Raw genomic sequence first — 57,225 nt, forward strand, 5'->3', positions numbered from 1 at the left:
CGTACTCGTCGACCGCCCCCTCGTAAGGGTGCGTGACTGCGATTCCTGCGGCCCCGATTGCGGCATCGGTCTGTCCGATGCGCCACGCGCGTCCCATCGTGTCCGTGATCAACACAGCCACGTTTACGCCGAGCCGCTCACGCAGTGACGCCCGTAGGGCGGCCGCACTGGCGTCGGGATCGACCGGGAGTAATGCCAATTCGTCGCTGCCGACATTCGATCCGTCTACGCCGGAGGCCGCCTGGATGATGCCGAGTTTGTTCTCGGTGATCAACGTGCGGTTCTTGCGCGCGACCACCCGGACGGCCTCGGAGTCGACCAGAGCCCGGCGCGCGGCGTCCCGTTCGTCGGGATCGGTGGGCGCCGGGACCATGCGGCCCTCGATCTTCGAGATGATCTTGCTCGTGACGACCAGGATGTCGCCGTCACGGATCCATCCGGCGGCCTCGGCCAGCGCCGCGGCGAGATCATCGCCTGGGCTGAACCGGGGCAGACCCGGGATGGGGATGATCTCGATGCTGCCCGGTGCGGCATGATCCTGCGGCGCGGTCTGCGGTGACTCACTCATACGACACACCCACCAGATCGCAGGCGTCGCGGACCATCTGCGCGGTGGTGGCGGGATCGGTCATCAACAGTGGCACCGATGCGACTTTCACGCCGGGGACGTCGGCGGTGTCGCCGGGCGCGATGAGCCAGCCGTCGAGCACACCGTTGGCGCTGCGGGCGCCGTAGTGCCTGCCGACGGCTTCGGCGGTCGTCTCGACGCCGATCACCGACAGGCATTCATCGGCCATGCCGCGCAGCGGGCTGGTGCCGATGATGGGGGAGATGCCGACAACCGGTGCCGATGCGGTGCGCAGGGCTCCGCGGATGCCCGGCACCGAGAGGATGGCGCCGACGCTGACCACGGGATTCGACGGGGCGAACAGGATGATGTCGGCCTCGGCGATCGCCGCGAGCACCCCGGGAGCGGCCTTGGCATCGTCGGAACCCACCTGCGCGAACCCGTGTGTCGGGATCTGTGCGCGGTGGCGAACCCACCATTCTTGAAAGTGGATCGCCACCTTCTCTTCCGACACCTCGGTCCCGATCGCGCTCGTACGCGTGACGACCACATGGGTCTCGTGTCGGTCATCGGTGGCGGGCAGTAGACGTACGCCCGGATCCCACCGCTTGCTCAGGGCCGCGGTGATGTCGCTGAGCCGGTATCCGGCGTCGAGCATCTGCGTGCGGATCAGGTGGGTGGCCAGGTCGCGGTCACCGAGCCCGAACCAGTCGGGGTCGGCGCCGTAGGCGGCCAGTTCTTCTTTGGCATGCCAGGTCTCGGCGCGTCGGCCCCACCCGCGATCGGTGTCGATGCCGTCGCCGAGGGTGTACATGCAGGTGTCGAGGTCCGGGCAGATGCGCACGCCGTGCATCCAGGCGTCGTCGCCGACGTTGACCACCGCCGTCACTTCATGTTCCGAGGGAGGTCGACCCTCCGCTAAAACGTCGGGGAACGACGTGTGTCCAAGGAGTTCGCGAACACCCTGCAAAAATCGGGCGCCACCGACGCCACCAACAAGAACGGTCACCTTCACAAGGAACCACCCTAGTTCTTCCTCCCCTGGACTCGGATTGCCCGCCGCTATCGCTCCCGCATCGCCGCTGAGGGCACGTAGCATCGAGTGGGTCGGCCACAGCGGTTGTGCGGCGTTCGAACTGTTCGAATCGTGACGAGTGTCTTTTTGGTCATCACGCCGTGTCGAGGCTCAGGAATCACCCGATGGGGTGGTAAAGCAATTTCGCTCGCGGCTTGACCTGGACCCCCAAAACCGTGTCTAATCACATCAGTGTCATTCCCAGTTTTGACAACGAGAATTGTTGCGGGGCATAGGAATCGATCACTTGTTCGAATATGACTGACCAACTGCACAATTCGAAGTCCAGATGAGGAGGCGGGGCGATGGCTCTGGAACACATGGCTACCAACAGCCTTGAACCGCAAGTCGATTCGCAATTGAACGCACCCGAGGACCGTCAGAACGAACGTCCCAGACTGAGCTTGGTCACCACTGCATTCGACGACATGTTCGACTTCGTCGAAGATCAGTGGCAGGACCGGGCGCTCTGTGCCCAAACCGATCCCGAAGCATTCTTCCCTGAAAAGGGTGGCTCGACCCGCGAGGCAAAGCGGATCTGCCAGGGGTGCGAGGTACGCGCGGAGTGTCTCGAGTACGCGCTGTACAAGGATGAGCGGTTCGGCATCTGGGGCGGCTTGTCGGAGCGTGAGCGCCGGCGCATCAAGCGCGGCATCGTCTAGTTTGGCGGGGTTCGGTCACCGATCGTCGGTGATGTTCGACGGGGTGATAACAGGGGATGGCTGCGCAGTGTGAACTGTTGCGGCACAGGATTTTTCAGTACAAAACCACTTGCAAGACAATTTCTGCACGCCGTGACCCCTGGTCACGGATATGGCACATGGCGACCCGTTGTCCCTATTGGGGCGGCGGGTCGATTGTGTCTTCGTCGACGCCGAGGTGCGCGGCAACCTGCTGCACGAGTACCTCGTGGAGCAGGTCCAACAGGTCTGCGCCCTTCTTGGCGCGACTCTCGAGCGGTCGCCGGAACAGCAGGATGCGGGCCTTGGTCGCCCGGCCGTCCGCGTCCATGCCCGGTGGGATCAGTCGGGCCAGCGGGATCGGGCCGTCGGCGGTGACCTCGGCGGGCCACTGCACGGTGTCGGGATCCCGGGGAAGCATCCGCGGGACCTCGTCGACTGCGATGTCCAGTCCGGTGAGCCGGTCGTGCCAGCGGGCATCGATCTCGGCAAAGGCTTCCAGAACCACCGCATCAAACGACTGGGACCGGCTCGTCCACGCCGGCACATGGACCGGGAGCAGGGATGATCGCAGGCCGCGACCACGACGATCGCGGACCCGGGGGACGCCTCGAACCGATCGTCGACGCCGTGGTCGGACCAGCGGAGGACGAATGGGTGCCATAAGTCGCAAGTCTAGGCAGGTCTGTGCGGTGTGTCCTACTTCGACCCGCCGGGGGATAGGGATAATCTTCCACCCGTGAGGCTTCCACGTCAGTGTTCCAGGCCCGTCTGCGCCAACCCGGCGGTCGCGACGCTGACTTTTGTGTATTCAGATTCGACCGCGGTGGTCGGGCCGTTGGCGACGTCTCCCGAACCCCACTCGTGGGATCTGTGCGATACCCATGCGACCCGGATCACCGTTCCGCGTGGCTGGGAGATGCTGCGCAGCGCGGGTGGATTCGCCGCGCCGGGACGTGATGAGGACGATCTGACGGCGCTGGCCGAGGCCGTTCGCGAAGCCTCTGGTGGCTCCCTTGTCTCGCACGTGTCCGCCGTGCCCAGCGCCGACTCTGCACCTCATCTGAGCCGGGCGCAGACCCCGGTCAGCGGTCCCGACCCGCTTCCGCGCCCGCGACCGGGTCGACGTGGACACCTCCGAGTGTTGCCTGATCCCGTGGACTGAGCTCCACCGTCTTCGGTTCGGCCACCGGCGGTTCGGTGATGTTCTCCGAACCGCGTCCTTTGCGCCTGTCCCAGGCCTTTTCGCCGTAGTGGCAGATCACCATCACGAACGTGGCCAGACCCCACCCGAAAATCAGGTCGATCACGTAGTGCTCGGCGGAGTACACCAGGGTGAACGCCATCACCAGCGCGTAGCCGGTGAAGATGGTGCGCCCGAACGCTCTTGTCCGGCCCCACATGAACATCGCGAGCAACGCGGTGACCCCGGCGTGCAGTGACGGGATCGCGGCGACCTGATTGGACTTGTCCTGTCCGACCTCGATCACGTCCCGTACCGGACCGATGTGCAGCACGTCCCAGCCGCGGCTGGAGATCCGCTCGATGTAGGGGGCAGCACCTTCGTGTTCGGGCTCCACCTGACCGAGGATGTTGTCGGGCACGATCTGTTCGGGTGTGGTGATGCAATGCGGGAAGGCCGGCCCGCCGACCAACTCGGCCGAGGTGCACTTGGCAGCGGCCCATGGGGGAGCCGCGGGTACCAGCACGTAGCCGATCAGACCAAGGAAGAAGATCATGATGAGCCGCAAGGCGAATCGGCGCCACTGCAAACGGTCGCGGAGCCAGAGGAAACCGGCGACCGCGTAGGGAACGATGAAGTAGGACATGTACACAAAGCTCGTGAACACCTCCCACCACTGGGCGTCGGCCATCTTGAGGTGTTCTTGCAGCCACACGGTCGGCACCACATGGAACATCCAGCGGTCCGCGTCGACCGCGAAATGCCACTGGGTGGGCATACCGAGGAATGCCGCGAGACCGCGCGTGGAGTCATACACCGCGAGCAATACACCGAACGGCAGCCAGTCGCGGATCACCGACAGCAGGTTGCGCCTGCCGATGGACGCGGCAGCCAGGCCGATGGCCATTGCGACGAGCACGTAGGACCGACCAAAAGACATGGTCCGGGTGCCGAGCATGACGAGCAGCGTCAGCGCCCAGATCGTCACGGTCACGCGCCGGATCAGCACCAGATTCAATCGCTCCGCGCCGAGGCGGGCAGCTTTGAACTCAGCGAAACGCAGCCGGGAGTACCAAGATGTTGGAGGGGCGTCGGTCTTCGGGCTGTGTAGATCGGTCATGATTAGGCGTTGACCCCGTTGTCGACCGACCCAGCCGGTGGCACGGTCCGATCGTCAGTGAACGGTCGCACCGGCCATCGTGTGTATGCAAGATCGTGATGCTGTACCGACATAGAAGGAGCCAATCCGTGGATCGTCCCGCGCAACTCTTCAGCCGCGAGCTGGTGAGTGCCGTCATCAAGGCCTACGACGTTCGAGGGCTTGTCGGAGAGCAGATCGATGTCCATTTCGTCCGCGCTGTGGGTGGGTCGTTCGCACGTCTGATGAAGAGCGAGGGCCAATCGGCGCTGGTGGTCGGACACGACATGCGGGAGTCGTCCCCCGAACTCGCTGCGGCGTTTGCTGACGGTGCCCTGGACGAGGGACTCGACGTGACCCTGATCGGCCTGGCGTCCACCGATCAGCTCTACTTCGCCTCCGGAGATCTCGACCGGCCGGGCGCGATGTTCACCGCAAGCCACAATCCGGCGAGCTACAACGGGATCAAGCTGTGCCGGGCCGGCGCAAAGCCGGTGGGCCAGGACAGTGGGCTGGCGACCATCTCGCGTGAATTGGTCGAAGGACCCGACGGCGATGCAAGCACGCCCCTCGCGAGGGGCGTGCTGGACGAACGCGACGTGTTGAAGGACTATGCGGCGTTTCTGCACAAGCTCGTCGATCTTTCCGGTCTGCGGCATTTGACAGTCGCCGTGGATGCGGGCAATGGCATGGGTGGTCACACAGTTCCGGTGGTCCTGGGTGGTTCCGAGGAGTTCACCGTGCGTTCACTGTACTTCGAGCTCGATGGAACATTCCCCAACCATGAAGCCAATCCGCTCGATCCCAAGAATCTGGTGGATCTGCAGGCCTACGTGAAGGAGACCGGCGCGGACATAGGCCTGGCCTTCGACGGTGACGCCGACCGTTGCTTTGTGGTCGATGAACTGGGAGATCCGGTGTCTCCGTCCGCAGTGACGGCGTTGGTGGCCGAGCGTGAACTCGCGAAGCACCCCGGCAGCATCGTCATCCACAACCTGATCACCTCCCGGGCGGTCCCTGAACTCGTCCGCGAGCTGGGTGGCGAGCCACTGGTGACCCGAGTTGGTCATTCGTTCATCAAGGCGCAGATGGCGGAAACCGGTGCGGTTTTCGGTGGTGAGCATTCGGCCCATTACTACTTCCGGGACTTCTGGGGTGCTGATTCGGGCCTGCTCGCGGCGATGCATGTGCTCGCGGCGCTGGGGGCGTCGGATCAGCCGTTGTCGAAGATGATGGCCCGGTATGAGCGCTACGCCAGTTCCGGTGAGATCAACTCGACCGTCGACGATCAGGCAGCGCGTACGGCAGCGGTGCTGGCCGATTTTGCCGACGAGGTCGCCGGTACGACGCAGATGGACGGTGTGACTGTCGATCTCACCGACGGTTCGTGGTTCAACCTGAGGGCGTCGAACACCGAACCGCTGCTGCGGCTCAATGTCGAGGCCGCGACGACCGAGCGGGTCAATGCACTGACCGAACGAATCCTGGGGGTCGTTCGGGGCTGATGACCACTACTGCCGCGAGTCGAAAGTCCTATTGCTGTCTCCGGCGTTCGACCGGATACCTGCAAGAAACTTTCGACTCGCGGCACTAGGCTGGAGCCATGTTGACCGGAGCGCCTGAAATCGACGACGTCGCCGCGCTGCTCGACGCCGACGTCGATGGCCTGCTGCCGGCTTCGGCCTTGGCCGGTGCCCAGTGTCGCGCGATGGCCGCGGCCCGGGCCGAAGGTGTGCTCGAGCCGCTCGAACGACTGCTGCCCCGCGCAGTGGTCGTGGTCTGTGGTGACGGCACTTCCGGTCGGGCCGTGGATCTCGTGATGGCACTGGCAGGCCCGCACATCGATGTCCCACTGATCAAGTGCGGAGCGGTGCCGTCCTGGATCGGGCCGCTGGATGTGGTGGTGATCGCCGGGGACGACGCCGGTGATCCTCGTTTGGCAGATGCGGCGACCCGGGCGGGCAGGCGCCGCGCCGAGGTCGTCGTCGCCGGGCCGGTCGAGGGACCGTTGCGCGAGGCATTGTCCGGTCCGGTGGTGGATCTGTCACCGCGCGTACATGTCCCTGCGCCGTATCGGTTCGCGCACTATGTGGCGGCGATGTTCGCGGTGCTCGACGGGTTGCGTGCGGTGCGGTTCGAGGGCAGGCATCCGGATCTGGCGGCGATGGCCGACGAGTTGGATTCCGAAGCTGCCGGAAACCATCCCGGACATGAGCTGTTCCACAACGCGGCAAAGGAACTGGCGGTTCGTGTTGCGGATCGTAGAACGGTGTGGACAGGGGATACGGCAGCCGGGATGGTTGTCGCGGTTCATGCGTCGCGGACGGTTTTCGCAGGTGCCGGAGTGGTCAGTACCGCAACGGATCTGGGCGAAGTACTCGCTGCGGGCGCATTGCTGGCGGGGTACGGTGGCACCATGCCGGCTGACTACGATCCCATATTTCATGACGCTGCGATCGATGGTCCGATACCGAGCGAACCTGTTCGTGTGCAGTTGCTGACCACCCCGGATCGGGAATGGTTGCTCCGTCGGCGCACCGCATCGCTGGCCGATGTCGACATCCGGACGAGCGGGCCTGCCGAGCAGTCAACCGCCGAGCCAACGGGCCGGGCATCGGGTATGGAAGACCTTGTGCCTCTGATGATTCTCGCGTTACGCGCCGATATGGCCGGTGCGTACCTGCGGCTGGTGGGCAGCCACTGATGCACCTGCTCGACGGTGTGATCAGGCCATACGCCTGGGGTTCGCGAACTGCGCTGGCAGAGCTTCGGGGGTTGCCAACGCCGAGCCCGCATCCGGAGGCCGAACTCTGGTTCGGTGCACATCCGGCGGCTCCGGCACCGGTCGACGGTGGGGCAGAGGGTGAAACCCTGCTCGACGTGGTCGATGCCGACCCGCGGGGTCAGCTCGGTGCGGCGTGTACTGACAGGTACCAGGGGCGACTACCGTTCCTGATGAAAATCCTTGCGGCAGAAGAGCCCTTGTCGTTGCAGGCGCATCCCAGTCTGGAGCAGGCAAAAGACGGATTCGCCAGGGAGAATGCCCAGGGGATCGAGGTCGGTGCGCCGCACCGCAATTACCGGGATGACAACCACAAGCCCGAATTGGTTGTGGCCATCACCGATTTCGAGGCGCTGGCGGGTTTCCGCGATGTCGGCGAAACCGTCGACCTGCTGCGGGCGCTACAGGTGCCCGAGCTCGACGCGTACCTGGGAATGCTGGCGGGACAACCTGATTCGCAAGGATTGCGGGCGTTGTTCACCACCTGGATCACGCTTCCGGAATCGGCGCTGACAACCCTGATCCCGGCGGTACTCGACGGAGCCATCCGCTATCTCTCGGACGGCAACGGCCACTTCGGGGCCGAGGTTCGAACATTTTTGGAGATCGGCGAGAGTTACCCGGCCGACTCCGGCGTGCTGGCGGTATTGCTGCTCAACCGGATTTCGCTGCGTCCGGGCGAGGGCCTGTTCCTGCCTGCGGGCAATCTGCACGCCTACCTGGGTGGGACCGCTGTCGAGGTGATGGCCAACTCCGACAACGTCCTGCGTGGTGGACTGACCCCCAAGCATGTGGACGTGCCCGAGTTGCTCCGGGTGCTCGATTTCACGCCGGTTACCGCGTCCGACGTCACCCCGACGCTGCGCACCCTCAATGCCGAATTGATCTATCAGACACCGATTTCGGAGTTCCGGCTTTCGATGGTGGAACTCGACGGCACCGGCATTCGCAAGCCGTCATCGATCCTGTTCGACGTCCCCGGGCCGCAGATCCTGCTGTGTACGTCCGGTGCGATCGAATTGAGGGGGACAGGCACCAGTCTGTTGGTCCCGCAAGGACACGCGGTCTGGCTTGCCGACAGTGATCCCGACGTCGTGGTGCATGCGGCCAGCGCGCGGAGCGTGTTCTTCCGAGCCCTGGTCCCTGTTCAGTAGACCGGGGAGGCCCCGGCAGCAGTATGCCGGCCGGGCACCGGGGCGCCGTTGGTCGAGGGCAGGCTGCTACCGATGAAGCTGATCTCATCGCCCGTTGCGACCATGGTGACCATCGCCGAGCCTCCGGGTGTCGAGATCCAGATGTCCTGGGGTGCAGCATGATTCTGGACAAGCCTGACGTCGGCGGCTTCGGTGTGGGTTCCGGGAGGTGCCAACGAGATGATCGTCGATGCATCGACAGTGGTCGGGGTCAGGCCGTCGAACATCGCCACGGTGAAATGCCCCGGGAAGACCCGTCCACCGGCCAGCGCCACGAGCCCGGGATCGCCTACCGCCGTGACGAACTGCTGCCAGTCAGTGGGGCGGTCGCTGTAGATCAGTACCCGGGCGCCGACACCGATCGCGCGCAGCAGGACCTGCTGGGCCAGGTGCAACCCGCCGGCGATCGAGACCCGATGCGGTCGGCCGCCCAGTAGGTCGACCGCCACCGCGCGTCCACTGTGGTCGGCCCCGATGAGCTGGCCACATCCGGCTGCGGCCAGAAAGACCTGCGCCAGATCGTCACCGGAGATGGTGTGTTCGGCGATCGGGGGCAGGCGGTCGGCGGCACCGACGGGCAGGCTGGCGGCGAGGGCGGCGCGCTGGCGGCCATGGAGGGGGAGCAGCCCGGCGATCTGGGGTTGCCCGCCGCGCTGGGTTCCTTCGGGGGCCAGGGCGTTGAACCTGACCAGGGTGCGTAGCGAGATTTCTCCGTCCGGTGTCGAACGAAGTCGCGACGTGACGGTCGTCGACACCGACGGGACCGCCCACACCGCGTCCAGCGCGGACGTGAGGTGTTCGGGCGAGACCGCAAATGTTGACATCTGTAACCGGCCGATCGAGACCGACTCCCAGCTCTCGGACACCTCTGCACCGCCGGCGCCATGGGCGAGTTGGGTTGTTGCGGAGGTGATCTCCGCTGCGGTCAATGCGGTCGCGGACAGTCCGCGACCACCGATCCGGTTGGCGACCCGGCGGGTGGCGACGATCGCGGTGCGCAGCGCGCCTTCGGATCCGCCGCCGCGGCGGGCGACCGCCTCCGGGCACCGGGAGGGATCGAGTCGCAGGACCACGAGGACCGATCGGTAGGCCGTGGCCGGGAGCGGGCCCAGTGTGCGCAGGTAGACCTGCGCCACGCGGCCGGTGCCGTGCGACCGGATGCCATGGCTGACGACGTCGATCGATTCGAGTTCGATGTCGAACTGGCGAACGCTCTCGGCGAGCGCAGACAGTGGGACACCAGGGATTCCGGTGCATCCACGGGGGTCGAGCAGTCCGATTGCCGGAGGCGGTGTGTCGATCCGGAGGACAGTGACCAGGGAGGTGCCGTCCCATCGGGCTCCGATGGGCGACTCGTCGGGAACCGGGATGTCGAATGGTGCCTGATCCGGCTTCGATCCGTCCGGTTCGGAGCCGCGCAGCAGGCGGCGACGCCAGAGGCCGAGCCGCAACATCGACAACCGTGCCACCGACGTCCGGCCGGGCAATGCGACCAACAGCGCCGACAGGACAACGGCGCCGACCAGCGCAATCCACCACAGCGCGCCGTTGTCATATGACAGCACGAGCGCGCCTGCGATCAACAGCTCGATCGCAACCACAACAATCATGAATCCCCCCACAGCCATCGGCCCCGATCCAATGGTCGAACTCCGGGCGGTACCCCGGGGCTCAATGCTGCTATACGCTACACCGCGGGAGGATGGGGGGAATGTTTTGCCTGCTCAATTGACGACGAAAGCTCAGGTCAACGGCTATCGCTTTCTGCTACGCCGACTCGAGCACGCGCTGATTCGGCGCGACGTGAGGATGTTGCACGACCCGATGCGGTCACAGGCCCGTTCACTGCTGGTCGGGCTGGTGCTCGCGCTGCTGGTGCTGGCCGGATTCGGCGTGTACGGACTCATCAAACCGCAAGGCACCGTTGGTGATTCGAAAATCATCGTGAGCAAGAAGGCCGGCGCGATGTATGTCTTGGTCGACGACAGATTGCATCCGGTTCTCAACCTCGCCTCTGCGCGGCTGATCAGCGGCAGCGACGAATCACCGAAGTCGATCGCCGAGAAGAAGCTGACCGGGTACCCGCGGGGACCCTTGCTCGGGATACCCGGTGCGCCGGTGGCGTTGCCAGGACCGCGGTCGACCGACGTCTCGCAGTGGACGGTCTGCGACACGGTGTCCGGTGATGATGTCGTCACCACGGTCGTCGCCGGCGAACCCGCACTCGGCGACCGGATTCGGGAGGCGACAGCGGGTGATGCCACCCTGGTCACCGCCGGCGAGGACATCTATCTCATCTTCGAGGGGAAGCGGGCCCGGGTCGATACCGACAGCGTTCCGGTGCGGCGCGCGCTTGGCATCGACGAGGCGTCGGTGCGGACGGTGAGTCCCGGTCTGCTCAACGCGATCCCGGAAGTCGAACCCGTTGTGGTTCCGACGATTTCCGGTGCCGGTGCACCATCGGCGCTGGGGGGCGACATACCCGTCGGATCGGTGATCAAGGTGACCGGTCTGTCCGGTGGGACGACCTATTACGTAGCACTGGCGAAGGGCGTTCAACAGATCGGCGAGGTCGCTGCCGAGGTGATCAGGCAGGCCGACACCGCCGGTGGTGGCAGCGTTCCGACGGTGGGCCCAGGTGCTTTGACCGGTGTCGACACCATCGAGGAGTTGCCGGTGACCGACTTCCCGGCGGTCACACCGGTACTGACCGATGTGGATGTGGACCCAGTGTTGTGCAGTGCGTGGTCGCGGACGAAGGACGATCATCAGGCGGTCCGCGGTGTCCTGCTCGGATCGACGTTGCCGCTCGGTTCGAAAGAGGCACCGGTGGTGCTCGCAGGCGCCGATGGGCCCGGACCTGGACTCGATGCAGTGTTCGTCGAACCGGGCCGCGGGCACTACATCCGGGTCACCGGCTCGGAGCCAGACAGTACCCGGGCCGAATCGCTGTTCTACGTGAGTGATTCGGGTGTTCGGTTCGGTATCCCGGATCAGAACACTGCGATTGCACTGGGACTGGGCGAGAGTCCGGTGCCTGCACCCTGGTCGATCATCTCGTTGCTGGCCGCGGGTCCGACTCTCTCGCAGGGCAATGCGCTGGTCTCGCACGACGGGATGTCACCGGATCTGACCGGAACCCAGATCGGGGCACCCGAGAACTGAACCGCCCGAGGCGAGGTCAGGCCTTCGGTGGCTTCAGCGACCGAACCAGTGATTCCCACTGATCTGCGATCTGGTCGAAAGACATGTGCCTGTGGTTGTGCAGGTGATGAATTGCCGGTGGGTCGAGCGGTGCGAGTACCGCGATGCACATCAACTCGAGGTCGCCCGAAAAGCCCATGGCCTCGAGCAGTGTTCGGGTGTGGATGACCGAAACTATGCGGGTGGGATGCAGGAAGCGTTGTGGCCCACTGTCTTCGGCTTCGAGCAGGACGTCGAGGTGCGCGGCAGTGGTGGTCAGGCGAGCGCGTCCGTATGCGATGAGCCGATCGAGGGGATCGATCTTGTCGCCGGGTGCACCGGGCCCGAGCGGCGGTGGCCCACTCATGAAGGCCTGCTGAAGCGCGGACTCCGAATGATCGAGCAGCGCGATCATGAGGCCGGACCGATTGCCGAAGCGGCGGAAAACGGTGCCCTTGCCGACTCCGGCCTCGCGAGCCACGGCGTCCATCGTGACCGCGGATGCGCCATGGCGGTCGATGAGGCGGGTGGCGGCTTCCAGCAAGAGTTGACGGTTGCGGGCGGCGTCCGCGCGTTCGGACTCGGCGGGCACGACGAGTGACATCGGCGCAGGGTGAGCCGGGCGTGGCGTGGTGGGTGAGGTCAGGAGAGGTAGTGCGGCGTCGGATGTGCCGGTTCGCGACTGGTCTTCACTCGGATTCGAGTGCGCGGGGGGCTTGGACACAGCCATGACTGTAACGGTAGCCACATCGGGAATACGTTCGGACCAGGGTCCGGTTAAATGATGCAGACATATCTATTAGTGATGCGAAGCAACAAGGAGGTTGACCTTGACCGGTACAGCTACTGGCACGAACGAGACATCTGGCGCAACCGCGAAGGTGCTGGCCCTGGTGGGAAGCCTGCGTCGCGATTCCGTGAACAGGGTGCTCGCCGAGGTGGCGGCCGACAATGCACCGCAGGGTGTTGAGGTCGCGGTGTACAGCGGCCTGGAGAAGCTGCCCTTCTACAACGAAGACCTCGACACCGACCAGGTCGATGAGTCCGTGACGCAGCTGCGCGAGGCGGTTTCTGACGCCGACGCCCTGCTCATCGCCACGCCCGAATACAACGGCACCATCCCCGCCGTCCTCAAGAATGCGATCGACTGGCTCTCGCGTCCCTACGGTTCCGGCGCGATCAGCGGCAAGCCCGTCGGTGTGCTCGGTGTGGCGATGGGGCAGTACGGCGGCAAGTGGTCGCACGACGACACCGCCCGCGCGGTCGGCATTGCCGGCGGCAAGATCGTCGAAGACGTCAACTTGCACCTCTCGACCGGCAGCCTCGGCGGCAAGGCCGTCGCCGACGTCCCTGAGGTTGTCGAGATCCTTCGCGCGGCCGTTGCCGTACTGGCCAACCAGACGGCAACCGTCGACGCCTGAGCTCGACAAGATCTAAATCTCGGCAAAGGCACACGTTCCAGTCATAAGCACACGTCGCAACGTGTGCTTATGACTGGAACGTGTGCCTTTGCTGTGGGTCGGTTCTACCGGAGGCCGCGCAGGAATCGGTCCACTGTGCGGGTCATCGTGTCCCGGCGCCCGGTTTTGTCGCGTCTACCGGTGATGCCGTCGAACACCAGGCCTTCGCACAGGCTGATCAGATCGGCGGCGTCCGCCTCCGGCTCTGACGATCCGATCGCCCGCATCAGCGTCAGCGAGTCCTGTTCGGAAAACAGGCAATCACGCAGCGTTCGTACCCGATCCGGGTCGCCCGCCACCTCGGCGAGCAGTGCGTATCGTGCCCGTGCATCCGCGTCACGGTGCGTCAGTAGATCGTCGAGGTAATCGGCGACGGTCTGTGCGGCATCCCTGCCGTCTGGCTTTGGTGCCGCTTGCGTAAACGCCGATTGCGCGCGCCGGGTGATTGCCTCGATGGCGCTGTCGATCAGCGCAGCCCGCGTGCGGAAGTAATAGGACACCGATCCGTTCGGGAGCTCGAGTCGCCGATCGACTGCGCGATGGCTCAGTCCGTTGGTTCCTGCCTCGGCGATGAGTTGGATCGCTGCGTCTGCGATGAGCTCGCGGCGATCGTTTGTCTGGTCCGTCACACGATCAGTGTCCTCTACTTCTGTAGAGATATGCTCATCGCATGTCCGGTGACTCTACGACTGTAGAGGATGAGCTCGATCCCGAGCAGCGCGTCGTGGATGCGCAACTGATGCGTCTGCTTGCCGAACTTCGGGAACCTCCTCACCGCTTTCGGCATCGTCGACCTCGGATGGTCGCGGGTCTCTATCTGTGGGGTGCGCCTGGCCGCGGCAAGACGATGTTGGTGGATCGGATGATCGATCAGCTGGGGTCGATTCAACTGGTGCGCTGGCATTTTCACGCCTTCTTTGACGATCTGCAGTCGGCTGTCACCATGCATTCGGGACGCCAGGGTGCGATCGAGATCGCCTGCCGCCAGGTGGTCGGCGACGGTGTTCGGATCGTGGTGTTCGACGAGTTCCATGTCCACGATCCCGGGACCGCGACGCTGCTCATTCGGCTCCTGCGTGAGCTGCGGTCGCGCGGCATCGTCCTGGTGGCGACATCGAACCTGGTGCCGGAGGAACTACTGCCCGATCCGTTGTTCCGTCCGGTATTCGCGCCTGGTGTTGCGCTCTTGAGAGAGATGGCTGTGGTGGTCGAACTCGCCGGAGATCGCGACTATCGGTTGAGTGAGACCGGGCGACTCGCCGGTGGCTTCGTCGATATCCCTGCCGTCGATGCCCGGGCCTTTGATCAAGTGTGTGGGCAGCCGCTGTCGGCGCGGGATTACCTGTTCCAGGCGGATCGGATGGCCGACTGTGGTTCCACGAGTGGCTGGCATATCCGCGACATACCCCTGCTCGACCGATGCGCCCCGGATTGGTCGGTGCGTTTCACCCATCTGGTCGATGTGGCAGCCGACCGCTCGATTTCGCTGTGGCTGACGACCCCGTACCCGGTCGCCGAACTGCTGGCTTCGTGCTCTGGCGTGCGTGACGGCGCACGACTGCGGAGCCGATTGTCGGGGTTGCGGTGTTCAATCAGGGTGCCCGGTACCGCGCAGTGACGGATGGGACTTGTGGGGACACGCCCGACGCGCCGAGACACGCCGAAATTCATGCTGGTGTAGTTCCCGTGACCTGGGACTTTCACGAATGTCATTCGCAACGTGTTGTGTCGGTACAGTTTGTCAGACACTAGGTGTAGTGTTTGGAACACCGAACGGGACTACGGCGTTGGAACTAAAAGTGCAACGAAGTTCTCCACCGCAGAGCCGCCGGGATAACTATTTGAAAGTCAAGTCTTGCCGCTATCCGGTGCTGGTGTGGGTAGCAATCATCGGTTCCGTCACAAAGGAGTTCTGGGGAATTATGACCACTGCGACAACCGCCACGATCACCGTCTACACAAAGCCTGCCTGCGTTCAGTGCAACGCCACGTACAAGGCCCTCGACAAGAACGGCCTCGACTACGACATCGTCGACATCACCGAGGACTCCGATGCCCGCGACTACGTCATGGCGCTCGGTTACCTGCAGGCTCCGGTTGTCGTCACCGGTGACAGCCACTGGTCGGGATTCCGTCCGGACCGCATCAAGGCTCTGGTCGCAGCGGCTGCCTGATCTACCCGGACCCCGCCCGCGAGGCGGTCCGTAGTTCTAGTTGGTTCAAGCATCACCTGTCAGCAATTTCGTGGAGGTCGGGACATGGGGAAGGTTCCCGAATATGCCGCCGCGGCTGAGTTCGCCGTTGCTGAGCTCTCCGAGACCCCGCTGATCGTCTACTTCTCGAGCGTCTCGGAGAACACGCACCGATTTGTCGAAAAGCTCGGGATGCGGGCACGACGAATTCCACTCATCGATCACGACGGATCCTTCACCGTCGACGAGCCGTACATTCTGATCAGTCCCACCTATGGTGGCGGCAAGGCATCGGATGGCGCGGAAGTCGGCCAGCCGGGACGCAACTCCGGGTTTGTGCCGAAGCAGGTCATCAAGTTCCTCAACAACAAACACAATCGTTCGCTGATCCGCGGCGTCATCGCCGCCGGCAACACCAATTTCGGCGAAGAGTTCTGTTTCGCCGGCAACATCATCTCAACTAAATGCCAGGTGCCCTATCTGTATCGGTTCGAACTGATGGGTGACGCCGACGACGTCGACCGGGTCCGCTCCGGTCTCCACGAATTTGCGCAATCACAGGAGTTTTCACAGTGTCGCCAACCGCAACCCCAGTAACCGACTCAAGGTCAGGGACCTCGGCCAGCAAGTCGGGCGTCCACGCAGATCCCTCCGGCCACCAGCCGGAGGAGATGGACTTCCACTCGCTCAACGCGATGCTGAACCTGTACGACGCCGACAACAAGATCCAGTTCGAGAAGGATCGTGAAGCGGCCAATCAGTACTTCCTTCAGCACGTCAACCAGAACACGGTCTTCTTCCACAACCTGGACGAGAAGCTCGACTACCTGGTGAAGGAAAACTATTACGAGCCAGAGGTTCTCGACAAATACGACCGCGGGTTCGTCAAGGGTCTGTTCGACCACGCGTACAGCAAGAAGTTCCGGTTCCCGACCTTCCTGGGTGCGTTCAAGTACTACACCTCGTACACGCTCAAGACATTTGACGGCAAGCGGTACCTCGAGCGTTTCGAGGATCGGGTCTCGATGGTCGCGCTCACGCTGGCTGACGGCGACACCATCCTGGCGCGGGCGCTGGTCGACGAGATCATCGACGGACGGTTCCAGCCGGCCACCCCGACCTTCCTCAACTCGGGCAAGAAGCAGCGCGGCGAGCCGGTGTCGTGCTTCCTGCTGCGTATCGAAGACAACATGGAGTCGATCGGTCGTTCCATCAACTCCGCGCTGCAGCTGTCCAAGCGCGGCGGCGGTGTTGCCTTGCTGCTGACCAACATTCGTGAACACGGTGCGCCGATCAAGAAGATCGAGAACCAGAGTTCCGGTGTCATCCCGATCATGAAGCTGCTCGAGGATTCGTTCAGCTACGCCAACCAGCTCGGTGCTCGTCAGGGTGCAGGCGCGGTGTACCTGCACGCTCACCACCCCGACATCTACCGCTTCCTCGACACCAAGCGTGAGAACGCGGACGAGAAGATCCGCATCAAGACCCTCTCGCTGGGCGTGGTCATCCCGGACATCACGTTCGAGCTGGCCAAGAAGAACGACGACATGTACCTGTTCAGTCCGTACGACGTCGAGCGCATCTACGGCGTGCCGTTCGCCGACATCAACGTGACCGAGAAGTACCACGAGATGGTCGACGACCGTCGGATCCGCAAGACCAAGATCAAGGCGCGCGAGTTCTTCCAGACCCTCGCCGAGCTGCAGTTCGAGTCGGGCTACCCGTACATCATGTTCGAGGACACGGTGAACAACGCCAACCCGATCGACGGCAAGATCACCCACTCCAACCTGTGCTCGGAGATCCTGCAGGTCTCGACCGCGTCGACGTTCAACGACGACCTCTCGTACGAGCACATCGGCAAAGACATCTCGTGCAACCTGGGTTCGCTCAACATTGCCAAGACGATGGATTCGCCGGACATCGCGCAGACCATCGAGACCGCGATCCGCGGACTCACCGCAGTGTCGGATCAGACCGCGATCACCTCGGTGCCCTCGATTCAGAAGGGCAACGACGACTCGCATGCGATCGGCCTCGGGCAGATGAACCTGCACGGGTACCTGGCGCGGGAGCGCGTCTACTACGGGTCCGAAGAGGGCATCGACTTCACGAACATCTACTTCTACACGGTGCTGTTCTACGCGCTGCGCGCCTCGAATCGGATCGCCAAGGAGCGGGGCAAGGCGTTCGGTGGCTTCGAGCGGTCGAAGTACGCGACCGGTGAGTTCTTCGACAAGTACACCCAGAACGTGTGGGCGCCGGAGACCGACAAGGTCCGAGAGTTGTTCGCGCAGTCCGGGATCACGATCCCGACGCAGGACGAGTGGATCGAGTTGAAGGCGAGCGTGCAGGAGCACGGCATCTACAACCAGAACCTGCAGGCCGTCCCGCCGACCGGTTCGATCAGCTACATCAACCACTCGACGAGTTCGATCCACCCGGTTGCGGCGAAGATCGAGATCCGCAAAGAGGGCAAGATCGGCCGCGTCTACTACCCGGCGCCTTTCATGGACAACGACAACCTGGAGTACTACCAGGACGCGTATGAGATCGGCTACGAGAAGATCATCGACACCTACGCCGCGGCGACGCAGCATGTCGATCAGGGTCTGAGCCTGACCCTGTTCTTCAAGGACACCGCTTCCACACGCGACGTGAACAAGGCGCAGATCTACGCATGGCGCAAGGGCATCAAGACGCTCTACTACATCCGTTTGCGTCAGATGGCCCTCGAGGGGACCGAGGTGGAAAATTGCGTTTCGTGCATGCTGTAAATACCTGTGACACAACACCTTTGGCCACATCACTTTTGAACATCAGGGGAGTACGATGACCTCCACCCATAGCCCCGCAGACGGAGCGCCGATCAAGTTGGTCAGCCGGGTTTCGGCGATCAACTGGAACCGGGTGCCCGATGAGAAGGACGCCGAGGTCTGGGATCGCCTGACCGGTAACTTCTGGCTGCCGGAGAAGGTGCCGGTGTCCAACGACATCCCGTCGTGGGGCACCCTCACCGAGCTGGAAAAGCAGCTCACCATGCGCGTGTTCACCGGTCTGACCTTGCTCGACACCATCCAGGGCACGGTCGGCGCGGTCAGCCTGATCCCTGATGCGAGCACCCCGCACGAAGAGGCGGTGCTGACCAACATCGCGTTCATGGAGTCGGTGCACGCCAAGAGCTACAGCTCGATCTTCTCCACGTTGTGCTCCACCAAGGAGATCGACGAGGCGTTCCGCTGGTCGGAGGAGAACGAACAGCTCCAGGCCAAGGCTCGGATCGTCATGGAGTACTACCGTGGCGACGACCCGCTCAAGCGCAAGATCGCCTCCACCCTGCTCGAGTCGTTCCTCTTCTACAGCGGCTTCTACCTGCCGATGTACTGGTCATCTCGGGCAAAGCTCACCAACACCGCGGACCTGATCCGGCTGATCATCCGCGACGAGGCCGTGCACGGTTACTACATCGGGTACAAGTACCAGCGGGCACTGGAGACGCAGACACCCGAGCGCAGGCAGGAGCTGAAGGACTACACCTTCGAGCTGCTGTTCGAGCTCTACGACAACGAAATCGATTACACCGAAGCGCTTTACGACGATGTCGGCCTGACCGAAGACGTGAAGAAGTTCTTGCGGTACAACGCGAACAAGGCCCTGATGAACCTGGGTTATGAGGCGATGTTCCCGCGGGACGAGACCGACGTGAACCCGGCGATCCTCTCGGCACTGTCACCCAATGCCGACGAGAACCACGACTTCTTTTCGGGGTCGGGTAGCTCGTACGTCATCGGCAAGGCAATCAACACCGAAGACGACGACTGGGACTTCTGACCGTCGCAGACGTGTAAGACAAACAACCTCCGTACCGACTCGGTACGGAGGTTGTCTCTTTCCATCGAGTGGGCCGACGATCAGTCGTATGGTGGTGAGCGGAGGTGGTCACGATGGCGACCATGATGCGGCAGTACCTGATGTCGGAGCTCGGGAGTCTGCGGTACGAACCCACGGCCAAAATGGTGACGGTCTCGTCGGCGGATCACGGCATCGCGCGCACCGATCAGGCCATCCTCGTCTGGGAACCGCAGCGCATCGTTCCCTCGTATGCCGTCCCGGTCGCGGCCCTGCGAACGCCGTTGGAAGAGATCCGTCCATTCACCGTCGGGGAGATGCCCACCGGGATGCTCGATCCGAGCAACGGCTTTGCGCAGCACACCTGTGCGGGTCGCACCGCGGTCGTTCGGGGTGAGGCCGGCCCAGGTGGCGCGTTCCTGCCCGACGATCTCGACGGGTACGCCGTGCTCGACTTCAATCCCTTCGATTGGTTCGAGGAGGACGAGCGGATATTCGGACATCCTCGAGATCCGTTCTCACGCATAGATATCCGGCACAGCGCCCGTGTGGTCCACGTGATTTCCGGTGGTGACATCCTCGCCGAATCCGGGCATCCGCTGATGCTGTTCGAGACCCACCTGCCCCCGCGGTTCTATCTCTCACCCGGGGACGTTTTGGCAGATCTGGTGCGCAGCGACACGTCGACTACATGTGCGTACAAGGGTGAGGCCACCCACTGGTCCGCGCCCAGCCTCGGCGACGCCGGCATCGACATCGCGTGGAGCTATGAGAATCCGCCACCGGAGATGCATCAGATCACGGGGCGGATCTGTTTCTATCAGGAGAAAGTCGACTTCGTCATCGACGGAATCCGGGGTGACCGCCCGGTGACACCGTGGTCTGCGTGAGTCCACCTGCCATAATCTCGGAGTGACGACCACCACCAGCGCGGCAACCGGCCCTGCCGCCCAAGATCATTCGGGACACATTCTCTGGCAGGGCGGTGACGGCACTCTGATCGGCCGTGCCCGGGTTCCGGAGCATCGGGGCGCCGGACGCGACTCACGCAAACTCGTGCCGCGGCGGTCGCTGGGGGAGTGGAACCCGGCAACGCGAGGACACGACTCACTCGAGACCATCCTGGCGCAGAACACGATCCGCGCCGACGACCTGCTGCCGATCCGGCACGGACGTATGAGTCATTCGCCGTGGACGTACTACCGGGGCGCAGCAGCGGTGATGGCGGCGGATCTGGCATCTACGCCCAACACCGGTATCACCGTCCAACTGTGCGGAGACGCGCACGTTCTCAACTTCGGACTGTGGAACACCCCGGAACGCAATCTTGCCTTCGATCTGCGTGACTTCGACGAGACCTTGCCGGGGCCATTCGAATGGGACGTGAAGAGGTTTGTGGCCAGCCTTGTGGTGTTGGCTCGCAGCAACAATGTCTCGAATGCCGATGCCAAGCTGGCGGTGTCGGAGGCGTACCGCGGTTATCGTGAATGGATCGACCTCTACGCGCAGATGCCGGAGATCGATGTCTGGTACGACGGGGTCGACGTCGGGCAGCTCATCGAATACACCGCGCAGGACGACGAAGACCGCCTCGACGCGATGATCGACAAGCAGGCGCGCAAACGATCGAGTCGCGGTGCGTCGAAGAAGCTCACGAATGTGGTTGACGGACAACGGATGATCAGTGAAGATCCACCGTTTCGTACCCACGCGCTCGCCGAGCATGCGGCGATGCTCGACCAGATCATCGGGAAGTATCAGAGTTCGGTGCCCGATCACGTCTCGAGCCTGCTGTCACGTTTCGATGTTGTCGACGCGGTCCGTCAGGTGGTGGGTGTGGGCAGCGTCGGCATGCGGGTGTTCCTGACGCTGATCGAGGAACGCCGAACCCGTGATCCGCTTTTCCTGCAGATCAAACAGGCCGGTCCGTCGGTATACGAACAGTTCCTGCCCGCGAGTCACTACGGCAATCATGGTGAACGGGTTGTACACGGCCAGCGCATGATTCAGAGTGCCACCGACTCCTTCGTCGGCTGGACGACCATCAACGACATGGATTTCTACGTCCGGCAATTCCGTGACGGCAAGGTGATCCCCAAGGGTGAGGTCATCGCCTCCCGGTTGCCGCAGTTCGCCTCGGCATGCGGGCACGTGCTCGCCCGGGCGCATGCCCGCAGCGGTGACGCAGCCGCGATCGCCGACTACCTCGGAACGTCGGACAAGGTCGAAGAGGCGTTTGTGTCATACGCCTTTGCCTATGCCGACCAGAACGATCGCGATCACGCGCAACTGGTGAAGGCCATCGACGACGGTCGGGTGGAGGCGGTCGAGGGCTGGCCGGAATGAGTGACTTGAACGGGCCGGCTGTCGCGAGTTCTATTGCACCGTGGTCTGTTCGATGACAGGGAGTTGAGTCAACAGGTTGTAGCCTTCGGCGCTGTAGACATATGTGCCAAGGCGGTCGCCTCGATCGTGGGAAAAGGGTTGGCGATCCGGGCGAGTTCTTGCGACCGTGAAGGGGTGATCCCATGGGAGTTCGATACGGACCAACTGATTTGGCGATTCTCGGTGCTCGGCGAGGATCTGCCGGTTGATCTGCCCGCGCATTGGACAGATGCATTCAGGGCGGTTGGACGCGATCTCAAGCATCGGCGACACGGCAGGAAGATCACGCTCGATCAGGTCGACTGGGAGCTGCGACTCAACAACGAGTATTGGGTGTCCATCGGCATGGTTTCGACACCGGACGCCGATATCGGCGGATTCTCGATCGGTCAGGGTTTTCGCTTCGACACAACCTTGGCCCAGGCGAGTGTGTGGGTGGCCGAGACTGTGCAGGACGACTTGAGTGGCTACGAATACGTCCAGTGGCCATCCGATGGCTGGAGGTTATTGGAGCCGAGAATTCAGGGCAGTGTCGCGGTGTGGGTGGATCCGTCTTCGAATGAAGTCGTTGCCAGGATTGGCTCCCTTGAGCCTGACTTCTGAGAAATACCATGTCGACAGGGGAGCTTTTCGCACTACCGATGACCAACGTCTGAAGAACGAAAGTCATTGATACACGCGTGCGGAACAACAACGGCGGCAGGCTGAAATCGATCACCGGCGCAAGAGAGTGGCGGGTGAGTCCGCGCCGATGACGGTAAAATGCCTCTGCACCATTGTGTTTCGGATTGCCGCATGAGTTGAGGTCGCGCCGAGGGTGATTCCTCAGGCTGTAGCGGCGCTGCCTTCGATGGCAGAGACCACCAGGTTGCTCTTGGGCAATCCGGTGCCGGCGGAGACAGCCTCAGTCCACGCTGCAGTGGTGCCGACTGCGGCGAAGTTGGACTGCAACAGCACCATGAGGGTGTTGTGCAAGGTCTCGGCCGACACTTTGCCCGCCTCGTTTGCCAGGTTGATCGCGCCGCTGGCGTCGGAGAGGATCTCGGCGGCCAAGCCCAGGCCCTCGGCTTCCACGGCTGATGCCAGGTCGCAGTTGTTGGTCATGAACCCGACCAGGGTGACCGTGTCGATGTTGTTGTCCCGCAACCATGTTGCGAGGTCGGTTCCGGCGAAGACGCTGCCGTACTGCTTGTGGACCGCTTTCCGGGACCCGTTGCCTGCCGCTTCGATGTCCGGATGAAGTGACCATCCCGGCGTCCCTTCGACAAAGACCGGGGCGCCCTCGGGCATGTGATGTTGAACGATGACCACCGGGATCCCGTGTGCGTCGGCGACCTCGATGGCGCCGACGATGTTCGCCAGCGATTCCTCGCGTGGTGGGTACTGGATCTGAAGCGGTCCGTCGAAGTACTCCTGCTGGACATCGACAACAACAAGGGCGCGGTGCGGTGCGGTCATGGTGACTCCTGAATCTCGGGTGCAATTCTCCGGATCGGAACTCGGTGAAAGGGGACGCCTTAGATTGTTCCGCCGATTCAGTACCATCCGTGAGTGGCATAGATGCATAATTTCGATGAGTTCAGGCCAACTTGGGAGTGCATATGCGGATCGCGATCTACGCCTTCGACGGCATCACGATGTTCCATCTCGCAGCACCGCTGATGGTGTTCGGTGAACTCGGGCGTCTCGGGTTGGCGTCGGATTGGGAGACGAGGTTGTGGTCAGACAAGCCCGGGTCGGTGCAGACGGCCGAGGGCTATTCGGTTGGGGACGTAGCGGATCCGAGTACGGTCGGGTGGGCCGACATCGTGATCATCCCGTCATGGCCGCTGCCGCTCAGGCCACTCACGGACACCTTTCGAAGCGACGTGGTGGGTGCGCATGAGCGTGGTGCGGTGATCGCCGGCTTGTGTCTCGGTGCGTTTGCGGTCGCTGATGCCGGCGTGCTCGATGGACGTTCGGCGGTGACGCACTGGGAGATGATGCCGGAGATGGCGCAGCGCAGTCCCGGTAGTCAGATCGACGCCTCGGTGCTCTACATCGATCATGGCGATGTGATGACGTCGGCGGGAACCGCGTCGTCGATCGATGCCTGCCTGCACCTCGTACGCAGGTATCTCGGATCGGCGGTCGCGACGCGCGTCGCCCGCAGTCTGGTGGTCGCACCGCATCGCGACGGCGGGCAGGCGCAGTACATCGAGCGGCCCTTGGCGCGAGCCGCCGAGGACACGGCGATATCGGTAGTACAGGAATGGGCGCTGGGACGGCTCGACGAGACCCTGTCGGTCGACCGGCTCGCGGAGCAGGCCCGGATGAGTAGGCGGAGTTTCGTGCGGCAGTTCCATCAGGCGACCGGAACCACTCCGGCGCGCTGGGTTCTCGAGCAACGGCTCAACGAGGCCCGAGTACTCCTCGAGACAACCGATTGGGGCATCGACGGGATCGCATCGGCGTGCGGATTCGGTAGTGGAGTCACTTTTCGGCAGAACTTCGGATCCGCTTACGCCACAACACCAACGGCCTACCGTCGGCAGTTCGCGAATATCGGTGGGTGATTCCCACAAGCCGACTCAGATTCTCGATCATTCGATCGCCCTGGGTGGGTCTGGAATCTTTCCGATATTGACAGCGTCTGGCTGCAATACTTGGCTGTGACCCAGGTACAGCGAGGTGCAGAGATGACGATTACTCAGGTTTCCCAAGACTCACAGGTCGGCCGCGACTCCCGGGCGCTTGTTCCCCGGCGCGAGTTGGGGCAGTGGGACCCCGCCAAGCGCGGGCACGACGCACTGGCAACGATCTTGGCGCAGAGTGACATTCGCGCCCCTGATCTGCTGCCGATCCGGCATGGGCGAATGAGTCACTCGCCATGGACCTACTATCGGGGCGCTGCTGCGGTGATGGCTGCTGATCTCGCGTCCGCACCGCACACCGGGATCATGGTCCAGATGTGCGGTGACGCCCACATCCTCAACTACGGGATGTGGATCTCGCCCGAGCGGCATCTGGTCTTCGACCTCCGCGACTTCGACGAGACCCTGCCGGGGCCGTTCGAATGGGATCTCAAGCGCTATCTCGCCAGCGTGATCGTGCTGGCCCGGGACAACGGGCTGACGGAATCGGCTGGGCAAGAGGCGGTTCGACGGGCCTACCGCAGTTATCGCAAGAACATCAGGCACTACTCCGAGATGCCGCAGATCGATGTCTGGTATGACCGGATCGAGGTCGAGCAGCTACTCCAGTATGCGAAAAAGGAAAACGAGGAGGCTCTCGACCAACTGATCGAGAGCCGGGCGCGCAAGCGCAGCAGTCGGGGTGCGTCGAAGAAGCTCGTCACTACGGTCGAAGGCCGGCGAAGGATCACCGAAGACCCGCCGTACCGCACCCACCGCTTCGGCGATGCCGCCGAGCAGATTCTGCGGAGCGTGCTCGCCGAATACCACAAGTCGGTCCCGGACCACCTCGAAAGCCTCCTCGCCCGATATGACGCCGTCGACGCGGTGCGGCAGGTGGTCGGTGTCGGCAGCGTTGGGATGCGGGTGTTCTTGACCCTCCTCGAAGAGCAGCGCACCGGGGACCCGTTGTTCCTCCAGATCAAGCAAGCCGGGCCATCGGTCTACGAACAGTTCCTCGGCAAGAGCAAGTACGACAATCACGGTGCCCGAGTTGTGCAGGGGCAGCATCTGATTCAAAGTGCCACCGACATGTTCGTGGGATGGACGTCGTTTCAGTATCCCGAGCTGAACTTGGATCTCGACTTCTACGTCCGGCAGTACCGGGACGGCAAGGTGATACCGAAAGGCGAGGGTGTCGCCCCGGTCCTACCGCGATTCGCCGCTGCCTGCGGACATGCGCTGGCGCGTGCGCATGCGCGGAGCGGGGACGCGGCGGCGATCGCGAACTACCTGGGCCACAGCATCAAGGCCGAAGACGCGCTCGTCGCCTTCGCCAGCGCCTACGCCGACCAGAATGCCGCCGACCACGCCCAGTTGGCCCGGGCAGTCGAGAACGGTGACATTCCGTCGGAGAAGGGCTGGCCGGACATCCCCTGAAGGAATGTCGGCGTCAGCGCGTGACTTCGTTCAGTTTGCCGGTGGCGACATCGAAGACGAAGCCACGCAACGACGTTGTCTTGGTGACGAACGGCGAGTTCTCGATCCGGGCGAGTGATTGCTTGACGTCCTCGTCCAGGTTGGGGAAGGACTCGGCCGACCACGGCGGCTTGACGCCGATCTCGTCCTGGATGCCGCGTTTGAACTCGTCGTCGGTGAACGTCAGCATTCCGCAGTCGGTGTGGTGGATCAGGATGATCTCGGTGGTCCCGAGCAGTCGCTGGCTGATGGCCAGGGATCGGATCTCGTCATCGGTCACCACGCCGCCTGCGTTGCGGATGACGTGGGCCTCACCGGCTCCGAGTCCGAGGATGCGGTAGACGTCGAGTCGGGCATCCATGCAGGCGAGCACCGCGACGTGGCGACTGGGCGGCAGCGGTAGTGGTCCGGAAAAGGTTTCCGCGTATGCGCGGTTGTTCTCCAGGTATTCGTCGGTAACAGTCATGCACTCATGCTGATCGCCGCATGCGCCGGGCACAAGGTTGCGGTCATCGTGATCGCAACTCGATTCATGGCGCTGACCTGTATGAACGGCGTGTCTGGAGAGTTTCAGAGGGAGCCGCGGAGGTTGAGTAGGACGATGTTGGCGGCACAGAGTCCACCGGTGCCGAACCACACCTGATCTTCGACGATCCGCGAGCGTCCCCAAGCGGGCGCACCCATGTCGAGCCAGCGATCTGTCTCGAGGACCGATGTGCCGTAGTCCTGCCCTTCGGGGCCGTCGAAGCCGATGTAGACGATGTCGCCGTCGGCGATCTCGAAGTTCTTGTCGTCGAGCACCGTTGGTTCGGGTTCACGCTGACCAGGGGGCCGCTGCGCGCCGACATCGGTCAGGACCCGCGCGGCAAACGTGTCGGTGCCCATGACGATCGTGGAATCTGCGGTGAACTGCACCAGGGAGACCTGGGTGAATCGCGCGCCGTTACGTTTGCCGATGGTCGCGGCGGTGTCGAGATATCCCTGCAGTCGTTCGTCCCCGGCCTCGGTCCGGCCGACTGCGGCCGCGACGGCGACGAACCGCTGCTTCCAGTCCGCTTCCGGATCGATGGTCGTATCCGGGACGTCACGGAGCGAGGCGGTGAGAGGGGAGTTCCCGACGGTCAAAACGAGATCGGGATCGGCGGCAGCGGCCTTGGCAGTATCAGGATCTCGGACGTCGCCGATGGTGGGCAGTGAATGCACCGTATCGCCCATATAGGTCGGCAGTGTGCCGTCCGCAGTTGTCGTGGCGACCACGCGGTCCTGGAGCCCGAGCGCGCACAGCGCGTCGAGCAGGCTCGGATCGGCAACCAGAATCCGTAGGGGATCCGGTGCGCCCGGGTCGAGCGCGGCAGTCGGCTGACAGGTCGTGCTGGCGTCCCGATCCGGGTCGACCAGATTGACCGCGGCAACGCGTGAGGTGGTCCGGTCGACCGAACCCTCGCCACCGGGCACCGTCGACTCGATACAACCGGTCATGCCGACGCTGACCAACGCTGACAATGCCAAGACCGCCATACCGCGCCGAGCGCGGATCACATCGCTCACTGCCACTCTTTCGATGTCGTCTGGAGGTGGTCGAATTCCCGACCAAACTAGCACTGACCCGATTGGTAAAGGTTGCCCTCGGTGCGCCGGATCGAGAGCACCGCATCGAAATACGACACTTCGTAGGAGCCCGCGCGGCTGCTTCGCAAGAGAGGGTTTACCATCTTCACAGCGCACATTCATCGCCGTGCCCTCATGTCGTGAGCGGAAGATTCTTCGCCGCGGCGGACCGGAGTGGCCACGCAGGTAGGAGGATCAGTGACCGCGGTAGACCAGCCCACCAAGCAGGTGGTTCCGGTGAGGCCTTACCCCGAGCGCACGGGGCCAAAGGGGTCGTTCATCTACAAGATGCTGACGACAACTGATCACAAGATGCTTGGCATCATGTACTTGGTTGTGTGTTTCGCATTCTTCCTCATCGGTGGCCTGATGGCCCTGCTGATGCGAAGCGAGCTCGCCGCTCCCGGCCTGCAGTTCTTGTCGACAGAGCAGTTCAACCAGTTGTTCACGATGCACGGCACCGTGATGCTTCTGATGTATGCGACCCCGATCGTGATCGGCTTTGCCAACGTTGTCCTGCCGCTGCAGATCGGTGCTCCCGACGTTGCGTTCCCGCGACTGAATGCGTTCAGCTTCTGGCTGTTCCTGTTCGGCTCCACCGTTGCGCTGCTCGGCTTCATCACCCCCGGTGGTGCAGCTGACTTCGGCTGGACGGCCTACACGCCGCTGACCGACGCGGTGCATTCGCCCGGCGCCGGCGCCGACCTGTGGATCCTCGGACTCGGCGTGTCCGGTCTGGGCACCATCCTCGGTGCGGTCAACATGATCACCACCGTGGTCTGCCTCCGCGCACCCGGTATGACCATGTTCCGCATGCCGATCTTCACCTGGAACATCCTGGTGACCAGCGTCCTGATCCTGCTGGCGTTCCCGCTGCTGACCGCAGCTCTGATGGGACTCGAGGTCGACCGTCAGTTCGGTGCGAACCTGTACGACCCGGCCAATGGTGGTGTGATCCTCTGGCAGCACTTGTTCTGGTTCTTCGGGCATCCCGAGGTGTACATCATCGCGCTGCCATTCTTCGGCATCGTCTCGGAGATCTTCCCGGTGTTCAGCCGTAAGCCGATCTTCGGTTACAGCGGTCTGGTCTACGCGACGCTCTCGATCGCGGCTCTGTCAGTGGCGGTGTGGGCGCACCACATGTACGCCACCGGTGCGGTGCTGTTGCCGTTCTTCTCCTTCATGACATTCCTCATCGCAGTGCCAACCGGTGTGAAGTTCTTCAACTGGATAGGCACGATGTGGAAGGGTCATCTGACCTTCGAGACGCCGATGCTGTTCTCGGTCGGCTTCATCATCACGTTCTTGTTCGGTGGTCTGACCGGTGTGCTGCTCGCCAGCCCGCCGCTCGACTTCCATCTCTCGGACAGCTACTTCGTGGTTGCACACTTCCACTACGTGCTGTTCGGAACCATCGTGTTCGCCACCTACGCCGGCATCTACTTCTGGTTCCCGAAGATGACCGGACGCATGCTCGACGAGCGGCTGGGCAAGATCCACTTCTGGTTGACCATGATCGGCTTCCACATGACCTTCCTCGTCCAGCACTGGCTGGGCAACGAGGGCATGCCTCGCCGTTACGCGGACTACCTGAGTACGGACGGGTTCACCACGCTCAACGTGATCTCGACCGTGGGTGCGTTCATCCTCGGTGCCTCGACCCTGCCGTTCCTGTGGAACGTCTTCCGTAGCTACCGTTACGGCGAGGTTGTCACGGTTGACGACCCGTGGGGCTTTGGCAACTCGCTCGAATGGGCCACCAGCTGCCCGCCGCCGCGACACAACTTCACCGAGCTTCCCCGGATTCGTTCGGAGCGGCCCGCGTTCGAGCTGCACTACCCGCACATGATCGATCGCATGCGCGACGAGGCACATGTGGGACCCGGCCACGGGAAGAGCAGTGACCACGCAGAGAAAGCGCGTCGCGATGTACTGACGGTCGGCACTCACGAGGCGTCCTCGGATCCGGATCCGAGCTGACCTCAGGTCTCGAACACTCTTTAACGCACTGAAACCGGTCATCTCCTACAGTTCGTAGGAGATGGCCGGTTTCTGTCGTCGTTTGGGTTTACGATCAGATCCAAGAATCGTGCCGAGCTCGTGAGTCGCGGTCGCTGATCAAGGATCGTTGATGTCGCGGCCGACCTGTGCAGGTAGGGGGAACCCGTGACCGCAGTAGACAAGCCCACGACGTCGGTTGTGCCGGTGCGGCCCTACCCCCAGCGCACCGGGCTCAAGGGGTCGTTCATCTACAAGATGCTCACGACCACCGATCACAAATTGATCGGCATCATGTATCTCGTCGTCTGTTTTGCGTTCTTTCTCATCGGCGGTTTGATGGCGCTGCTGATGCGTGCCGAGCTCACCGTTCCCGGTCTGCAGTTCTTGTCGACCGAGCAGTACAACCAGCTGTTCACGATGCATGGCACCGTCATGTTGTTGATGTATGCGACCCCGATCGTGATCGGCTTTGCCAATGTTGTCTTGCCGTTGCAGATCGGTGCTCCCGACGTTGCGTTCCCGCGACTGAATGCGTTCAGCTTCTGGCTGTTCCTGTTCGGCTCCACCGTTGCGCTGCTCGGTTTCATCACCCCCGGTGGTGCGGCAGATTTCGGCTGGACGGCCTACACGCCGCTGACCGATTCGATCCATTCGCCCGGACCGGGCGGCGACCTGTGGATCATGGGGTTGGGTGTGTCGGGGCTGGGCACCATTCTCGGTGCGGTCAACATGATCACCACCGTTGCCTGCCTCCGCGCACCCGGTATGACGATGTTCCGGATGCCGATCTTCACGTGGAACATTTTGGTGACCAGCGTCCTGATTTTGATGGCGTTCCCGCTGTTGACCGCGGCTCTGATGGGACTCGAGGTCGACCGTCAATTCGATGCGGTTCTCTACGACCCGGCCAATGGTGGCGTGCTCTTGTGGCAGCACCTGTTCTGGTTCTTCGGACATCCCGAGGTGTATATCGTGGCGCTGCCCTTCTTCGGCATCGTCTCGGAGATTTTCCCCGTCTTCAGTCGCAAGCCGATCTTCGGTTATAGCGGTCTGGTCTTCGCCACGCTGTCGATCGCGGCATTATCGGTGGCGGTGTGGGCGCACCACATGTACGCCACCGGTGCGGTGCTGTTGCCGTTTTTCTCGTTCATGACGTTCCTCATCGCAGTGCCAACCGGTGTGAAGTTCTTCAACTGGATCGGCACGATGTGGAAGGGTCATCTGACTTTCGAGACGCCGATGATGTTCTCGGTCGGGTTCATCGTCACGTTCTTGTTCGGTGGTCTGACCGGTGTGCTGCTCGCGAGCCCACCAGTCGACTTCCAACTCACGGACAGCTACTTCGTGGTCGCGCATTTCCACTACGTGCTGTTCGGCACCATCGTGTTCGCCACCTACGCCGGCATCTACTTCTGGTTCCCGAAGATGACCGGGCGCATGCTCGACGAGCGGCTGGGCAAGATCCATTTCTGGTTGACGTTCATCGGTTTTCATATGACGTTCTTGGTCCAGCACTGGCTCGGTGCTGAGGGCATGCCTCGTCGTTATGCCGACTATCTCAGTACCGACGGGTTCACCGAACTGAACGTGGTCTCGACGATCGGCGCCTTCATCCTCGGGGTATCGACGTTACCGTTCCTGTGGAATGTGTTCCGCAGCTACCGCTACGGCGAGGTTGTCACGGTTGACGACCCGTGGGGCTTTGGCAACTCGCTCGAATGGGCCACAAGCTGCCCGCCGCCGCGACACAACTTCACCGAGCTTCCCCGGATTCGTTCGGAGCGGCCTGCATTCGAGTTGCACTACCCGCACATGATCGATCGCATGCGCGACGAGGCACATGTGGGACCGGGCCACGGGAAGAGCAGTGACCACGCAGAGAAAGCGCGTCGCGATGTACTGACGGTCGGCACTCACGAGGCGTCCACCGATCCGGATCCGAGCTGACCTCAGGTCTTCAACACACCGTGCAGGTAGGGGGAACCCGTGACCGCAGTAGACAAGCCCGACACCTCGATTCTGCCGGTGCGGCCTTACCCCCAGCGCACGGGGCTCAAGGGGTCGTTCATCTACAAGATGCTCACGACCACCGATCACAAATTGATCGGCATCATGTATCTCGTCGCTTGTTTTGCGTTCTTTCTCATCGGCGGTTTGATGGCGCTGCTGATGCGTGCCGAGCTCACCGTTCCCGGCCTGCAATTTTTGTCGACCGAGCAGTACAACCAGCTGTTCACGATGCACGGCACCGTCATGTTGCTGATGTATGCGACCCCGATCGTGATCGGCTTTGCCAATGTCGTCCTGCCGCTGCAGATCGGTGCTCCCGACGTTGCGTTCCCGCGACTGAATGCGTTCAGCTTCTGGCTGTTCCTGTTCGGCTCCACCGTTGCGCTGCTCGGTTTCATCACTCCCGGTGGTGCGGCAGATTTCGGTTGGACGGCCTACACGCCGTTGACTGATTCGATCCATTCGCCCGGGCCGGGTGGCGACCTGTGGATCATGGGGTTGGGTGTGTCGGGGCTGGGCACCATTCTCGGTGCGGTCAACATGATCACCACCGTGGCCTGCTTGCGTGCTCCGGGTATGACGATGTTCCGGATGCCGATCTTCACGTGGAACATTTTGGTGACCAGCGTCCTGATTTTGATGGCGTTCCCGCTGTTGACCGCGGCTCTGATGGGTCTGGAGGTGGACCGTCAATTCGATGCGGTTCTCTACGACCCGGCCAATGGTGGGGTGATCTTGTGGCAGCATTTGTTCTGGTTCTTCGGGCATCCCGAGGTGTATATCGTGGCGCTGCCGTTCTTCGGCATCGTCTCGGAGATTTTCCCGGTCTTCAGTCGCAAGCCGATCTTCGGCTACTCCACACTCATCTACGCGACCCTTGCGATCGCGGCGTTATCGGTGGCGGTGTGGGCGCACCACATGTACGCCACCGGTGCGGTGTTGTTGCCGTTCTTCTCGTTCATGACGTTTGTGATCGCGGTGCCGACCGGTGTGAAGTTCTTCAACTGGATCGGCACGATGTGGAAGGGTCATCTGACCTTCGAGACGCCGATGATGTTTGCGGTCGGGTTCATCGTCACGTTCTTGTTCGGTGGTCTGACCGGTGTGATCTTGGCGAGCCCACCGCTCGACTTCCAACTCACGGACAGCTACTTCGTGGTCGCGCATTTCCACTACGTGCTGTTCGGCACCATCGTGTTCGCCACCTACGCCGGCATCTACTTCTGGTTCCCGAAGATGACCGGACGGTTGCTCGACGAGGGGCTGGGCAAGATCCACTTCTGGTTGACATTCATCGGTTTTCATATGACGTTCCTGGTGCAGCACTGGCTCGGCGGTGAAGGTATGCCGCGTCGTTACGCGGACTATCTGAGTACCGACGGGTTCACCGAATTGAATGTGGTCTCGACGATTGGTGCGTTCATCCTCGGGGTATCGACGTTGCCGTTTCTGTGGAATGTGTTCCGTAGCTATCGTTACGGCGAGGTTGTGACCGTCGATGACCCGTGGGGGTTTGGCAACTCGCTCGAATGGGCCACCAGCTGCCCGCCGCCGCGCCACAACTTCACCGAGCTTCCGCGCATCAGGTCGGAGCGGCCTGCATTCGAGTTGCACTACCCGCATATGGTTGGACGTATGCGCGACGAAGCCCATGTGGGTCACACCAGTGAGAAAGCCGAAGCAGCCAAGCACGGGCCGCTTGAGGTCGGTAGCCACGAATCCTCCACAGAATCTGATCAGAACTGACGTGACCAGCAACATCAACCCCGGTGCAGGCGCGCCCGCGGGTTCCGAAGGAACCACTGTCCTCATCACTGTCACCGGACACGACAAACCGGGTGTCAGCTCGGTGCTCTTCGGAGCGCTGTCCACTCGGCAGGTCAGCATTCTGGACGTCGAGCAGGTCGTGATCCGAGCGCGTCTGACGCTCGGTGTCCTGGTGAAATGCTTCGGCGACAGCGAAGAACTCCAAGAGGTCATCGAGCAGGCGATGGATTCGGTGGGCATCGACGTCACCGTCGAGGTCGGCGCCGAAAATGCAACCCGGCGGCTCTCGACCCACGCGGTGGTTGTTCTCGGAAGTCCGGTCAGTGCAAAGGGTTTCAGTGCACTTGCCGGAGAGTTGGCCCGCCAGGGCGGCAACATCGACTCGATCCGCGGCATCGCCGACTATCCGGTCACCGGACTCGAACTCCTGATCAGCGTCGACCGCGACAGTGTCGCCGCCGACGCCGCGCTCCGCAAGGGCCTGGCCAGTATCGCGAGTCAGCACGGCATCGACGTGGCCGTCGAACGCGGTGGCCTGGCCCGACGCGCAAAACGACTGATCGTCTTCGATGTCGACTCGACGCTGATCCAGGGCGAGGTCATCGAGATGCTCGCTGCCCGGGCCGGGCGTGAGGCCGAGGTTGCTGCCGTGACCGAGGCTGCAATGCGCGGTGAACTCGACTTCGCCGAGTCGCTGCACGAGCGCGTCAAGGCGCTCGCCGGTCTCGATGTGTCTGTCCTCGATGAGGTTGCGAACGAACTCGAGCTGACACCGGGTGCCCGTACCACCATTCGCACGCTGCACCGGATGGGTTACCACTGTGGCGTGGTGTCGGGTGGATTCCGTCAGGTGATCGAGCCGCTGGCGCACGAACTCGAATTGGACTTCGTGAAGGCGAACACCCTGGAGATCGGTCCGGACAACAAACTCACCGGCCGGGTGATCGGTGAGATCGTCGACCGGCCCGGAAAGGCCACCGCGCTGCGGGCCTTTGCCGACAGCGTGGGTGTCCCGATGGAGCAGACCATCGCCGTCGGCGACGGCGCCAACGACATCGACATGCTGACGGTCGCCGGATTGGGGATCGCGTTCAACGCCAAGCCGGCTCTGAAGGAAGTTGCCGACGCGGCGCTGTCGCATCCGTTCCTCGATGCGGTGCTCTTCATCCTCGGCGTCACGCGCGATGAGATCGAAGCGGCAGACGCCATCGATGGTGTCATGCGTCGCGTACCACTCAATTGACCATGGAACCCGAAGTGCCGGAGGATCCGGACGACGCCGAACGTCCCGACACTTTCGAGCAGCGCTACCAACGCTTGGTCGGATACGTTGGCGGACACAGCGATCCGGACGATCCCGGGCAGGTGCTGGCCATGCAGATGGTGTTGCACATCCCGAAGTCTGAGCCGGTCGACCGGATCGACCTGCTGACCGCGGCCGCATCCGCGGTGGCGCTGTTGTGTCTTGATGAGCGCAGCGGGTCGGGTGGGCCGTGGGCGGCGGCGATGGACAACTGGTGCGATGCCAGGATCCGGAAGATCGCCCGTCGGGCCCGCGGCGCGCATTGGGAAGCAGCTCAGGACGTTCCGGGAGTCACCGCCACGTATGGGTCGGCGCAGGCCCGGGCGATCGTGCCGGGCCCGGTGGGTCAGACCGATCGCCGGATCGCACGACTGCAGATCGGTGGTACCGAGGTCGACGATCGCGGCGACAACCCGCCATCCGATGTCGACGTCGACACTGCTGCCCTCCGTCCGACCCTGTGGGTCAACCCGACGCTGGAGATGTCGGTGGGCAAGCTGGCGGCACAGGTCGGACATGCGTCGATGCTGGCGGTCAAACTGATGGATCTCGGTCAAGCGGCGCAATGGTTTTCTGACGGCTGCCCGGTGCGCGTCCGGATGTCGTCGAAATCGCGGTGGGAACAGTTGGTGTCCGCGGATGCCGGCGGAACGGCGGTCGCGGTCCGCGACGCCGGGTTCACCGAGATCGCACCGGGTTCGATGACCGTGATCGCGGAGACCGGCGGGGTTTAGCGCAAGCTCATGAATCCTGCACTGGCGCTGCGGATCTAGGAGATCAGTAGCGTAAGCGCCCGCTCCTGCGGGTTTCGGCCCGCAGGTTAGCCTGGTACTGGCGGACCTCCTGTTGATGAGGGCCCTGTCTGTTTCGGGATCTGCCCGGCAGGCTGGGGCAATGACAATTTATGTGATCACCGGGGCGAACAAGGGCCTCGGCTTCGAAACAGCCCGTTGCCTGATCGATCTGGGCCACACCGTGTTTCTCGGGGCGCGGGATCGGCAGCGGGGTTCGATCGCCGCGAAGACACTCGGTGCCCGGCCGCTGCTGATCGATATCACCGACGACTCATCGGTGTCCGCTGCGGCGGATGCTGTGCGGACCGAGGTCGGGCATATCGATGTGCTGATCAACAACGCCGGCATCGCCGGCCCGACCGCAGCGACCGGGGATGTGACCGCAGCGGACCTTCAAGAAGTGTTCGACACCAACGTCTTCGGCGCTGTCCGCACCACGCGCGCGTTCCTGCCGCTGTTGGTGGCTTCGGATGCGCCGGCCGTTGTCAATGTCAGCAGCAGTTTGGGCTCGCTGGCCATCAACGCCGATCCTGCCGCGTACACGCACATCCTCGAAGCCTGGGCGCCCCTGCCGGCATACAACTCCTCCAAGGCGGCATTGAACATGCTGACCATCCTGTACGCGCAGGCATATCCGCAACTCACCGTTACTGCGGTCGATCCGGGTTTCACCGCCACCGATTTGAACGGACATCAAGGTGCCCAGAGCGTAGAGGTAGGTGCGGCGGCGATCGTGGCCGCTGCGACAGCCGGACCGGCCGCCCAGACGGCCACCTTTGCCGGAACATCCGGGCTGATCCCGTGGTGAGCGCTTTCGGGCATCGACTCCACCTGCGCTCTTCCTACCGTCCCCGATGTCCCTGGCCTGCGGCATGCGCCGTGGTTGATTAGTCTCGTGCCATGACCGAACTTCCGGACTGGGCCGCGAACCTCGATCTGGCACCTCACCCGGAGGGTGGCTTCTATCGTCAGACCTGGATCAGTGATCTGGCCATCCCGAAATCGGTGCTACCGCAGGGATATCCCGCCGGGCGGCCGGGCGCCACTGCGATCCTCTTCTTGCTCATGCCCGGACAACAATCGGCGTGGCATACCGTGCGCGGATCCGAGATCTGGCTGCATCACCGTGGTGCTCCGGTCGCGTTGGGCCTGGGAGGTCTGGGCACCGCGCCGGCGGGTGAGCACACGGTGTACGTCGGATCGGACGTGCTTGCCGGTCAACATCCCCAATATGTGGTGATACCCGGCGAATGGCAGCGCGCTTCGCCGCACGGCGATGAGGCGTCGTTGGTGAGTTGTATTGTGGTGCCCGGCTTCGACTTTGCTGATTTTGCGATGGTCGAGCCCGATTCCGGGCAGAACTGATTTTCGTTTCGTTTCCCGACACTCCAACCTGGGCGCCCTGTGAGCCGATGCCGTGCGGCACGATAGGGGGGTGCGTGAAACGGATCCGGACCTGCTGATCGACTTTGAAGATGTGGTGCTGCGACGTGAGGGAAACAACCTCGTCGGGCCCATCACCTGGAAGGTGGAACTCGACGAACGGTGGGTGATCCTCGGACCCAACGGTGCGGGCAAGACCTCGCTGATGCGGATGGCTTCCGCCGAAACCCATCCGAGCAGCGGAAGTGCGTTTCTGCTCGGGGAGCCGGTCGGGCGCACCGAGGTGCGGGAGCTGACCGCGCGGATCGGCGTGACGTCGGCGATGCTCGCCGATCGCATCCCCGCCGACGAAGTGGTCAGTGACCTGGTGGTCTCCGCCGGTTACGCGGTCCTGGGTCGTTGGAAAGAGGTCTACGACCAGGTCGATCGAGATCAGGCGCTGGAGATGCTGGAATCGATGGGTGCCGAGCATCTGGCGAACCGGAAGTTCGGCACGCTGTCCGAAGGCGAGCGCAAGCGAGTGCTGGTGGCGCGGGCGCTGATGATCAATCCCGAACTGCTCCTGCTCGACGAACCGGCGGCCGGACTCGACCTCGGTGGTCGTGAAGAACTGGTGGCGCGCCTGGAGGTGCTGGCCGCCGACCCCGATGCTCCCGCGACCGTTCTCGTGACACATCATGTGGAAGAGATCCCCAACGGGTTCACACACGCGATGCTGCTGAAGGAGGGCGTGGTGGTGGCACAGGGACTGGTGGAAGACGTCGTGACGTCGGCGAACCTGTCGGCGGCGTTCAGCCAGTCGATCGTCCTGACCAGGTCGGGTGGCCGTTACTTCGCCAGGCGATCGCGTCGCGCGGGCGGGCACCGGCGGCGAGCAGAATGAGTAGGTTCACCTTCGCGGAGGATCCGGAATCGGTCCCGATCCGCGGTGCCGCGACCGTGGTGCTGATTCGCGAGAATCCGCAACCCGAGACCCCGATCGACGTATTTCTGATGCGCCGGGTCAAAGCCATGGACTTCGCAGGCGGCGTGACCGTCTTTCCCGGCGGCGGCGTCGACCCTCGCGATGCCGAGGCCGACCTTGCCTGGGTCGGTCCGGATGAGCACTGGTGGGCAGAGCAGTTCCACACCGATGCGGCGACCGCACAAGAGTTGGTGTGCGCGGTGGTCCGGGAGCTGTTCGAAGAGTGCGGTGTGTTGCTGGCCGCCGACGCCGATGGGACATTTCCCGACACCTCGGCGCTGAGCGCGGACCGTGCGGCGCTGGTCGACAAGTCGCTGTCGTTTGCCCAGTTCCTCCGCGACCATCAGTTGCTGCTGCGGGCCGATCTGCTGCGTCCGATGGCGCACTGGATCACCCCGCTCGGAGAGCGCAGGCGCTACGACACCCGCTTCTTCCTCGCGGTACTCCCGCAGGGGCAGCACGCCGACGGCGAGACCACCGAGGCGTCCGAGAGTGGCTGGAGCACACCGGCGGCGGCGCTCGCGGACTGGGAGGCGGGCAGCACGCTGCTCTTGCCGCCGACCTGGGCGCAACTGCGCGACCTGACCGAATGCGGCAGCGTCGACGAAGCACTCACCCGTGAGCGGACCATCGAGGCCATTGAGCCCACCCTCGTCTCGACCGGCGAACGCGTCCGGATCGTGTTCGATGAAGAAGATGTGTACGGCGTCGAGCGCACGTTCCTGAAGTGACCTGACCGGTCGATCGATAGGCGCGCATCACCTCAGAGCGCTCAGATCTCTTCCAAATCGTCGGCTGTGTCGAAAATTAGCATTGCGATGACATTCCGCGAGGCCTCGACCGCATCGCGAGTTCGCTTCGGTGTCGTGATTGCCATGACGCCGCCCCCACTGTTCCGAATCGACAAACCGAGCGTGTATGCGGACGTGACCAGAAATGCTCCGACGACAAGCAGGACCGGAGTGAGTACGTAGGCGACCGGGCCCGCCGTGGGCACCGACAACACCGACAAGAGCCCGGTAATCAAGACCAGGACACCGACAGTGAATCTGCGCGCATTGACCGCCACGCCGCTGGCCACCTCACTGACGTCGGCGAGCGGACAGAAAGTCTCGGTGTATCCCGCGGGGAAGACGCCAAGAACGATCTGCGGATGGCGAACGATCACACGGCAATCGGTCACCACCAGTGTCGATTTCAGGTTGGGAAAGATGGTAGAGACCAAAGTCGATTCAACGGGAAAGTCGGCAGAATGTGTTACATCCTCGCCGGGCATCAGGTAAATGTCGCTGGCAGACGCCATCGTGGAACTCACTCTCGATCGGGATGTAAGCGTCGCCGCCATTCCCGCAATCCCATCGGAATCACGCCGATCGGGTCAATCGGACGAACGAACCACTATCTTTAGGCAGTGGCTTCTACTCAATGCCGAGTGGGCCGAAACCGACGCGATCGTCGGTCATTCGGGATCGGGTGTGGGTTCGGCGCCTTCACGCTCGTCACGGTCGGCCCACTCGAGCAGCGTGTCCAGGCGATACGCCTTGTCGTCGATCTCGGCGTGTAGATCGCCGAGGTCGGCAAAGCGGGCCGGGACGGTGGCGATCGTGAACCCCGCAGGCTCGACGTCGTCGATCTCGTCCCAGGTGATCGGTGTCGAGACAGTGCCCTCGGGGTTGCCGCGCACCGAATAGGCGCCGGCGATGGTGTGGTCGCGGGTGTTCTGGTTGTAGTCGACGAAAACAGTTGTCGGGTCGCGGTCTTTGCGCCACCACGTGGTGGTGACCTCGGAGGGCGCGCGGCGCTCGACCTCACGGGCAAACGCGTGCGCCGCCCGGCGGACATCGGCAAAACCCCATTCGGGTTCGATGCGGACGTAGATGTGCAGACCCGAACCCCCCGAGGTTTTGGGGAAGCCGCGGATCCCGAGGTCGGCGAGCACCTCATGGGCGACGTGTGCGCTGCGGCGGACCCGGTCGAATGAACAGTCCGGCATCGGATCGAGGTCGATCCGCCACTCGTCGGGCTTCTCGGTGTCGAAGCGGCGGGAGTTCCATGGGTGGAACTCGACGGTCGACATCTGCACGGCCCAGATCACGCTGCCCAGTTCGGTCACACAGACTTCGTCGGCGGTCCTGCCGAACCGGGGGAAGTAGATGTTGACGGTTTCGAGCCAGTCGGGGGCACCGGCGGGGATCCGCTTCTGATGGACTTTCTGGCCGGCCACCCCCTTGGGATACCGGTGCAACATGCAGGGTCGATCCCGCAATGCGCGCACGATGCCGTCGCCGACCGAAAGGTAATAGTGGACGAGGTCGAGCTTGGTTTCACCGCGCGCCGGGAAGTACACGCGCTGTGGACTCGAGACGCGGACGAGGCGCTCACCGACCTGGACCTCAACCGGCTCGCCGTGCGAGCTTGTTGCCATTACCCGACAGTAGGGTATCGGCGGTGGACCCGGTAGCCTGCCAGGCATGCCTGAGTTCGTATCGTTGCAGACCTCCGAGGACTTTCCCGGGGTCGGAACCATCCTCCTGAATCGCCCGCCGATGAACGCGCTGAGCCGTCAGGTCCAGACCGAATTGGCCGAGGCCGCCCGCGAGGCGACCCTGCGCGATGACATCAAATCCGTGGTTGTCTACGGCGGACCCAAGGTCCTCGCGGCCGGTGCCGACATCAAAGAGATGAACGACATGGATTACGCCGAGATGCGCAAGGTGGCCGGTCGGCTGCAGCGCGACATCGGTTCGATCTCGACCATCCCGAAGCCCACGGTCGCGGCCATCACCGGCTACGCGCTCGGTGGCGGACTCGAAGTGGTGCTCGGCGCGGACCGCCGGATCGCCGGCGACAACGCGAAGCTCGGCGTGCCCGAGGTCCTGCTCGGCCTGATCCCCGGTGGCGGTGGCACACAGCGTCTCGCACGTCTGATCGGACCGGCCAAGGCCAAGGACCTCGTCTTCACCGGACGTTTCGTCGGTGCCGCCGAAGCCCTGGAGATCGGTCTGGTCGATGAGGTCGTCGCACCCGACGAGGTGTACAACGCAGCCCTCAAGTGGGCCTCTCAGTTCAGCGGTGCGGCCAGTGTTGCGATCGCGGCCGCCAAGGCTGCCATCGACGAGGGCCTGGACACCGACCTGACCACCGGCCTGAAGATCGAAGAGCACGTCTTTGCGGCGCTGTTCGCCACCGAGGACCGCAAGATCGGCATGGCCTCGTTCATCGAGAACGGGCCGGGCAAAGCAAAGTTCCTCGGTAAATAGGCACCTCGGTAAATCAGCACATCGATGCGAAAGTGGTTGTAGAGCTATGACTTCGTCTCCCAACGATCCCGCACCCAACCCGCACGCAACCGCGGACGAGGTGCAGGCGGCATTGCACGACAGCAAGCTCGCCCAGGTGCTCTACCACGACTGGGAAGCCGAGTCGTATGACGACAAATGGTCGATCAGTTACGACGAGCGCTGCATCGACTACGCCCGTGGACGTTTCGACGCGGTGGCAGGCGACGAGCCGTTGCCATACGAGCGCGCCCTCGAATTGGGTTGTGGCACCGGATTCTTCCTGCTGAACCTGATGCAGGGTGGCATCGCCAAGAAGGGGTCGGTCACCGACCTGTCGCCGGGCATGGTCAAGGTCGCCCTGCGTAACGCCGAGCACCTGGGTCTGGACGTCGACGGCCGGGTCGCCGACGCCGAGACGATCCCGTACGAGGACAACACGTTTGATCTCGTGGTCGGGCACGCTGTGCTGCACCACATTCCGGACGTCGAGAAATCGCTACGCGAGGTCGTCCGGGTGCTCAAGCCGGGCGGCCGATTCATCTTCGCCGGCGAGCCGTCGACGATCGGTGACTTCTACGCACGCTGGTTGTCCCGGGCGACCTGGGCTGCCACCACCACCGTCACCAAGTTCGGTCCGTTGCAGAGCTGGCGCCGGCCGCAGGCAGAGCTCGATGAGTCGTCGCGGGCCGCAGCACTCGAAGCGGTTGTCGACATCCACACGTTCGATCCGAGTGACCTCGAGAAGATGTCGCGCTCGGCCGGTGCGGTGAACGTCAAGACCGCAACCGAAGAGTTCGCAGCAGCGATGCTCGGATGGCCGGTGCGCACCTTCGAGGCAGCGGTCCCGCCCGGAAAGCTCGGTTGGGGCTGGGCGCGTTTCGCCTTCGGTGGCTGGAAGAACCTCACCTGGTTGGACGAGAACGTCCTCCGCAAGGTCGTCCCCCCGAAGTTCTTCTACAACGTCATCATCACCGGCACCAAGCCCGAGTAAAAACCGGAAGTGGTGGGTTCTGGCGAGTAAATGCGCAGGTCGCGCTCACCAGAACCCACCAACTTCGGTCAGCAGGTAGTCAGGATCTGGGTCATCGCTTCCTTTTCGGCAGCGGTGACCCAGATGTCGTAGCGGGCCTTCACGTCGATCTGGCGGGCGACGTAGGTGCACCGATAGGCATTGCTCGGCGGTAGCCAGGTGGCGGCGTCGCCGGCACCCTTGCGTGAATTGGTGGGACCGTCGGTGGCCTGAAGGTTCATCGGATCGTTGGCGAGATCGGTGCGCTGCTCGGGAGTCAGTTGCTGCGCACCCTTCTGCCAGGCATCTGACAATGCGACAACATGATCGATCTGCACTGCGGTAGAGGTCTTTTCGCCGCGGACGAAGTCGATGGTCCTGCCCGTGTACGGATCGAAGAGCACTCCGGTCAGGATCACACACTCCCGGGTGCCGGGCCTGGCGGTGACCTCGGTGAGGTCGCGGCGCAGGATGTCGTTGCGGGTGTCACATCCGTTGTGGCCGAACTCCACATTCACGTCGTCGGTCCAGGATTGTCCGAACTCGTCACGGGCGTAACCGGTTTTGGGTGCCCGGCCCTTGACCGCCAGCATCTCCAATTGGGTACGGGCAGCGTCGAAATCACTCGATACCGGTGCGGCGGCTTCTATTGGGGTGAGCTGCGGTGTGGCTGAAGGTGGGGCTGATACGAGGGTGTCGCCGGATATTTCCGTACAGGCGACTCCTCCGATCACGGCCGCGATCACAACTGCCAGGATTCCCGCGCCCCGAGATTTACTACTCACGATCTCCTCGAATTCGACATCGTTACAGTTATACCCGTGGGCTACGACTTCTCGATCGACGACGTTGCATATCTGCGTTCCGATGCCGGACGCAGCGCCCTGGCGTTTGCTGATTCGCTTGTGCTGCAACCCGACACGATGCTCGGTGACATCGAGAAACTTGCACGGAGTTTCTCGCCACATCAGGCAGTGCTGGTCGAGACGGTCACGTTGCGGCGCAAGGCCGTTGGCAAACTTCGTGACCCAGAGCGCCTGCTACTGACCGCGGATGCGTTGCAGCAGGCGACCGCCTATCCGGTGGCCGATCACCGGGCGACGGAACTCGCAGCGCGCTATCCGGGGGCCACAGTTCACGACGTCACCTGCTCCATCGGCGCGGACCTCGCCGCACTGGCCCGAGAGGACGGCCTCGGCGAGGTCATCGGCAGCGACCTCGACGAGGTGCGATTGGCGATGGCCGAGAACAACGTCCCCGCAGCGACGCTGCGTCGGGCAGATGCGTTGGTGCCCAGCAGTGATGCCGACGTGTTCATCGCCGACCCGGCCCGACGTAGCGGCGGCCGGCGCAGCTTCCGTATTGAGGACACCGAACCGCCGCTGCTGGACGTCCTCGACGTCTATGCCGGCAAACCACTGGTGGTGAAGTCGGCACCCGGTCTGGACTACGACCTGTTGCGTGAGCGCCATGGATTCACCGGTGAGGTGCAAGTGGTTTCGCTCGACGGGGGAGTCCGTGAGGCCTGCCTGTGGACCGAGCCGACACCTGGCGTCACGCGCCGCGCCACCGTGATCCGCACACAAGGCAACAGCTTTGAGGTCACGGATGCTGCCGATGACAGTGCCGGTGTCGATGATGCCGGCACCTGGATCATGGATCCCGACGGTGCAGTGGTCCGCGCGGGTCTGGTGCGGCACTACGGCAAAGCCCATGATCTGTGGCAGCTCGATCCCCAGATCGCGTACCTCAGTGGCGACGAATTACCGGTCGGGGAGCGGGGCTGGCGGGTGCTGGAACAGCTTTCCTACTCCGAGAAGCAGCTCAAACGCCGACTGGCCGAACTCGACTGCGGCGCAGTGGAGATCCTGGTGCGCGGCATCGACGTCGACCCCGATGCCCTGCGGAAGCGGCTGAAGCTCAAGGGTTCACAATCGCTGGCGGTGGTGATCACCCGTATCGGCCGTCGCGGGGTCATGTTCATCTGCGAGGCAGGCCTTCGCCGCGCCTGACGCGCTGGCAGGGTGGGTCAGTTCTTGGGGGAGTCGAAAAAGAAGACCTCGCCGAGATGGGTGGCAACGGCCACCTGGCCCGATGCGGATACGGCAACACCGGTGGTGAAACCGACTGCGCCCGGAATGTCGAGGGTGCGTTTGGTGGTGCCGTCACGGGAGTTCAGCTCGGTCAGGGTGAGGTTGTCCTCGCCGGGCTCACGAACCACGGTCCACGCGGTCCCCGAGTTGGTCAGCGTTGCCAGGCTGACCGATTGCAGATCGGTGCGCTCCCACACCGGAACGGCCTTGTCGCCTTCGTCGCGGAAGGCCCGGACGGGGGAATTGAGCGGCCCGGTCGGGATGAACAGTCCGTCCGGGGCCACCGTCATCGTGGCGAAGCCGAAGTTGCCGACGAAGTAATCCCATTTCGGCTCACCGGTCTGCGCGTCCAGTGCGTAGATGCTGCCGAGGCGGTTGAACACGTACAGCGTGGAGCGGTCGATGGACAGAGTCGGCGGCCCGATCACGCCACCGGGGATCTCTGCACTCCAGGCTTCGCGGATGGAGCGACTGCCGTCCTGCTCGCCGTAATCGAAAGCGCGGACGCCGGAAGCGATCTCGCCTTTCGGCCAGAAGTTGAGGTAGAAGCGATCGCGGTTGTCGTCGACGGCAGGTGCTGCCTGAACGGGGCACGCCGGCCCGCCCGTGATGCAGTCTCCGAGACCCTCGAGTGGTTTGGTGGGGTCGACGCCGGGCACCAACGCGATCCCGGGGGCTTGCAATTTGCCGGTCTGCGAGTCGAACAGCAGGACCTGTCCGAGGTGACTGACCATCAGTACCGAACCGGGGCCTGCGAACTTGGCCGACACCGGGACCCCGACGACCCCGAACTGCCATCTGGTGTCGCCGCTACCGGTGAGGCCGAAGAACGTCCCGGCCCGGCCGATGTAGATGTTCTCGTATTGATCGACGAGCATCGAGTTCAGGTCGACACCGTCTCCGAGGTATTTGCAGAAGTTCTTGCGACCGGCACGCTGGTCGAACTGGAAGGTGTTGCAGCCGCCGTCGGTGGTGGCGGTGACGTTGACATTGGAACGCCCGGAGATCGTCAGGGGAGCACTGATCTGGCCACCGACCGGCCGCGACCACGACAACGTGAGGTCACTGCGGATCTCGGGGTAGGCGAAGTTGGAGTTCTGCGCGTTGCCGCCGTAGCTCGACCAGCCCGCGCTGGCCACGGACCGGACATCGTCCACACCGTCCGAACAAGAGCTCAGGAGTACGGCGAGAATCGGCACCAACACCGCGGCAGCCCGCGCAATCACCCGGCGCCCGGACCGTTTGGTGGTCGAGCTCCGCCGCGTCTCCATCATCCTCATCGTGACTCTTGCGTCCCTTCGCCTTGATCGGGCCTGAGCCTATCGCGCGGGACCCACGACCTCGGGTATCGGCGTCCCCCGTTAGTCTTCGTAGCCATGACGAGCATGTGGAATGCGCCACTGCGTCGCCGGTGGCGTGCAGGTCTGCGAGGCGATGACGGGCAGGCCCGCTTCCTGACCCGTGATTCGCTGCGCTGGGTGGTGCAGAACAGGGCCTATACCCCCTGGTACCTGGTCCGGTACTTCCGGTTGCTGCGGTTCAAGATGGCCAATCCGCACATCATCCTGCGGGGCATGGTGTTTCTTGGCAAGAACGTCGAGATCCATTCGACTCCCGAGCTCGCCCGCATGGAGATCGGTCGCTGGGTCCATATCGGCGACGGCAATTCCATCCGCTGTCACGAGGGTTCGTTGCGGATCGGTGACAAGGTTGTCTTCGGTCAGAACAACGTTGTGAACGCCTACGTCGACATCGAGATCGGGGCATCCACGTTGGTTGCCGACTGGGTGTACATCTGCGACTTCGACCACAAGATGGACGACATCACCGTGGCGATCAAAGACCAGGGCATCGTGAAGGGCCCGGTGCGGGTCGGCCCGGACACCTGGATCGCGACCAAGGTTTCCGTCCTGCGCAACACGATCGTCGGACGCGGATGCGTCCTGGGAGCCCACGCCGTGGTGAAGGGCACTATTCCGGACTTCTCCATCGCCGTCGGATCACCGGCCCGCGTGGTCAAGAACCGCAAGGATGACTGGGCGTCGAACGCGCAGGAGCGTGCCGAACTCGAGCGCGCCCTGGCCGATATCGAACGTAAAAAGGCTGCTGCGCAGGCATCCCGGAAACACTAGTCGGGCAGGAATCCGGCGCGCGTCGGCGTCAGTCGACCGGGAGTGCGGCGACCACGGGGACCGCCGGGTCACGTTCGGGCAGTGGACGTTCGACGATGTCGGGTCGGCCCATTGGACGCCGGATGCGGCGTTTCGCAGCGAGGTAGACCCCGGCGGTGCGTTCGGCGACCTGGTTCCAGGCAAAACCGTCGGCCACCCGGGCGCGGGCGGCGATGGCACGTTGCTGTGCGGCACCTGGATCGCCGAGGACCCCGCGGATCGCGGCCGTCAGACCCGTCACGTCGGCGGGTGCGAAACTCAGCCCGGTCACACCGTCGGTGACGGCTTCACCGAGCCCACCGGCGGTCGACGTGACCAGCGGGATGCCGGTCGCGGCCGCCTCGAGGGCGATCAGTCCGAACGGCTCGTATCGGCTGGGCAGGACGATCGCATCGCAGTCGTGCATCAGCGTGGTCAGGCCGATCCGGTCGACACTTCCGACCCACCGGATGGCCCGTGACACACGATGTTTGCGCGCGACCTCCTGCAGCCAGTCGAGCTGTGTGCCGTCGCCGGCGACAGTCAGTGTGGTGCCGGGGTATGTCCGGCGGATGCGGGCCAGCGCGGCAATCGCGTCCTGCAAACCCTTTTCGTACTCGAGGCGTCCGGCGTAGAGCAGGCTCGGCGGCCCACTGTTGGGGATGCGCTGAGCGAACGGCCAGGCCTGCACATCGATGCCGTTGTTGATGGTGTGGATCTCCGCGAGTTCCGGGCCGAACAGGCGGTTCACCTCGTCGTGCATCGATTGTGAGCAGGCGATCAACGCATCGGATTCGGCGGCGAGCCACCATTCGACCGAGTGGACCTGTCGATTCACCCGACCGCTGACCCAGCCGCTGTGCCTGCCGGCCTCGGTGGCGTGGATGGTGCTGACGAGCGGGACATCGAAGTGTTCGGCCAGCGCGATCGCCGGGTGGGCGACGAGCCAGTCGTGGGCATGAACCACGTCGGGAATCCATGGGCCTTCGGCGTCAAGGTTCTTCCAGTCACCCAACCTGAGCCCGGCGCGCAGGAGTGAGTGCCCCATCGCGAGGGTCCAGGCCATCATGTCGTCGCCGAAGACGAAGTGCGGCGGATCCTCGGCCACGGCGATCACGCGAACACCCTCGTTGTCGGCGTCGGTGCCGGGATGGGTCAGTCCGTCGCTGCCGCCGGGTTGCCGCGATAGCACCACCACGTCGTGTCCGGCGCGGGCGAGTTCGACGGCGAGATGGTGCACATGCCTGCCCAGGCCCCCGACCACCACGGGTGGGTACTCCCACGACACGATCAGAACCTTCATGCTGCCCCCGCCATCCGAATCTCGTGCAATCTCATAGTGATTCCCGCCCCGCAAAATTCAATCGACGTGCATCGAGTCCGGCAAACAGGTTGTCGGCCCGGTTCCATTGCGACGAAAGTTGTGCCGCAACCGATTCCCGCCCTCGGTCGGCGGCATCACAGATCTCCCGTGTCGCGTGGGCATGGGTGTAGAGACGATTGCGGGCGTAATCGGCCGCGGTCTGTTTGGACACCATGAACGGCCAGTCCGATGACAGGGTCATCAGTGTCTCGCGCAGGATCTGATCGCTGACATGATCACGCATGGGCTGTTGATCGCGGCGCTTCTGGACGGTGGCCAGTGCCGCCGACACCACCTCGGCGTTGATCCTCACCAGGTCTTCGACGACCGGACCGTTCCACACCCGCCAGTCCTTGCCGGAACCCCAGGACGACTCGCTCAGCTCCACCGGCGCCCCGACATAACCCTCGTCGCGTGCGGTTTTCAGTGTGCCGACGGTGATCCCGGCCTCGGGCAGGGCGCGCAGGACGGCTTCGAGCCACTGCGGTCCCTCGTGCCACCAGTGACCGAACAGTTCGGTGTCGAACGCGGCGACCACATGTGCCGGACGGCCGATGCGTTCGCTCTCGCTGATCAATCGTTCGCGGACGCAGGTGACGAAGTCGTCGACGTGGCGGCGAAGCGCGGCCTGTGCGCGGGCCGGTTCGTAGGGCTTCTTGTCGGGGCCTGCGACGGTCCGTCCGGTGACCCGCGCCGGTTTCAGGCCGAATTGATGGTCGTACGTATGGAAGTCGCGGTAGGCGCTGTTGCCCGGGTAGCCCGATTTCGGTGACCACACCCGATAGGACACCTGCAGGTCGCGGCCGAAGGCGACCACATTGCTGTCGCCGACTGTGCGGCCCAGGCCGGTGTCGCCGTGCAGGGCCGGTCCGTCGACCATGAAGTGCCGGACACCGGCGGCCTGGTAGTCCGTCTCCATGCCCGGCGCGTAGGCGCATTCCGGTGCCCAGATCCCCTCTGGGCGAGTGTTGAACCGTTGTTGCGCGTCGTACAGACCTTCGCGGAGCGAGAAATCGCGCAGTCGGGGATCGAGGAGTGGCGCAAACGGGTGGGCCAGCGGTCCGCCGAGCAACTCGATCGTGCCGGAGTCGACCACTGACCGGATCAGCGCGGAACCACCGTGGCGCCAATGTGTTTCGAAGTCGGTCAATGCAGCTGCGGCACTGCGGTATTCGCGGGTACCGAGCTCGTTGATCGATGCGGTGGGACGTGCGGCGCTGCCGGTGTCGGCGCGGGAGACCGCGGCCTCGGCGCCGCGGAGCTGCCAATCGGCGAGCCATTCGTACATCGAGGTCAGGCAGTGTGGATCGTCGAGCTGGGCGGCGAGGACCGGCGTGATGCCCAGCGTCAGCTGGTCGGTGAAGCCGTCGGCGGCGAGCCGTCGGAGCGCGGCGAACACCGGCTGGTACGACGCGGCCCACGATTGATAGAGCCATTCTTCGCCGACCGGCCAGCGACCGTGATTGGCCAGCCAGGGCAGATGGGAGTGCAGCACCAGACTGAACATGCCCGGTGCCGGACTCGCCTTGTCTGGCAAGGCGTTGTCTCTCAAGGCTTCACCGCGATGAACAGCAGGTCGAGACTCGCATCGAGGTCGGTGGCAGTGATGTCGAAGTCGGAGGTCCCGACCCCGGCGACGTCGTCGGTCAGCTCCTGCGGCCATGGCTGCCCGGACAGAGCGCGTTCGATCTGGGCGTCGATGAACGAACCATCCCACTTGCTGTCGAGGGTGCGCATCCCGGCGCCGTGGAAGACCCCGAGTGTTTCGGTGACCGTGAAACCGGCGTCCTCGAGGAGCTCGCGCAGCTCGGCGGGATTCAGTTCGCGGGTATGGAAAGGATTGAGGGGGGTGTCGCGGCCGGGGGAGAAGGTGATCCGGTTGGGGGTCGAGATCAGCAGTTCGCCCCCGCGACGTAGGACGCGCAGACATTCGGCGATGAAAGCGGGCTGATCCCAGAGGTGTTCGATCACCTGGAAGTTCACGACCGTGTCCACCGATTCGGCCGCGATGGGCAACTCGATCAGGTTGGCCTGATGGATGGTCAGCTGCGGATAGCGGGCGCGGGTGTGCTGCACTGCGGACAGGTCGTAGTCGACACAGGTGACACCGGTGGCGACGGTCGAGATCAGGTCGGCGCCGTAGCCCTCCCCGGATCCGGCTTCGAGCACGTCTTTACCGCTGCAACGTTGCAGTATGAATTCATAGGCCACCTCGTGACGGCGGAACCAGTAGTTCTCCTCGTCGATCCCGGGAATCGTTCGTTCGCCGGTGAGGGCAAGCGTGGGCGCCGCCGATGCACCCGTGTCGGGCTGGGTGACGGTGTCCTGCGATCCACGCGTGCGGTTGGCCATTTAGGGGAGCCTAGTGGTCGCGGAGTCGGACCTGAAGGGCGACTTGGAACCGGAGTTCAGATCTTCGGCGCGGATCCGTCATGACGGTCGGAATGTGACGGAGGTCATTGTGACAGAATCGGGTGGTCGACCTCCTGTTAGTGCGCGCTAAGGTGGTACAGAACAAGGCGTACTTACCGACGGGTAAGTTGTCCAGAACCCTACGCAGGAGGTCGACGTAGACCCATGACAAATATTGTCGTTCTGATCAAGCAGGTCCCTGACACGTACTCCGAGCGGAAGCTCAGCGATGGTGACTACACACTCGATCGCGAAGCTGCCGACGCTGTGCTCGACGAGATCAACGAGAAGGCCGTCGAAGAGGCTCTGCAGATCAAGGAAGCCAACGGTGGCGAGGTGACCGTGCTGGCCGTTGGCCCCGCCCGCACCACCGATGCGATTCGCAAGGCGCTGTCGATGGGTGCTGACAAGGCCATCCACGTCCAAGATGACGCACTGCACGGCAGCGACGCCATCCAGACCGCATGGGTTCTCGCCCGTGCGCTGGGCACCGTCGAAGGTGTCGAACTGGTCATCGCAGGTAACGAGGCCACCGACGGCCGCGTCGGCGCCGTGCCCGCGATCATCGCCGAGTACCTCGAACTGCCGCACCTGACCCACCTGCGCAAGCTGACCGTCGACGGCGAGAAGCTGACCGGTGAGCGGGAGACCGACGACGGCATCTTCCACCTCGAGTCGGCTCTGCCCGCGATCGTCAGCGTCGGCGAGAAGATCAACGAACCCCGCTTCCCGTCCTTCAAGGGCATCATGGCGGCGAAGAAGAAAGAGGTTCTCACTCTTTCGCTTGCAGACATCGGCGTCGAACCCGAAGAAGTTGGCCTGGCCAACGCCGGATCGACAGTCACCGCCTCGACCCCGAAGCCTGCGAAGACCGCAGGCGAAAAGGTCGTCGATGAGGGTGACGGCGGCACGAAGGTCGCCGAGTTCCTGGTCGGCCAGAAGATCATCTGATCTTTTCCGCCACACCCCACCACATCGACCACCATCCAAGGAGTAAAAGCCATGGCTGAAGTACTTGTCCTCGCTGAGCTGGACGCCGAAGGGGCCCTGAAGAAGGTCACCTCTGAGCTCATCACCGCTGCCCGCGCACTGGGCAGCCCGTCGGTGGTTGTCGCCGGCAAGCCCGGAACCGCCGACGCCGTCATCGACGGCTTGAAAGAAGCCGGCGCTGAAAAGGTCTACGTCGCAGAGTCCGACGTAGTCGACGGCTACCTCGTCACCCCCAAGGTCGACATCCTCGGCACCCTCGTCGAGCAGGCCGCTCCGGCCGGCGTGATCGTGGCTGCCACGGTCGACGGCAAGGAAATCGCGGGCCGTCTTGCTGCCCGTCTCGGTTCGGGTGTCCTCGCCGACGTCATCGACGTCAAAGAGGGCGGCATCGGCGTTCACTCGATCTTCGGCGGCGCGTACACCGTTGAGGCTCAGGCCGGCGGCGACGTCCCCGTGTTCTCGATCCGCCCCGGTGGTGTCGAGGCCGCTCCCGCGCCCGGCGCCGGTGAGCGTGTCGACATCGAGGTTCCCGAGGTTCCCGAAAACGCCGTCAAGATCACCAAGATCGAGCCGAACGTCGGTGGCGATCGCCCCGAGCTGACCGAGGCCACCATCGTGGTCTCCGGTGGCCGCGGCGTCGGCAGTGCCGAGAAGTTCTCCGTTGTCGAAGATCTCGCCGATTCGCTGGGTGCCGCTGTCGGCGCTTCGCGTGCGGCCGTCGACTCCGGTTACTACCCGGGACAGTTCCAGGTCGGTCAGACCGGCAAGACCGTGTCGCCCCAGCTTTATGTGGCACTTGGCATTTCCGGTGCGATCCAGCATCGGGCCGGCATGCAGACCTCGAAGACGATCGTCGCTGTCAACAAGGACGAAGAGGCACCCATCTTCGAGATCGCCGACTTCGGCATCGTCGGCGACCTGTTCAACGTCGCCCCGCAGCTGACCGAGGCTGTCAAGGCTCGTAAGTGAGCGCATAGCGCCGCCGCACTTCGCAGACAAACAGACGACCCTCCACCTTCGGGTGGGGGGTCGTTTGCTGTTCACCCACTCTGCACCGACACCTAACGTGTGCGCAGCCGCCCGGTACGGCGCGGTCGATACACCTATGCCCATGAGGACATCTGCCGCACCGCGCGACACCGCACTCGTTTCCGGCCCCACCTACAGCCTGTATCTGAGCAACGACCCCTCCGACGTCGACACCATCGCCGCCCTGCGCTACCGCGTCTTCGCCTGCGAACCAGGTTTCACCGCGCCGGCCTCGGCCATCGCGGATCAACGCGACACCGATCGCTTCGACGAACATTGCGATCACCTGGTGGTCCGACACAATCTGAGCGGGCACGTGGTCGGCAGCTACCGCCTGTTGCCGCCGCCGGGCGCGATTGCCGCGGGCGGACCTTATCTCGCAACCGAATTCGACATCACCGAACTCGACGGCATCGCACCACAAACCGTCGAGATGGGGCGAGCTTGCGTCGACGTCGCCCACCGATCCGGCGCGGTGCTGGCATTGATGTGGTCGGGCATCCTGGCCTACCTCGAGCACAGCGGATATCGCTATCTCATGGGCGCCACCTCGGTTCCCATCTCCGGCGATCCGTCGCGGGACCGTCCGGGCGCCCAGGTCCGCCGGATCCGCGATCACGTGCGCAACCGGCATTCCGGACCGTGGCAGGCCTTTCCACACCGCCGCGTCGAAATCGACGGAGTGCGTCTCGATGACATCGACCCGTCACCGAGGCTGCAGATGCCGCCACTGCTCACCGGTTACCTCCGAATGGGTGCGTGGATCTGCGGGGAGCCCGCCCACGACCCGGACTTCGGTGTCGCCGATTTCGTGACGGTCCTCGACGGCCGACTCGCCAACCGCAGATACCTGGACCGCCTGAGGCAGGCGACGTCCGGAACAGGGCGATGACCACCGCCGGTACGGCCATCGTGGCCGCGCCCTCAGCGTCTGCGCCCAGTGTTTCCGAGCCCACTGTCTCCGAACCCGCTGTGACCGGATCGCTGCGGCACGGCTGGTTCCCGGTCAGTGGCTGCGACAACAGCTGCGTCCGCCCAGGCGAGCACCGGGCCGGACGGATTCGGCAGACCCGGCGGATCGTGGCGTTGCCACTGACCATCGGATTGGTTCTGGTGGTCGGTGTTGTCGTGACCTTCCTGCCCAGAGCGCTACGCACCCCGTATCTGCGGTTTGCCGCGCGCCGGTTGCTCGCCGCACTCGGGCTGGCCTTGGACATCGACAATCCGTCCGACGAGACGGCGGGAAGGATTTCAGGTGGCGGCCTCATCGTGGCCAACCACGTCTCGTTCCTCGACATCCTGGCGCTGGCCGCGGTCAGTCCGGCACATTTTGTCGCCAAGTCCGAGGTGACCGGGTGGCCGGTGATCGGATGGCTGACCCGGGGTATCGGTGTCATCGGCCTGAGGCGTGAATCCTTGCGGGAATTGCCCGCGGTGGTCGACGAGGTGCGGGCCGAACTCGTTGCCGGGGACAGCGTCGGGGTGTTCCCCGAAGGAACCACCTGGTGCGGTCGCGGCGGCGGCCGATTCCGGCCGGCGTTCTTCCAGGCCGCGATCGATGCACAGGTGCCGGTGCGCCCGATGGTGGTGAGTTTCCACACATCGACAGGCGACGTCAGCACCGCACCCTGCTTCATCGGCGATGACACCATTGCCGACACCCTGCGCCGGGTGCTGCTCGCCAAAGGCCTGACCGTGCGGGTTCGACTCTGTGAGCTGCAGTTTTCCGGCGGTGATCGGCGTGAACTCGCGGCCCGCTGCGAGCGCATCGTGTTCGGGTTGCCGAATCTGAGTGATCGCGCCGACCGCAGCTCGGACGGTGGAAATATCGAGGGCGATGATGCGGTTATCCTTGGTTGGTTATGTTCTCCGCTGATCGCACGCCCATCTACCTCGACCACGCCGCGTCGACCATCATGGTCCCCGCCGCCGTCGTGGCGATGAATGAGCTCTTGGGGATCGCGGGCAACGCCTCGTCACTGCACGGATCCGGTCGCCGGGCCCGTCGTCGCCTGGAGGAATCACGCGAATCGATCGCGGCCTCACTGGGTGCACGGCCCTCCGAGGTGATCTTCACCGGTGGTGGCACCGAGAGCGACAACCTCGCCATCAAGGGCATTTTCTGGGCGCGCAACAAGAATCCGGAGACTCCGCGCAAGCGGATCATCGCCTCGTCGATCGAACACCACGCGATCCTCGATCCGGTGCTCTGGCTCGCCGATTCTGAGGGCGCCGACGTGACGTGGCTCCCGGTCGATGCCCAGGGACTCGTCGATCCGGCAGTCCTTCGCGCCGAGCTGTCAGCCCATGCCGAGCAGACCGCACTGGTCAGCGTGATGTGGGCCAACAACGAGATCGGTGCCATCGAGCCCATCGCGGAGTTGGCCGCCATCTGCCGCGAGTTCGGGGTGCCGATGCATTCCGATGCGATTCAGGCCGCCGGGCATCTGCCCATCGACTTCGGTGCCAGTGGCCTGTCGGCGATGAGTGTCACCGGACACAAGTTCGGTGGCCCCTACGGTGTCGGTGCGTTGCTACTCGGCCGCGACGTCGATTGTGTACCGCTGCTGCACGGCGGCGGACACGAGCGCGATGTTCGCTCTGGCACCCCCGACGTACCGGCCGCGGTGGGTATGGCTGTGGCGCTGGATGTTTCGGTGCGAGAACTCGATGTCACAATGCCTGCGGTCGCCGCGCTGCGTGATCGACTGTTCGAGGTGCTCGCCGAATCGAGCTCCGGATGTGTCATCAACGGACCAATCGGGCCGCAGCGACTTCCCGGAAATGTTCATGTTTCTTTCCCCGGCTGTGAAGGTGATTCGCTGTTGATGTTGCTCGACGCCAACGGTATTGAATGTTCGACCGGTTCGGCCTGTACTGCCGGTGTGGCGCGGGCGAGCCACGTGCTGACCGCGATGGGTGTGTCCACCGCCGATGCCCGTAGCTCCCTGCGCTTTTCGCTGGCACCGTCGACCACGGTCGACGAGATCGAGGCGGTCGGTGCGGTGATCGGCGAGGTCGTCGCCCGCGCACAGGCTGCCGGTATGGCCACGGCGATGGCGGGTGATCGCTGATGCGGGTACTCGCTGCCATGAGCGGTGGTGTCGACTCGGCAGTTGCCGCGGCCCGCGCCGTCGAGGCCGGACACGAGGTCGTCGGGGTGCACCTGGCGTTGTCGACCGCACCCGGCGCCCTGCGTACTGGTTCTCGCGGATGTTGTTCGCGTGAGGACGCCGACGATGCGCGCCGTGCTGCCGACGTGCTCGGGATCCCGTTCTACGTCTGGGACTTCGCCGACCGGTTCAAGGACGACGTCATCGACGAGTTCGTTGCCGCCTACGCCGCCGGGCAGACACCCAATCCCTGCTTGACCTGCAACGAGAAGATCAAGTTCTCAGCGTTGTCCGAGCGGGCGATCGCATTGGGATTCGACGCGGTGGCCACGGGCCACTACGCCCGGCTCGAGAACGGGCAGCTGCGTCGGGCCGTCGACGACGACAAAGACCAGTCCTACGTGCTGGCAGTGCTGACCGCAGAGCAGCTTTCGCATGCGATGTTCCCGGTGGGCGACACCCCGAAGGATCAGATCCGCGCCGAAGCCGCCGCGAAAAACCTGTCCGTGGCCGACAAGCCGGATTCACACGACATCTGCTTCATCCCCACCGGCGATACCCGGGCCTTCCTGGGCGCCACCATCGGCGTGCGGCCGGGCAAGGTTGTCGACGCCGATTCCGGCGCCGAGCTCGCCGACCACGAGGGCGTCCACGGATTCACCATCGGTCAGCGCAAGGGCCTCGGTATCGAGGCGCCGGCGACCGACGGCAAGCCCCGGTACGTCACCGAGATCGATCCGGATTCGGGCACGGTGACGGTCGGTTCTTCGGAGCACCTCCAGGTGTGGAGCATCACCGCCAACCGCGCGATCTGGACATCCGGCGAGACACCGGCCGGGCCGTTCGAGGCGATGGTTCAGGTGCGGGCCCACGGCGGTCTGGCACCTGCGACGGTCGAGGCGATCGACGACGGCACCGACGGTGTCGAGGGTCCGGGAATCCGGATCCGACTGCAGGCCCCACTGACCGGTGTGGCCCGAGGGCAGGCGGCGGTTGTCTATCTACCGGATTCTGTCAACGGCGACCTGGTGGTCGGCAGTGGCCGCATCGTGGTGACCGGTTCGGTCCGCGGCGACCTGGTCAGCAGTTCCGGCGCGTGAGCATCCTGCCAGTCGGATCGGGAACAGGGGTCGGCTCGATGCCGGGCACCGATCCGCGGGTTGCCGCCGAGATCAGTGTCGGTGAAACAGAGTTCGCATTCCTTCCGGAATTGCCTGCTCGTGGGCTTGGTGCCGACATGGTCGGCCGGGCCGCAGTGCTCCTGGTGGACATGCCGATGGACGTCGTACCGTCGGGCTATCGGCTCTCGGGACGCCCATCGGGTCTGAGTCGCCGGGCCCGGGACTTCCTGGCCGCCGATCTCGATGCCTTCGAAGAAGCCTGGGAGCGGGCCGGCCTGACCGGTACCGACCGCACCGTCAAAGTGCAGGCGTGCGGGCCGTTCACGCTGGCCGCATCGGTGGAACTCGCCGGTGGCCACAAGATCCTCCGCGACGTGGGCGCGTGGTCCGATCTGGTCGAATCGATGGCCGAAGGCCTCCGGGTACACGCAAATGATGTCAGCAGGCGAACGGGCGCAAAGGTTGTCGTCCAGGTGGACGAACCGCTGATCGGCCGGGTGGTCGAGGGTTCGATCGAGCCGTTGACCCGGTTCAACATCATCAACCCGATCCCGGTGCAGACGGTCGCCGAGCACTACGACAACTTCATCACCGTGGTGGACCGCCCGGTGATCATGCACGACTGCTCATCCGCAGTGCAGTGGGATCTGCTGGCGCGGAGCCGCTTTGCCGCGATCAGCGTTGATCTTGCGCAGATCCGGACAGCGGATCTCGACGGGATCGGGCTGTTGCTCGACGAGGGCCGCGAGGTGGTGCTGGGCGCCGTACCGTCCACCGCGCCGGACAAAGAACTCGCTGCCGAGCAGGTGGCCGCCAACTGCGCGGAGCTGATCGACCGAATCGGGTTGTCCCGCAAAGTGTTGGCCGAGCAGATCGTCATCAGTCCCGGATGTGGTCTGGCCAAGGCCGACGCCGAATGGGCGAAGAACGCGCTCGCGTTGTGTGGCAAGGCAGCTCAAGGCCTACACGCCGATCCCACATCTGTCTGACCCCCGAGGTCGGACGGGGTTCGGGAACATTTCGGATCGCACGCGACTCTGATCTACATGAGCAAT

Annotated in this window: 54 protein-coding genes (1 of these 54 running past the window's edge); 37 read left to right on the forward strand and 17 right to left on the reverse strand. The window is 63.7% G+C overall.

Going from position 1 to position 57,225, the window contains the following annotated elements; translation table 11 throughout:
• Window positions 1-568, reverse strand: partial view of a coenzyme F420-0:L-glutamate ligase gene (locus AC1TPF_RS10705; protein ID WP_482143792.1) — the start only. 800 nt of this gene lie to the left of the window's left edge; the window shows 568 of its 1,368 coding nt (coding positions 1-568); it begins with the start codon at window positions 566-568; its stop codon lies off the left edge, out of view.
• On the reverse strand, window positions 561-1,583 hold the full coding sequence (gene cofD, locus AC1TPF_RS10710; protein WP_482143794.1) for a 2-phospho-L-lactate transferase: 1,023 nt from the start codon (window positions 1,581-1,583) through the stop codon (window positions 561-563). The genes AC1TPF_RS10705 and cofD overlap by 8 nt, the downstream gene beginning before the upstream one ends.
• Before the next feature lie 488 nt (window positions 1,584-2,071).
• Here cofD and AC1TPF_RS10715 point away from each other — a divergent pair, with 488 nt between their 5' ends.
• A complete protein-coding gene (locus AC1TPF_RS10715; protein ID WP_482144079.1) occupies window positions 2,072-2,305 on the forward strand; it encodes a WhiB family transcriptional regulator in 234 nt (77 codons plus the stop codon).
• Window positions 2,306-2,480: 175 nt separating this feature from the next.
• Here the strand turns inward: AC1TPF_RS10715 and AC1TPF_RS10720 are convergent, their stop codons facing one another.
• Window positions 2,481-2,987 carry a metallopeptidase family protein gene (locus AC1TPF_RS10720; protein WP_482135157.1) on the reverse strand — a complete coding sequence of 169 codons (507 nt, stop codon included), beginning with the start codon at window positions 2,985-2,987 and terminating at the stop codon, window positions 2,481-2,483.
• 75 nt (window positions 2,988-3,062) lie between these two features.
• On the opposite strand from AC1TPF_RS10720, the gene AC1TPF_RS10725 reads away from it, so the two are divergent.
• The gene (locus AC1TPF_RS10725; protein WP_482135156.1) at window positions 3,063-3,488 is read left to right on the forward strand and encodes a DUF3499 domain-containing protein; all 426 of its coding nucleotides are present in this window, start codon (window positions 3,063-3,065) and stop codon (window positions 3,486-3,488) included.
• On the opposite strand, the gene AC1TPF_RS10730 is transcribed toward AC1TPF_RS10725, so the two are convergent.
• On the reverse strand, window positions 3,409-4,626 hold the full coding sequence (locus AC1TPF_RS10730; RefSeq protein ID WP_482143795.1) for a phosphatase PAP2 family protein: 1,218 nt from the start codon (window positions 4,624-4,626) through the stop codon (window positions 3,409-3,411). The genes AC1TPF_RS10725 and AC1TPF_RS10730 overlap by 80 nt on opposite strands.
• Before the next feature lie 98 nt (window positions 4,627-4,724).
• Between AC1TPF_RS10730 and AC1TPF_RS10735 the strand changes: the two genes are divergently transcribed.
• The 3 genes from AC1TPF_RS10735 to manA all read left to right on the forward strand — a co-directional run bounded on the left by AC1TPF_RS10735 (window position 4,725) and on the right by manA (window position 8,580).
• Window positions 4,725-6,149: a phosphomannomutase/phosphoglucomutase gene (locus AC1TPF_RS10735; RefSeq protein ID WP_482143797.1), complete on the forward strand. Its 1,425-nt coding sequence runs from the start codon at window positions 4,725-4,727 to the stop codon at window positions 6,147-6,149.
• A gap of 98 nt (window positions 6,150-6,247) precedes the next feature.
• Window positions 6,248-7,348, forward strand: coding sequence for a hypothetical protein (locus tag AC1TPF_RS10740; RefSeq protein ID WP_482135153.1), 1,101 nt, complete (start codon window positions 6,248-6,250; stop codon window positions 7,346-7,348).
• Window positions 7,348-8,580 (forward strand): mannose-6-phosphate isomerase, class I, encoded by a 1,233-nt coding sequence (manA, locus tag AC1TPF_RS10745; RefSeq protein ID WP_482135152.1) that lies wholly within the window; start codon window positions 7,348-7,350, stop codon window positions 8,578-8,580. Before AC1TPF_RS10740 ends, manA begins: the two co-directional genes overlap by 1 nt.
• Here manA and eccE read toward each other — a convergent pair.
• Complete coding sequence (gene eccE, locus AC1TPF_RS10750; protein WP_482135151.1) at window positions 8,574-10,247, reverse strand: type VII secretion protein EccE; 1,674 nt, start codon at window positions 10,245-10,247, stop codon at window positions 8,574-8,576. The two genes, manA and eccE, sit on opposite strands and share 7 nt — an antisense overlap.
• A 100-nt stretch (window positions 10,248-10,347) precedes the next feature.
• On the opposite strand from eccE, the gene eccB reads away from it, so the two are divergent.
• Entirely contained in the window at window positions 10,348-11,784 is a 1,437-nt protein-coding gene (gene eccB / locus AC1TPF_RS10755; protein WP_482143799.1) for a type VII secretion protein EccB, read from the forward strand.
• A 16-nt stretch (window positions 11,785-11,800) separates the two neighbouring features.
• Here eccB and AC1TPF_RS10760 read toward each other — a convergent pair whose 3' ends face one another.
• Window positions 11,801-12,406: a TetR/AcrR family transcriptional regulator gene (locus tag AC1TPF_RS10760; protein WP_482137222.1), complete on the reverse strand. Its 606-nt coding sequence runs from the start codon at window positions 12,404-12,406 to the stop codon at window positions 11,801-11,803.
• Between the two features lie 220 nt (window positions 12,407-12,626).
• Here AC1TPF_RS10760 and AC1TPF_RS10765 point away from each other — a divergent pair, with 220 nt between their 5' ends.
• Window positions 12,627-13,223, forward strand: a complete 597-nt coding sequence (locus AC1TPF_RS10765) for an NADPH-dependent FMN reductase (protein ID WP_482143800.1) — start codon at window positions 12,627-12,629, stop codon at window positions 13,221-13,223.
• A gap of 104 nt (window positions 13,224-13,327) precedes the next feature.
• Here the strand turns inward: AC1TPF_RS10765 and AC1TPF_RS10770 are convergent, their stop codons facing one another.
• The gene (locus tag AC1TPF_RS10770; protein ID WP_482135148.1) at window positions 13,328-13,891 is read right to left on the reverse strand and encodes a TetR/AcrR family transcriptional regulator; all 564 of its coding nucleotides are present in this window, start codon (window positions 13,889-13,891) and stop codon (window positions 13,328-13,330) included.
• Window positions 13,892-13,932: 41 nt separating this feature from the next.
• On the opposite strand from AC1TPF_RS10770, the gene zapE reads away from it, so the two are divergent.
• The 8 genes from zapE (at window position 13,933) to AC1TPF_RS10810 (ending at window position 22,291) form a co-directional block, all read left to right on the forward strand.
• Window positions 13,933-14,880, forward strand: a complete 948-nt coding sequence (gene zapE / locus AC1TPF_RS10775) for a cell division protein ZapE (RefSeq protein ID WP_482135147.1) — start codon at window positions 13,933-13,935, stop codon at window positions 14,878-14,880.
• A gap of 304 nt (window positions 14,881-15,184) precedes the next feature.
• Window positions 15,185-15,436: a glutaredoxin-like protein NrdH gene (nrdH, locus tag AC1TPF_RS10780; protein ID WP_482135146.1), complete on the forward strand. Its 252-nt coding sequence runs from the start codon at window positions 15,185-15,187 to the stop codon at window positions 15,434-15,436.
• An 84-nt stretch (window positions 15,437-15,520) separates the two neighbouring features.
• Entirely contained in the window at window positions 15,521-16,051 is a 531-nt protein-coding gene (gene nrdI, locus AC1TPF_RS10785) for a class Ib ribonucleoside-diphosphate reductase assembly flavoprotein NrdI (protein ID WP_482135145.1), read from the forward strand.
• A complete protein-coding gene (gene nrdE, locus AC1TPF_RS10790) occupies window positions 16,027-18,231 on the forward strand; it encodes a class 1b ribonucleoside-diphosphate reductase subunit alpha (protein WP_482135144.1) in 2,205 nt (734 codons plus the stop codon). The genes nrdI and nrdE overlap by 25 nt, the downstream gene beginning before the upstream one ends.
• 55 nt (window positions 18,232-18,286) lie before the next feature.
• Window positions 18,287-19,285, forward strand: a complete 999-nt coding sequence (gene nrdF, locus AC1TPF_RS10795) for a class 1b ribonucleoside-diphosphate reductase subunit beta (protein WP_482135143.1) — start codon at window positions 18,287-18,289, stop codon at window positions 19,283-19,285.
• 113 nt (window positions 19,286-19,398) lie between these two features.
• Window positions 19,399-20,193 carry a DUF427 domain-containing protein gene (locus AC1TPF_RS10800; RefSeq protein WP_482143802.1) on the forward strand — a complete coding sequence of 265 codons (795 nt, stop codon included), beginning with the start codon at window positions 19,399-19,401 and terminating at the stop codon, window positions 20,191-20,193.
• A 106-nt stretch (window positions 20,194-20,299) separates the two neighbouring features.
• Window positions 20,300-21,649 carry a DUF2252 domain-containing protein gene (locus AC1TPF_RS10805; RefSeq protein WP_482144080.1) on the forward strand — a complete coding sequence of 450 codons (1,350 nt, stop codon included), beginning with the start codon at window positions 20,300-20,302 and terminating at the stop codon, window positions 21,647-21,649.
• A gap of 138 nt (window positions 21,650-21,787) precedes the next feature.
• Window positions 21,788-22,291 carry a hypothetical protein gene (locus AC1TPF_RS10810; RefSeq protein WP_482143804.1) on the forward strand — a complete coding sequence of 168 codons (504 nt, stop codon included), beginning with the start codon at window positions 21,788-21,790 and terminating at the stop codon, window positions 22,289-22,291.
• Window positions 22,292-22,513: 222 nt separating this feature from the next.
• Here the strand turns inward: AC1TPF_RS10810 and AC1TPF_RS10815 are convergent, their stop codons facing one another.
• Window positions 22,514-23,146 carry an isochorismatase family protein gene (locus AC1TPF_RS10815; protein ID WP_482143806.1) on the reverse strand — a complete coding sequence of 211 codons (633 nt, stop codon included), beginning with the start codon at window positions 23,144-23,146 and terminating at the stop codon, window positions 22,514-22,516.
• A 143-nt stretch (window positions 23,147-23,289) separates the two neighbouring features.
• On the opposite strand from AC1TPF_RS10815, the gene AC1TPF_RS10820 reads away from it, so the two are divergent.
• Both AC1TPF_RS10820 and AC1TPF_RS10825 read left to right on the forward strand, forming a co-directional pair.
• A complete protein-coding gene (locus AC1TPF_RS10820) occupies window positions 23,290-24,243 on the forward strand; it encodes a GlxA family transcriptional regulator (RefSeq protein ID WP_482135139.1) in 954 nt (317 codons plus the stop codon).
• 123 nt (window positions 24,244-24,366) lie between these two features.
• On the forward strand, window positions 24,367-25,740 hold the full coding sequence (locus AC1TPF_RS10825) for a DUF2252 domain-containing protein (RefSeq protein WP_482135138.1): 1,374 nt from the start codon (window positions 24,367-24,369) through the stop codon (window positions 25,738-25,740).
• 13 nt (window positions 25,741-25,753) lie between these two features.
• Here the strand turns inward: AC1TPF_RS10825 and AC1TPF_RS10830 are convergent, their stop codons facing one another.
• Window positions 25,754-26,245 carry a beta-class carbonic anhydrase gene (locus AC1TPF_RS10830; RefSeq protein WP_482143807.1) on the reverse strand — a complete coding sequence of 164 codons (492 nt, stop codon included), beginning with the start codon at window positions 26,243-26,245 and terminating at the stop codon, window positions 25,754-25,756.
• Window positions 26,246-26,349: 104 nt separating this feature from the next.
• Window positions 26,350-27,327 carry an ABC transporter substrate-binding protein gene (locus AC1TPF_RS10835; RefSeq protein WP_482143809.1) on the reverse strand — a complete coding sequence of 326 codons (978 nt, stop codon included), beginning with the start codon at window positions 27,325-27,327 and terminating at the stop codon, window positions 26,350-26,352.
• 258 nt (window positions 27,328-27,585) lie between these two features.
• On the opposite strand from AC1TPF_RS10835, the gene ctaD (AC1TPF_RS10840) reads away from it, so the two are divergent.
• The 9 genes from ctaD (AC1TPF_RS10840) (at window position 27,586) to AC1TPF_RS10880 (ending at window position 38,340) form a co-directional block, all read left to right on the forward strand.
• Window positions 27,586-29,367: an aa3-type cytochrome oxidase subunit I gene (gene ctaD / locus AC1TPF_RS10840; RefSeq protein WP_482143811.1), complete on the forward strand. Its 1,782-nt coding sequence runs from the start codon at window positions 27,586-27,588 to the stop codon at window positions 29,365-29,367.
• Between the two features lie 186 nt (window positions 29,368-29,553).
• Window positions 29,554-31,335 (forward strand): aa3-type cytochrome oxidase subunit I, encoded by a 1,782-nt coding sequence (gene ctaD / locus AC1TPF_RS10845; protein ID WP_482135134.1) that lies wholly within the window; start codon window positions 29,554-29,556, stop codon window positions 31,333-31,335.
• Between the two features lie 39 nt (window positions 31,336-31,374).
• The gene (gene ctaD / locus AC1TPF_RS10850) at window positions 31,375-33,144 is read left to right on the forward strand and encodes an aa3-type cytochrome oxidase subunit I (protein ID WP_482135133.1); all 1,770 of its coding nucleotides are present in this window, start codon (window positions 31,375-31,377) and stop codon (window positions 33,142-33,144) included.
• Between the two features lies 1 nt (window position 33,145).
• On the forward strand, window positions 33,146-34,408 hold the full coding sequence (gene serB, locus AC1TPF_RS10855; RefSeq protein WP_482135132.1) for a phosphoserine phosphatase SerB: 1,263 nt from the start codon (window positions 33,146-33,148) through the stop codon (window positions 34,406-34,408).
• Window positions 34,409-34,410: 2 nt separating this feature from the next.
• Window positions 34,411-35,202 carry an aminoacyl-tRNA hydrolase gene (locus tag AC1TPF_RS10860; protein WP_482143813.1) on the forward strand — a complete coding sequence of 264 codons (792 nt, stop codon included), beginning with the start codon at window positions 34,411-34,413 and terminating at the stop codon, window positions 35,200-35,202.
• Between the two features lie 160 nt (window positions 35,203-35,362).
• Complete coding sequence (locus AC1TPF_RS10865) at window positions 35,363-36,070, forward strand: SDR family NAD(P)-dependent oxidoreductase (protein WP_482143815.1); 708 nt, start codon at window positions 35,363-35,365, stop codon at window positions 36,068-36,070.
• A gap of 92 nt (window positions 36,071-36,162) precedes the next feature.
• Window positions 36,163-36,627: a cupin domain-containing protein gene (locus AC1TPF_RS10870; protein WP_482143816.1), complete on the forward strand. Its 465-nt coding sequence runs from the start codon at window positions 36,163-36,165 to the stop codon at window positions 36,625-36,627.
• A gap of 70 nt (window positions 36,628-36,697) precedes the next feature.
• Entirely contained in the window at window positions 36,698-37,528 is an 831-nt protein-coding gene (locus tag AC1TPF_RS10875) for an ABC transporter ATP-binding protein (RefSeq protein ID WP_482135128.1), read from the forward strand.
• The gene (locus AC1TPF_RS10880) at window positions 37,525-38,340 is read left to right on the forward strand and encodes an NUDIX hydrolase (protein ID WP_482143818.1); all 816 of its coding nucleotides are present in this window, start codon (window positions 37,525-37,527) and stop codon (window positions 38,338-38,340) included. Before AC1TPF_RS10875 ends, AC1TPF_RS10880 begins: the two co-directional genes overlap by 4 nt.
• A 41-nt stretch (window positions 38,341-38,381) precedes the next feature.
• Here the strand turns inward: AC1TPF_RS10880 and AC1TPF_RS10885 are convergent, their stop codons facing one another.
• Both AC1TPF_RS10885 and ligD read right to left on the reverse strand, forming a co-directional pair.
• Complete coding sequence (locus tag AC1TPF_RS10885) at window positions 38,382-38,792, reverse strand: hypothetical protein (RefSeq protein ID WP_482143820.1); 411 nt, start codon at window positions 38,790-38,792, stop codon at window positions 38,382-38,384.
• A gap of 276 nt (window positions 38,793-39,068) precedes the next feature.
• Window positions 39,069-40,034, reverse strand: a complete 966-nt coding sequence (ligD, locus tag AC1TPF_RS10890; protein ID WP_482143822.1) for a non-homologous end-joining DNA ligase — start codon at window positions 40,032-40,034, stop codon at window positions 39,069-39,071.
• Between the two features lie 46 nt (window positions 40,035-40,080).
• Here ligD and AC1TPF_RS10895 point away from each other — a divergent pair, with 46 nt between their 5' ends.
• Both AC1TPF_RS10895 and AC1TPF_RS10900 read left to right on the forward strand, forming a co-directional pair.
• Window positions 40,081-40,869, forward strand: coding sequence for an enoyl-CoA hydratase/isomerase family protein (locus AC1TPF_RS10895; RefSeq protein ID WP_482135124.1), 789 nt, complete (start codon window positions 40,081-40,083; stop codon window positions 40,867-40,869).
• Window positions 40,870-40,915: 46 nt separating this feature from the next.
• Window positions 40,916-41,881, forward strand: a complete 966-nt coding sequence (locus AC1TPF_RS10900) for a class I SAM-dependent methyltransferase (RefSeq protein WP_482135123.1) — start codon at window positions 40,916-40,918, stop codon at window positions 41,879-41,881.
• Between the two features lie 68 nt (window positions 41,882-41,949).
• On the opposite strand, the gene AC1TPF_RS10905 is transcribed toward AC1TPF_RS10900, so the two are convergent.
• Entirely contained in the window at window positions 41,950-42,684 is a 735-nt protein-coding gene (locus tag AC1TPF_RS10905) for an HNH endonuclease family protein (RefSeq protein ID WP_482143823.1), read from the reverse strand.
• Window positions 42,685-42,720: 36 nt separating this feature from the next.
• Here AC1TPF_RS10905 and AC1TPF_RS10910 point away from each other — a divergent pair, with 36 nt between their 5' ends.
• Window positions 42,721-43,911, forward strand: coding sequence for a class I SAM-dependent methyltransferase (locus AC1TPF_RS10910; protein ID WP_482143825.1), 1,191 nt, complete (start codon window positions 42,721-42,723; stop codon window positions 43,909-43,911).
• 17 nt (window positions 43,912-43,928) lie between these two features.
• Here the strand turns inward: AC1TPF_RS10910 and AC1TPF_RS10915 are convergent, their stop codons facing one another.
• Entirely contained in the window at window positions 43,929-45,266 is a 1,338-nt protein-coding gene (locus AC1TPF_RS10915; protein WP_482144082.1) for an outer membrane protein assembly factor BamB family protein, read from the reverse strand.
• 102 nt (window positions 45,267-45,368) lie between these two features.
• Here AC1TPF_RS10915 and AC1TPF_RS10920 point away from each other — a divergent pair, with 102 nt between their 5' ends.
• A complete protein-coding gene (locus tag AC1TPF_RS10920) occupies window positions 45,369-46,124 on the forward strand; it encodes an acyltransferase (RefSeq protein ID WP_482135120.1) in 756 nt (251 codons plus the stop codon).
• 28 nt (window positions 46,125-46,152) lie between these two features.
• On the opposite strand, the gene AC1TPF_RS10925 is transcribed toward AC1TPF_RS10920, so the two are convergent.
• The 3 genes from AC1TPF_RS10925 to AC1TPF_RS10935 are packed head-to-tail and all read right to left on the reverse strand — an operon-like array spanning window position 46,153 to window position 49,857.
• Window positions 46,153-47,445 (reverse strand): glycosyltransferase family 4 protein, encoded by a 1,293-nt coding sequence (locus AC1TPF_RS10925; RefSeq protein ID WP_482135119.1) that lies wholly within the window; start codon window positions 47,443-47,445, stop codon window positions 46,153-46,155.
• Window positions 47,446-47,476: 31 nt separating this feature from the next.
• The gene (locus AC1TPF_RS10930; protein ID WP_482144084.1) at window positions 47,477-49,012 is read right to left on the reverse strand and encodes a 1,4-alpha-glucan branching protein domain-containing protein; all 1,536 of its coding nucleotides are present in this window, start codon (window positions 49,010-49,012) and stop codon (window positions 47,477-47,479) included.
• 41 nt (window positions 49,013-49,053) lie between these two features.
• A complete protein-coding gene (locus tag AC1TPF_RS10935; protein WP_482143827.1) occupies window positions 49,054-49,857 on the reverse strand; it encodes a class I SAM-dependent methyltransferase in 804 nt (267 codons plus the stop codon).
• Window positions 49,858-50,082: 225 nt separating this feature from the next.
• On the opposite strand from AC1TPF_RS10935, the gene AC1TPF_RS10940 reads away from it, so the two are divergent.
• From AC1TPF_RS10940 to AC1TPF_RS10970, 7 genes are all read left to right on the forward strand, one after another.
• Complete coding sequence (locus AC1TPF_RS10940) at window positions 50,083-50,868, forward strand: electron transfer flavoprotein subunit beta/FixA family protein (RefSeq protein WP_482135117.1); 786 nt, start codon at window positions 50,083-50,085, stop codon at window positions 50,866-50,868.
• A 51-nt stretch (window positions 50,869-50,919) separates the two neighbouring features.
• Window positions 50,920-51,876: an electron transfer flavoprotein subunit alpha/FixB family protein gene (locus AC1TPF_RS10945; protein WP_482143828.1), complete on the forward strand. Its 957-nt coding sequence runs from the start codon at window positions 50,920-50,922 to the stop codon at window positions 51,874-51,876.
• Between the two features lie 142 nt (window positions 51,877-52,018).
• A complete protein-coding gene (locus AC1TPF_RS10950; RefSeq protein ID WP_482143830.1) occupies window positions 52,019-52,828 on the forward strand; it encodes a GNAT family N-acetyltransferase in 810 nt (269 codons plus the stop codon).
• Window positions 52,825-53,880, forward strand: coding sequence for a lysophospholipid acyltransferase family protein (locus AC1TPF_RS10955; RefSeq protein WP_482143831.1), 1,056 nt, complete (start codon window positions 52,825-52,827; stop codon window positions 53,878-53,880). The genes AC1TPF_RS10950 and AC1TPF_RS10955 overlap by 4 nt, the downstream gene beginning before the upstream one ends.
• Window positions 53,799-55,010, forward strand: coding sequence for a cysteine desulfurase family protein (locus AC1TPF_RS10960; protein ID WP_482143833.1), 1,212 nt, complete (start codon window positions 53,799-53,801; stop codon window positions 55,008-55,010). Before AC1TPF_RS10955 ends, AC1TPF_RS10960 begins: the two co-directional genes overlap by 82 nt.
• The gene (gene mnmA / locus AC1TPF_RS10965) at window positions 55,010-56,149 is read left to right on the forward strand and encodes a tRNA 2-thiouridine(34) synthase MnmA (protein WP_482135112.1); all 1,140 of its coding nucleotides are present in this window, start codon (window positions 55,010-55,012) and stop codon (window positions 56,147-56,149) included. The genes AC1TPF_RS10960 and mnmA overlap by 1 nt, the downstream gene beginning before the upstream one ends.
• Window positions 56,146-57,159 (forward strand): uroporphyrinogen decarboxylase/cobalamine-independent methonine synthase family protein, encoded by a 1,014-nt coding sequence (locus AC1TPF_RS10970; RefSeq protein ID WP_482143835.1) that lies wholly within the window; start codon window positions 56,146-56,148, stop codon window positions 57,157-57,159. The genes mnmA and AC1TPF_RS10970 overlap by 4 nt, the downstream gene beginning before the upstream one ends.
• Window positions 57,160-57,225: the final 66 nt, after the last annotated feature.

It is taken from the genome of Williamsia sp. Y853 (assembly GCF_056786495.1).

Excerpts from the sequence above, each read along its gene's own strand:
- AC1TPF_RS10715 (WP_482144079.1), top strand. The coding sequence starts at position 2,072 with ATGTTCGACTTCGTCGAAGATCAGTGGCAGGACCGGGCGCTCTGTGCC.
- mnmA (WP_482135112.1), top strand. The coding sequence starts at position 55,010 with ATGCGGGTACTCGCTGCCATGAGCGGTGGTGTCGACTCGGCAGTTGCC.
- AC1TPF_RS10930 (WP_482144084.1), bottom strand. The coding sequence starts at position 49,012 with ATGTTCAGTCTGGTGCTGCACTCCCATCTGCCCTGGCTGGCCAATCAC.
- nrdI (WP_482135145.1), top strand. The coding sequence starts at position 15,521 with ATGGGGAAGGTTCCCGAATATGCCGCCGCGGCTGAGTTCGCCGTTGCT.
- AC1TPF_RS10820 (WP_482135139.1), top strand. The coding sequence starts at position 23,290 with ATGCGGATCGCGATCTACGCCTTCGACGGCATCACGATGTTCCATCTC.
- zapE (WP_482135147.1), top strand. The coding sequence starts at position 13,933 with ATGTCCGGTGACTCTACGACTGTAGAGGATGAGCTCGATCCCGAGCAG.
- AC1TPF_RS10955 (WP_482143831.1), top strand. The coding sequence starts at position 52,825 with ATGACCACCGCCGGTACGGCCATCGTGGCCGCGCCCTCAGCGTCTGCG.
- AC1TPF_RS10880 (WP_482143818.1), top strand. The coding sequence starts at position 37,525 with ATGAGTAGGTTCACCTTCGCGGAGGATCCGGAATCGGTCCCGATCCGC.
- AC1TPF_RS10935 (WP_482143827.1), bottom strand. The coding sequence starts at position 49,857 with ATGGCCAACCGCACGCGTGGATCGCAGGACACCGTCACCCAGCCCGAC.
- AC1TPF_RS10900 (WP_482135123.1), top strand. The coding sequence starts at position 40,916 with ATGACTTCGTCTCCCAACGATCCCGCACCCAACCCGCACGCAACCGCG.
- AC1TPF_RS10945 (WP_482143828.1), top strand. The coding sequence starts at position 50,920 with ATGGCTGAAGTACTTGTCCTCGCTGAGCTGGACGCCGAAGGGGCCCTG.
- AC1TPF_RS10870 (WP_482143816.1), top strand. The coding sequence starts at position 36,163 with ATGACCGAACTTCCGGACTGGGCCGCGAACCTCGATCTGGCACCTCAC.
- AC1TPF_RS10815 (WP_482143806.1), bottom strand. The coding sequence starts at position 23,146 with ATGACCGCACCGCACCGCGCCCTTGTTGTTGTCGATGTCCAGCAGGAG.
- AC1TPF_RS10730 (WP_482143795.1), bottom strand. The coding sequence starts at position 4,626 with ATGACCGATCTACACAGCCCGAAGACCGACGCCCCTCCAACATCTTGG.
- AC1TPF_RS10825 (WP_482135138.1), top strand. The coding sequence starts at position 24,367 with ATGACGATTACTCAGGTTTCCCAAGACTCACAGGTCGGCCGCGACTCC.
- AC1TPF_RS10860 (WP_482143813.1), top strand. The coding sequence starts at position 34,411 with ATGGAACCCGAAGTGCCGGAGGATCCGGACGACGCCGAACGTCCCGAC.
- manA (WP_482135152.1), top strand. The coding sequence starts at position 7,348 with ATGCACCTGCTCGACGGTGTGATCAGGCCATACGCCTGGGGTTCGCGA.
- AC1TPF_RS10960 (WP_482143833.1), top strand. The coding sequence starts at position 53,799 with ATGTTCTCCGCTGATCGCACGCCCATCTACCTCGACCACGCCGCGTCG.
- AC1TPF_RS10760 (WP_482137222.1), bottom strand. The coding sequence starts at position 12,406 with ATGTCACTCGTCGTGCCCGCCGAGTCCGAACGCGCGGACGCCGCCCGC.
- AC1TPF_RS10720 (WP_482135157.1), bottom strand. The coding sequence starts at position 2,987 with ATGGCACCCATTCGTCCTCCGCTGGTCCGACCACGGCGTCGACGATCG.
- AC1TPF_RS10740 (WP_482135153.1), top strand. The coding sequence starts at position 6,248 with ATGTTGACCGGAGCGCCTGAAATCGACGACGTCGCCGCGCTGCTCGAC.
- AC1TPF_RS10940 (WP_482135117.1), top strand. The coding sequence starts at position 50,083 with ATGACAAATATTGTCGTTCTGATCAAGCAGGTCCCTGACACGTACTCC.
- AC1TPF_RS10950 (WP_482143830.1), top strand. The coding sequence starts at position 52,019 with ATGAGGACATCTGCCGCACCGCGCGACACCGCACTCGTTTCCGGCCCC.
- nrdF (WP_482135143.1), top strand. The coding sequence starts at position 18,287 with ATGACCTCCACCCATAGCCCCGCAGACGGAGCGCCGATCAAGTTGGTC.
- nrdH (WP_482135146.1), top strand. The coding sequence starts at position 15,185 with ATGACCACTGCGACAACCGCCACGATCACCGTCTACACAAAGCCTGCC.
- eccE (WP_482135151.1), bottom strand. The coding sequence starts at position 10,247 with ATGGCTGTGGGGGGATTCATGATTGTTGTGGTTGCGATCGAGCTGTTG.
- AC1TPF_RS10865 (WP_482143815.1), top strand. The coding sequence starts at position 35,363 with ATGACAATTTATGTGATCACCGGGGCGAACAAGGGCCTCGGCTTCGAA.
- AC1TPF_RS10830 (WP_482143807.1), bottom strand. The coding sequence starts at position 26,245 with ATGACTGTTACCGACGAATACCTGGAGAACAACCGCGCATACGCGGAA.
- AC1TPF_RS10920 (WP_482135120.1), top strand. The coding sequence starts at position 45,369 with ATGACGAGCATGTGGAATGCGCCACTGCGTCGCCGGTGGCGTGCAGGT.
- AC1TPF_RS10735 (WP_482143797.1), top strand. The coding sequence starts at position 4,725 with ATGCTGTACCGACATAGAAGGAGCCAATCCGTGGATCGTCCCGCGCAA.
- AC1TPF_RS10895 (WP_482135124.1), top strand. The coding sequence starts at position 40,081 with ATGCCTGAGTTCGTATCGTTGCAGACCTCCGAGGACTTTCCCGGGGTC.
- AC1TPF_RS10925 (WP_482135119.1), bottom strand. The coding sequence starts at position 47,445 with ATGAAGGTTCTGATCGTGTCGTGGGAGTACCCACCCGTGGTGGTCGGG.
- ligD (WP_482143822.1), bottom strand. The coding sequence starts at position 40,034 with ATGGCAACAAGCTCGCACGGCGAGCCGGTTGAGGTCCAGGTCGGTGAG.
- AC1TPF_RS10800 (WP_482143802.1), top strand. The coding sequence starts at position 19,399 with ATGGCGACCATGATGCGGCAGTACCTGATGTCGGAGCTCGGGAGTCTG.
- AC1TPF_RS10915 (WP_482144082.1), bottom strand. The coding sequence starts at position 45,266 with ATGATGGAGACGCGGCGGAGCTCGACCACCAAACGGTCCGGGCGCCGG.